Here is a 56144-nt window from a genome sequence, read left to right on the forward strand (position 1 = left end):
GGCGGGGGGGCCCGCCGGGATACGGGGCGGGCGGCGCCTACGACGCCGCCCTCCCCGTATCCGCGCCGCTACAGCGCCTCCCGCTTCGTCAGCCAGTTGAAGCACAGCCAGCCCGGCAGCACCGGCAGCCACAGCGTCAGGAGCCGGTACAGCAGCACCGCCGGCGTGGCGACCTCCAGCGGCAGGCCCACCGCCACCAGGCCGAAGGTGAGCGCGCCCTCGACCGCGCCGACGCCGCCCGGCGTCGGGGCCGCCGAGCCGAGCGCGTTGCCGGCGAGGAAGACGACGGCCACGCTCGCGTAGCTGAGCGTCGTGTCGCCGTGCCCGAAGGCGCGGATGGAGGCGTCCAGGCAGAAGACGAAGCAGGCGGTGAGCAGCAGCATGCCGCCGATGCCCGTGGCCAGCTTCACGGGCCGCTGGAGCACGTCCAGCATGCGCGGCACGACGCCCGCGAAGAGCGACCGCAGCCGGGTCGACACGAACTTCCGCATGAACGGGATGGCCGTCACGACGAGCACGAGCACCGCGACCGTCAGCAGACCGGCGATCACCGTCCTCGACGGGGTGAACGACTGCGACCGCTCCGTGCCGGTGAGATAGCCGAAGGACAGCAGCAGCAGGATGTGCGCGCCGAGGCCGAAGAGCTGGGAGGCGCCGACGCTCGCCACCGCGAGCCCCGGGCGCACGCCCGAGCGCTGGAGGAAGCGGGTGTTCAGGGCGACGCCGCCGACCGCCGCCGGGGCGACGATCTTCACGAAGGAGCCGGCGACCTGCGCCACCACCGTCCGCCAGAAGCCGACCCGCTCCGGCACGAAGCCGAGCAGGCTCATCGCGGCCGCCACATAGCTGAGCGCCGAGAAGACGACGGCGGCCGCGACCCAGGCCCAGTCGGCCTGGCTGATCGTCGACATCGGGGTGCGGGCGATCTGCGAGAGCAGGAAGTACGCGGCGACCGCGCCCGCGATGAGCGAGACGAGGGTGCGCGGCTTGATGCGTTCGAGCCGGACCGGTTCCACCGGCGCCTGCGGCCGGATCCGCAGCACCTGCTGCCGGATCTGGGCGAGCAGGTCCTCCTCGCGGGCCTCGTCCAGGGCCGAGTCGAGCGCCCGTTTCTCGGCCTTCTTGTCGGCCTGCTTCTCCGCCCGGGCCGCCTTGCGGTCGGTCTCCAGATTGGCGTGCGCCCGCGCCTCCGCCCGGGCCTGCTTGGCCGCCTCGGAGGCCGCGAGGACCGCCTCGCGCTCCCGCTTGGACCGCTCGCGGGCGAGCCGGCGCAGCTCGGCGCGGGTCGACCGGCTGAGCGCGATCGGCTGGAGCAGCGGCAGACAGTCGGCGATGGCGTCCGGGCCGAGCACCTCCACGGCCGCGGCGACCGCCCGCTCGGCGCCGACCCGCAGTCCGAGCGTGGTGAGCAGCTGGGCGATGTCCATCCGCAGCACCAGATCGCCGGCCGCGATCTCGCCGCCCCGCAGGTCCGTGAGGATCACCTTGCCGGAACGATCCACCAGGATCGCGTCGCCGGCGAGCCTGCGGTGCGCGATCCGGCGCGACTGGAGCGCCTTGACCTGCCGGTACGCGCTGCGCACCAGGTCGTCGGTGATCTCCTTGTCGTCGAGCGAGTCCAGGGTCCGGCCGCCCAGGTGCTCGTACACGAGCATCACGGCGTCCGGGCCGAGCTCGGAGGTGGCGATCAGCTTCGGCGCGTTCGCGCCCGCGGCGATCGCCGCGTACGCGAGCAGCGCCTCCTGCTCCAGGGCCTGGCGCAGGGAGACGATCGAGCGGCGGGTGGTGATGGTGCGCAGGCTGATGCGCCGCCAGGCCCGGTAGAAGAAGCCGTGCGCCTGCTGCTCGCGGTCGACGACCGTGACGTCGAGCGGCGGCCCGTCCTCCAGGGTCACGATGTAGCGGCGGCCGCGGTCGCCGGCGTCCTTGTCCCGGTCCTTGTCCCGGTCCTTGTCCTTGTCCGTGGTGTCGGGCACGCCCTCGGCGCGCAGCGCCGTCACCGGCCGGAAGCCGACCCGGCGGAGACCGGCGAGCAGCGTCTGGCCGGTCGGCCGGACGTTCGGCGAGCCGACCGCGTACAGCGTGCCGTACGCCACCGTCCAGCCGATCAGCACGGTCAGGATGATCGAGAAGGCGGTGGTGTAGCCGGCCACCAGCATCGTGAACGCGTCGAGCAGCAGCACGCCCCACAGCGCCACCCGCCAGCGCGGCCTGCGGGCCATGCCGACGGCGGTCATGTACGCGATGACCGGGGCGAGGTAGTTGTGCACGGGGTCGGTGAGCCCGCCGCCGGACTGCGGCTGCGTCAGCGCGTCCTGGATGGTGCCGGGCGCCGCGTTCGCCACCCACAGGTCCGTGGCGAGGGTCACGCCGTGCGCGAGGACGGCGGCGAGGACACCGTCGGCGATCCGCAGCCCGTCCCGTTTGATCAGGCGCTCGATCGCGAAGGCGACCGGGACGCACAGGACGGCGATCGAGGACACCAGACCGGCGATCTTGACGAAGACGTCCGGGGCGCCGCCGGCGCCCTTGTTGATGTCCTGCTCCAGGCCGGAGGTGGTGCCGTGGGCGAAGGCGGCGATGGCCAGGACGAGGGCGATGGCCAGGACGCCGACGAGCAGCCGCATCAGGTCGGACGGCCGGTGCACGCGGGCGGCGAGGAGCGGCTCGTCACCGGACACGCGCTCGGGAGCCCCGCCCGGGGCCGGCGCGGACTGCTCCGGCTGAGCGGACTGCTCCGGCTGCGCGGGCCGTCCCGCCTGTTCCGGCTGGTGGGGCCGGTCGGGCTGTTCCGGCCGGTCGGGCTGTTCCGGATCAGGCTGAGGACCACGCTCCCGAGCGGGCTCGGGCTCGGGCCCGCGCTCGGGCGGGCTGTCGTGCGTCATCACCATGTCCGTCTCTGCGTGCTGTGCCGTGGCCGTCGTGGCCGTCGTCTCTAGCGTGGTCTCTTGCTCTTGATCTTGTTCTTGATCTCGTATCACCAGTCACCGCCCGGACGATGGTGGCACGAAGCGGGGCCGAACGGAGGCATCAGGGGGTTGTCGGTGGGGTGAGGCAGGATGTCCCGAATGGAGACACAGGAGCCGCCCGAGCTGCCCGAGTACGCGGAACGGGTCCTTCAGGTCGCCGAGGAGATCCCGCCCGGCCGGGTGATGACCTACGGCGACGTCGCCGAATGGCTGGGCGAGGGCGGGCCGCGGCAGGTCGGCCGGGTCATGGCGCTGTACGGGGGCTCCGTGCCGTGGTGGCGCGTGGTCCGGTCGGACGGCGTGCTGCTGCCCGGACACGAGCGACGTGCGCTCGGTCACTACCGGGCCGAGGGCACACCGCTGCGGGAGCCCAGGGGAGGCCCGGTGAGGCTGGACATGCGGGCGGCGCGGTGGGACGGCGGAGCCGGCGCCGAGGAGTGAGGCGCGGGGCGAGGTACGGGATCCGGGCGCGCGGAATCGCGTAACGTCGAGGTTCGCGTTTCCGCGCACCCCCACTCCGCAGACCCAGCAGGACCGGCGACCCACGTGACTTCCTCCTCCACCCTCGCGTCCACGCGGGGACCCGGTGCGTACCGGCTGGTGCGGGCCGTCCCGGCGCCGGCCCGGCCCCCTGTGCTTGACGCAGCCCAGCGGGCGGTGGTTGAGCACGCGGACGGACCGCTTCTGGTCCTCGCCGGACCCGGCACCGGGAAGACGACGACGCTGGTCGAGGCGGTCGCGGCGCGCTTGGCGCGGGGCGCGGACCCGGAGCGGCTGCTCGTCCTCACCTTCAGCCGCAAGGCCGCCGTGGAGCTCCGCGACCGGATGGCGGCCCGGCTCGGCGGCCGGCGCCCGCCGCAGGCCACCACCTTCCACTCGTACTGCTACGCCCTCGTCCGCGCCCACCAGGACGCCGACCTCTTCGCCGAACCGCTGCGGCTGCTCTCCGGCCCCGAGCAGGACCTGGCCGTGCGCGAGCTGCTCGCCGGGCAGATCGACCTGGAGAAGGCCGGGCTCGGCAAGGTCCGCTGGCCCGACGAACTGCGCGCCTGCCTGACCACCCGGGGCTTCGCCGACGAGGTCCGCGCCGTCATCGCCCGCTCCCGTGAGCTGGGCCTCGGGCCCGGCGCCCTCGACGCCTTCGCCCGCCGGGTCGGCCGGCCCGACTGGCGGGCCGCGGCCGGCTTCCTCGCCGAGTACCTGGACGTCATGGACCTGCAGGGCGTCGTCGACTACACCGAGCTGGTGCAGCGGGCCGTGCGGCTGACCGAGTCCGCGGCGCCGGGGACGCTGCCGGCATACGACGCGATCTTCGTCGACGAGTACCAGGACACCGACCCGGCCCAGGTCCGGCTGCTGCGCGGGCTGACCGCCGGGTCGGTGGTGGCCTTCGGCGATCCCGACCAGTCGATCTACGCGTTCCGCGGCGCCGACGTCAACGGCATCCTCGACTTCCCCGAGACCTTCGGGGGCGGCGTACGCGTCCTCGGCACCTCCCGCCGCTCCGGCGCGGAGCTGCTCGCCGCCACCCGCCTCCTCGCCGCGCGCATGCCCCTGCCCCGCCTCCCCGCCGACCGCGTCCGCGCCCACCGCGCGCTCGCTCCGGTCCGCGAGGGCGGCCGCGCCGAGGTCTACACGTACCCGACCCCCTCCACCGAGACCGACAACATCGCCGACCTGCTGCGCCGCGCCCACCTCGAAGACGGCCTCCCCTGGCACACCATGGCCGTGCTCACCCGCTCCGCCACCCCCCTCCCCGTCCTCCGCCGCGCCCTGACCTCGGCCGGCGTCCCGGTGGAGACGGACGCGGCGGACATCCCCCTGCGCCACGAGCCGGCCGTAGCGGCGCTGCTGCTCGCGCTGAGGGCGGTGGCGGGCGGCGCGGCGACGCACGCCGCTGACGCCGACGCGCCTGAGGCAGCGGACACACCCGAGGCGCTGGAGGCGTCTGAGGCGCTGGACACGCCCGAGGCGCTGGGAGCGCCGGAGGCGGCGGAGGCACCGGAAGCCCCCGAGGCGGTGGAGGCGCTGGGCGCGCCGGAGGCGGCGGAGGCACCGGAGGCAGCGGGCGTGCCCAAGGCACTGGACGTGCCCGAGGCAGCGGAGGCACCGGAGGCAGCGGGCGTGCCCGAGGCGCTGGACGCGCTGGACGCGCCGGACGCGCTGGACGCGCCGGACGCGCTGGACGCGCCGGACGCGCTGGACGCGCCGGAGGCACCCGTGGCTGAAGACGCCGGCCCGGCCGCCCCCGACGCCCCCGGCCCCGCCGCCTCCGCGCCCGTCTGGCTCGACACCGAGACCGCCGTCGCGTTGCTCGCCTCGCCCCTCGCCGGGATGGATCCCGCCGATCTGCGGCGGCTCGGGAGGGCGCTGCGGGACGAGGAGCGGGCCGGGGGGAACAAGGTGCCCGCGCCGTCGGACGTGCTGCTCGCACGGGCGCTGGCCGAGCCCGAGCGGTTGGTGGCGCATGACCAGGCGTACGCGCGCGGGGCGCGGCGGCTGGGCGAGCTGTTGCGGGCCGCGCGGCACCGGCTGGCCGGGGGCGGCACCGCCGAGGAGGCGTTGTGGCTGCTGTGGGACGGCACGCCGTGGCCCGGGCGGCTCGAACGGGCCTCGCTGCGCGGCGGCCCGGCGGGCCGGAACGCCGACCGGGACCTCGACGCCGTGTGCGCCCTGTTCGAGACGGCCGCCCGCGCCGAGGACCGGGTCGGCGGCCGGGGCGCGCTCAACTTCCTGGAGGAGCTCGACGCGCAGGACATCGCCGCCGACACGCTCACCCGCCGCCACACCCGCCCCGACGCCGTACGCCTGATGACGGCCCACCGGGCCAAGGGCCTGGAATGGGACCTGGTCGTCGTCGCGGGCGTGCAGGAGGGCGTCTGGCCCGACCTGCGGCGCCGCGGCTCGCTCCTGGAGGCCGACCGGATCGGGCGGGACGGGCTCGCCGAGCCGCTGACGCCCGGCGCGCTGCTCGCCGAGGAGCGCCGGCTGTTCTACGTGGCGGCCACCCGCGCCCGCGAGCGTCTCGTCGTCACCGCCGTCAAGGCGCCCGCCGAGGACGGCGACCAGCCCTCCCGCTTCCTCACCGAACTCGGCGTCGAGCCGAAGGAGGTCACGGGCCGCCCCCGCCGCCCCCTCGCCGTCTCCGCGCTCGTCGCCGAACTGCGCGCGACCACCGTCGACCCCGACGCCTCGCCGGAGCTGCGCGCCGCCGCCGCCGAACGGCTCGCCGCCCTCGCCGCGCTCGCGGACGAGGACGGCAACCCGCTCGTCCCCGCGGCCCACCCGGACCGCTGGTGGGGACTCGCCGAGCCGACCCGCAGCGAGACCCCGCTGCGCGAGCGCGACCGCCCCGTCGCGCTGTCCGGCTCCGCGCTCGACCAGCTGGCCAACACCTGTGCGCTCCAGTGGTTCCTGGGCCGCGAGGTCAAGGCGGACGCCCCGGCCACCGCCGCCCAGGGCTTCGGCAACGTCGTCCACGTCCTCGCCGACGAGGTCGCCTCCGGCCGTACCCCCGCCGACCTCGACGTCCTCATGACCCGCCTGGACTCTGTCTGGGACGCGCTCGCCTTCGACGCGCCCTGGAAGTCCGCGCAGGAGAAGGAGAACGCCCGGATCGCCCTGGAACGCTTCCTCCACTGGCACGTCCTGAACCGGGGCGCGGGCCGCACGCCCGCCGCGACCGAGCACGACTTCGACGTGACCCTGGAGGCCGGCGCGTACCAGGTCCGCATCCGCGGTTCCATGGACCGCGTCGAGGCCGACGAGCACGGCCGCGCCTACGTCGTCGACTTCAAGACCGGCAAGTCCGCGCCCACCAAGGACGAGGTCGCCCACCACCCGCAGCTCGCCGTCTACCAGCTCGCCGTTCGCGAGGGCGCCGTCGACGAGGTCTTCGGCGGACGCACCCCCGAACCCGGCGGCGCCGAACTCGTCCACCTCCGCCAGGCCGCACCCAAGAAGGAGGGCGGCGACGCGCTCCCGAAGGTCCAGGCCCAGGAGCCGCTGTCCGGCGAGTGGGTCGGCGACCTCCTGGCCACCGCCGCCGGCCGCGTCCTCGACGAGCGCTTCACCCCGACCACGGGCCAGCACTGCACCACCTGCGCCTTCCGCGCCTCCTGCAGCGCCCGCCCGGAGGGCCGCCACGTCGTGGACTAGCGCCGACGCCACCGCGCCGGCCACGGGGCGAGCCCGCCCGAGCGGTCGCGCGGGTGCGCCCGCTCCGGCAGGCTGGAAGATCGGGGACAGGACACGTCCGGGGTCCGGGAGAACCGCGAGGAGGCTCGCATGGCGTCCCACACCAAGCTGCCGAGGCTGCCCAGGCTCCGCGCCGCCGCCGTCACCACCACTCTCTGCGCCGCCCTGGTCGCGGGCGCCGGGCCCGCCGCCCTGGCCGCCGCCGCCCAGGCACCGCCGCCGCCCGACCCCTTCAAGGGCCTCACCGCCGACCAGATCGCCGACAAGGCGGTCACCGCCACCCAGTCGGCGACCTCGCTCCGCCTCGCAGGCCGCGTCGTCTCCGGCGGTCAGCCGATGGACGTCGACTTCTCCGTGAACAACCACCACCAGTGCGCCGGCGTGGTCAGGCTCCAGGGCGGCGCCGCCGAACTGCGGCAGACCGGCACCGTCACGTACATGAAGGGCGACGAGGCGTTCTGGCGCGCCTCCATGACCTCCCAGGGGATGCCCGAACCGCAGATCGAGGCCACGATCGAGCTGCTCAAGGGCCGCTGGCTGAAGATCCCGCAGGGGCAGCCCGGCACCGAGAACCTGAGCAGCGTCTGCGACCTCAAGGCCCTCCTCGCCGACCTCGGCCGCAACAAGGCCGAGCGCACCGGACTGACCCGCGGCCCGGACGCCCGGGTCAAGGGCACCCCGGTCGCCACGCTCGTGAAGCGGGAGGCCGAAGGCACCGCAGGCCAGACCACCACCGTGTCCGTGTCGGAGCGCGGCAAGCCGTACATCCTCAGGATGGTCAAGCGGGGCGGCCCCGAGCCCGGCGTCGTGGTGCTCTCCGACTACGACAAGCCCGTGAAGGTCGTCGTACCGCCCGCCGACCAGACCGTCGACGTCTCCAAGCTGGAGCCGGGCACCCCGGCCTAACCGGCCTGACCCCGGCCGGGCTGACCGGCTTGACCGCGGCCGGGCTGACCGGCTTGACCGCGGCCGGGCTGACCGGCTTGACCCCGGCCTGACCGGCCTGACCGGTCTGACCGGCCTGCCCCGGCCTGACCGACGACGTCTGCCGGGCGGGACTGTCAGCGGGGCCCGTTAGCCTTTTTCGAGTGACCGCACGCATCACCGACCCCGAGCAGCTCAAGGAGCTGCTCGGCATCCCGTTCACCCCGGAGCAGACGGCCTGCATCACCGCGCCGCCCGCCCCGCAGGTCATCGTGGCCGGAGCCGGTTCCGGCAAGACGACGGTGATGGCCGCCCGGGTGGTCTGGCTGGTCGGCACGGGCCAGGTCGCTCCCGAGCAGGTCCTCGGACTGACGTTCACCAACAAGGCCGCCGGCGAGCTCGCCGAGCGCGTGCGCACCGCCCTCGTCCGCGCCGGCGTCACCGACCCGGACCCGGCCCCCGGCCCGGCGTCCGATCCGGCGCACCCGGACGACCCGCCGGGCGAGCCGCGCATCTCCACGTACCACGCCTTCGCCGGCCGGCTCCTCACCGACCACGGCCTGCGCATCGGCCTGGAGCCCACCTCCCGCCTCCTCGCCGACGCCACCCGCTACCAGCTCGCCGCCCGCGTCCTGCGCGAGGCCCCCGGCCCGTACCCGGCGCTCACCCGCTCCTTCCCTACCCTCGTCGGCGACCTCCTCGCCCTCGACGCCGAGCTGGCCGAGCACCTCGTACGGCCCGAGCGGCTCCTCGCGTACGACACGGAGCTGCTCGCCGACCTCGCCGGCGCCAAGCTCACCAACGCCGACCTGCGCAAACTCCCCGAGGCCGGCGCCGCGCGCCGCGAGCTGCTCGACCTCGTCGTGCGCTACCGCGCCGCCAAACGCTCCCGCGACCTGCTCGACTTCGGCGACCAGATCGCGCTCTCCGCCGAGCTCGCCACCACCCGCCCCGAGGTCGGCGCGATCCTCCGCGACGAGTTCCGGGTCGTGCTCCTCGACGAGTACCAGGACACCTCCGTCGCCCAGCGGCTGCTGCTCTCCGGCCTCTTCGGCCAGGGCACCGGCCACGCCGTCACCGCCGTCGGCGACCCCTGCCAGGCCATCTACGGCTGGCGCGGCGCCTCCGTGGCCAACCTCGACGACTTCCCCGAGCACTTCCCGTACGAGGACGGCCGCCCGGCCACCCGCTTCGCGCTCTCCGAGAACCGGCGCAGCGGCGGCCGCCTCCTCGACCTCGCCAACGGCCTCGCCGCCCCGCTGCGCGCCATGCACGAGGGCGTCGAGGCGCTGCGGCCCGCGCCCGGCGCCGAGCGCGACGGCAGCGTGCGGATCGCGCTCCTGCCCACCCACGCCGAGGAGCTCGACTGGCTCGCCGACTCCCTCGCCCACCTGGTCCGCACCGGCACCCCGCCCGGCGAGATCGCCGTCCTGTGCCGCACCGCCACCGACTTCCCCGCGATCCAGGCCGCCCTCGTCGCCCGTGACGTCCCCGTCGAGGTCGTCGGCCTCTCCGGCCTGCTCCACCTGCCGGAGATCGCCGACCTCGTCGCCGTCTGCGAGGTCCTCCAGGACCCGGGCGCCAACGCCTCCCTCGTCCGCCTCCTCACCGGCCCCCGCTGGCGCATCGGCCCCCGCGACCTCGCCCTCCTCGGCCGCCGCGCCCGGCTCCTGGTGCACCGGCCGGGGGCGGAGGCCGCCGACGCCGACCAGCGGCTCGCCGCCGCCGTCGAGGGCGTCGACCCGGCCGAGGTGGTCTCCCTCGCCGACGCGCTCGACACCTTCCTCGACTCGGGCGGCGGCGAGGACGACGGCCTGCCGTTCTCCGCCGAGGCGCGGGTCCGCTTCGCCCGCCTCGCCGCCGAGCTGCGCTCGCTGCGCACCTCGCTCGCCGACCCGCTGATGGACGTGCTGCACCGGGTCCTCGCCGCCACCGGCCTGGAGGTCGAGCTGTCGGCCTCCCCGCACGCCCTGGCCGCCCGCCGCCGCGAGACCCTCGGCAACTTCCTCGACGTCGCCGCCGGCTTCGCCTCCCTCGACGGCGAGGCCACGCTGCTCGCCTTCCTCGGCTTCCTGCGCACGGCCGCGCAGTACGAGAAGGGCCTGGACAACGCGCTCCCCGGCGGCGAGAACACCGTCAAGGTGATGACCGCCCACAAGTCCAAGGGTCTGGAGTGGGACGTCGTCGCGGTACCGGGCCTGGTCACCGGCCAGTTCCCGTCGACCCGCGCCCGCGAGTCCTGGACCGCCCAGCCCCAGGTCCTCCCGTACGCCCTGCGCGGCGACGCGGCGACCCTGCCCTCGCTCGACGCCTGGACCCCGGCCGCCATGAAGTCCTTCAAGGAGGACCTCCGCGACCACCAGCACACCGAGGAACTGCGCCTCGGCTACGTGACCTTCACCCGTCCCCGCTCCCTCCTCCTGGGCTCCGCCCACTGGTGGGGCCCCTCCCAGAAGAAGCCCCGCGGCCCCTCGGACTTCCTCCAGGCCCTCTACGACCACTGCGCCGCCGGCCACGGCGAGATCGAGGCATGGGCGGACCAACCGGACGAGGGCGAGGAGAACCCGCTCCTGGCGGCGGAGACGAGGGACCAGGCCTGGCCGCTGCCCCTGGACAAGGAGTCCCTGGAACGGCGTAGGGAGGCGGCGGAAGCGGTCCTGTCCCGTTTGTGGGCGTACGTTCCGCTGGAGGTCCCCCCGGCGAAGCCAGGGGGAGGAGCGGGTGGGCACGAACCCACGACGGCGGTGCCCGGTGCCTCGGACCCGGACCCCGACGGCCTCTGGCTCCCCGAGGACCTGGAGGCGCCTCCGTACGACCCGGAGTGGGACGAGGCCGACGACCCGGAGCGGGACGAGGCCGAGCCCCGCGTTCCCGCGCCTCGCGCGGCTCTCACCTCCGAGGACGCCAAGACGATCGCCTCCTGGGACCGTGACCTCACCTCCCTCACCGCCGAGCTCCAGCGCTCCCGCGCCACCACCCGTGACGTCCTGCTGCCCGCGTACCTGTCCGCTTCCCAGGTGCTGCGGCTCGCCGCCGACCCCGACGGCTTCGCCAAGGAGCTGGCGCGGCCGATGCCGAAACCGCCACAGCCCGCGGCCCGGCGCGGCACGCGGTTCCACGCCTGGGTGGAGTCGCGGTTCGACGAGCTGCCGCTGCCGATGCTGGGCCCGGACGAGCTGCCCGGCGGCGAGGAGTTCGCGGGGGAGCCGGAGATCCTCGACGAGCGGGACCTGGAGGCGCTGAAGGAGGCGTTCGACCGCACGCCGTACGCCCGCCGCACCCCGTACAGGGTCGAGATACCCGTCCACCTCTCGCTCGCGGGCCGCGTGGTCCGGGGCAGGATCGACGCCGTCTACCGGGACGCGGACACCGGCGCGTACGAGATCGTCGACTGGAAGACCAGCCATCTGCGCAACGCCGACCCGCTGCAGCTGGCGATCTACCGCCTGGCCTGGGCCGAGCAGCACGGTCTGGACCCGGAGGAGGTGGCCGCCGCGTTCGTGTACGTACGGACCGGAGAGGTCGTACGGCCGCGGCGGCTGCCCGGCCGGGCGGAGCTCGAGGCGATCCTGCGCGGGAACGCCCCGGCCGACGACGGGGAGCGTTCCGGCGCCGGATAGGCTCGGTGGCATGAGCGAGACCCCGGACAACGCCGTCCACACCGCTGCCGTGCGCACGTACATCGAGCAGCACCGTGCCGCCTTCCTCGACGACCTCGCCGAGTGGCTGCGGATCCCGTCCGTGTCGGCGCAGCCCGAGCGGGCCGGGGACGTGCGGCGCAGCGCCGAGTGGCTCGCCGCCAAGCTGGCGGACACCGGCTTCGCGACGGTCGAGGTGTGGGAGACGGACGGCGCCCCGGCCGTCTTCGCCGACTGGCCGTCCGGCGAGCCGGACGCGCCGACGGTCCTGGTCTACGGGCACCACGACGTGCAGCCCGCCGCCCGCGAGGACGGCTGGCACACGGAGCCGTTCGAGCCGACGCTGGTCGACGGCCGGATGTACGCGCGGGGCGCGGCCGACGACAAGGGCCAGGTCTTCTTCCACACGCTCGGCGTGCGCGCGCACCTCGCCGCGACCGGCCGCACCGCGCCCGCCGTCAACCTCAAGCTGCTCGTGGAAGGTGAGGAGGAGTCGGGCTCGCCGCACTTCCGCGCCCTGGTGGAGAAGCACGCGGACCGGCTCGCCGCCGATCTGGTGATCGTCTCCGACACCGGCATGTGGTCGGAGACCACGCCGACCGTGTGCACCGGCATGCGCGGGGTCGCGGACTGCGAGATCGACCTGTTCGGACCGGACCAGGACATCCACTCCGGTTCCTTCGGCGGCGCCGTGCCGAACCCGGCGACCGTCGCCGGGCGGATCGTGGCCGCGCTGCACGACGCCGACGAGCGGGTGGCGATCCCCGGCTTCTACGAGGGCGTCACCGAGCTGTCCGAGGCCGAGCGGGCGCTCGTCGCGGAGCTGCCCTTCGACGAGGCCGGCTGGCTGTCCACGGCCAAGTCGCACGGCACCCTCGGCGAGGCCGGCTACTCCACCCTGGAGCGGGTCTGGGCCCGCCCGACGGCCGAGGTCAACGGCATCGGCGGCGGCTACCAGGGCCCCGGCGGCAAGACGATCGTCCCCGCCTCCGCCCATCTGAAGCTGTCGTTCCGGCTCGTCGCCGGCCAGGACCCGGCGCACATCGAGACGGCCGTACGGGAGTGGCTGGCCGGTCTGGTGCCGGCGGGCATCCGGTACGAGATCGTCTTCGGCGCCCCGACCCGGCCGTGCCTCACCCCGCTCGACCACCCAGCCCTCAAGGCCGTGGCCGGCGCGATGAGCCGCGCCTTCGACGGCGCCAAGGTCCGCTACACCCGTGAAGGCGGCTCGGGACCGGCCGCCGACCTCCAGGAGGTGCTCGGCACGCCGGTGCTGTTCCTGGGCATTTCGGTCCCGTCCGACGGCTGGCACGCCCCCAACGAGAAGATCGAGCTCGATCTCCTCATGAAGGGCGTCGAGACGACCGCCCACCTGTGGGGCGACCTGCCCGCCGCCGTCCGCTGAACTTCGTATGCACTGACACCGATCCGGGGGAGTTGGAAGCACCTGTGAGCACCTTGAACAACGCGTTCGCGGACCGCCCGATCTCGCTCACGGCCCCGAGCGGGATCGATCGGGCCGCGCACCACCGCCTCGACGAGGCGTGGCTCGCGGCCGCCTGGAGCCACCCGACGACCCGGGTCTTCGTGGTCTCGGGCGGCCAGGTGCTGATCGACGACACGCCCGACGGCCGGACCGAGCTGGTCATGACCCCGGCCTTCGAGGCCCCGCTGACCGAGACGCACCGCTACTTCCTGGGCACGGACGAGGACGGCGTCTCGTACTTCGCGCTGCAGAAGGACAGCCTGCCGGGCCGCATGGACCAGTCCGCGCGGCCGGCCGGGCTGCGCGAGGCGGGGCTGCTGCTCTCGGCGCGGGACGCCGGTCTGATGACGCACGCGGTGGCCCTGGAGAACTGGCAGCGGCTGCACCGCTTCTGTTCGCGCTGCGGCGAGCGCACGGTGGTCGCGGCCGCCGGGCACATCCGGCGCTGCCCGGTGTGCGGCGCCGAGCACTATCCGCGCACCGACCCGGCCGTGATCATGCTGGTCACCGACGACCAGGACCGGGCGCTGCTCGGCCGCCAGGTGCACTGGCCGGAGGGCCGCTTCTCGACGCTCGCGGGCTTCGTCGAGCCGGGCGAGTCCATCGAGCAGTCCGTGGCGCGGGAGGTCTTCGAGGAGGCGGGCGTCACGGTCGGCGAGGTCGAGTACGTGGCGAGCCAGCCGTGGCCGTTCCCGTCCAGCCTGATGCTGGGCTTCATGGCCCGGGCGACCTCCTCGGAGATCAACGTGGACGGCGAGGAGATCCACGAGGCCCGCTGGTTCTCCCGCGAGGACCTGGCCGCGGGCTTCGACTCGGGCGAGGTGCTGCCGCCGTACGGGATCTCGATCGCCTCGCGGCTGATCGAGCTCTGGTACGGCAAGCCGCTGCCGAAGCCGGGCGACGCGGCCTGAGGCCGTCGGCCGGCCTCGGCTCCTCAAGCGGAACCGGAACAGCCCCCTCCCGGAGTGCCGGGAGGGGGCTGTTTTCGGCCAGGCGGCCGCTCGCGCTGCCTGCGGTCAGACGGCCAGGGCCTGCTTGACCTGGGCCAGGCTCGGGTTCGGCATGGCGACCTGCTCGGCGCCGGACGCCGGGACCACGACCACGGTCGGGACGAGCTGGTTGCCGTTGTTGACGCTCTCGACGAACTTCGCCGACTCCGGGTCCTGCTCGATGTTGATCTCGGTGTACGCGATGCCCTCGCGGTCCAGCTGGCTCTTCAGCCGGCGGCAGTAGCCGCACCACGTCGTGCTGTACATCGTCACAGTGCCCTGCATGCCTGGCGCTCCTCGGGTAGGGGTTGCTCGGGGTCGGTGCCGAGAGGAAGAACGTACGCCGTCACCCGGCCATTCCCGGAACGCGGATACCCCGGATTCGTATGACTACTGCCTCACGCCTGTGGACGACGCGCCGCACCGACCCTGCCCGACCTGGCAGCATGGCGGGGTGACAGCAGCAACGCACTCCACTCTCTTCCCGCAGGTCCCGGACTCGGCCGACGCGGTGCTCGACGGGCTCGACCCGGAGCAGCGCGAGGTCGCCCTGGCCCTGAGCGGCCCGGTGTGCGTCCTCGCCGGAGCCGGTACGGGCAAGACGCGGGCCATCACCCACCGCATCGCCTACGGGGTGCGGGCGGGCGTACTCGCGCCCGCCAGCGTGCTCGCCGTCACGTTCACCAACCGCGCCGCCGGCGAGATGCGCGGCCGGCTGCGGCAGCTCGGCGCGGGCGGGGTGCAGGCCCGCACGTTCCACTCGGCCGCCCTCCGCCAGCTGCAGTACTTCTGGCCGAAAGCCGTCGGTGGCGAGCTGCCCCGGCTCCTGGAGCGGAAGGTCCAGCTGGTCGCCGAGGCCGCCGCGCGCTGCCGCGTCCGGCTCGACCGCAACGAGCTGCGGGACGTCACGAGCGAGATCGAGTGGGCCAAGGTCACCCAGACCGTCCCCGCCGACTATCCGGCCGCCGTCGCCAAGTCGCTGCGCGACGCCCCGCGCGACCCCGCGGAGATCGGGCAGATCTACGCGATGTACGAGCAGCTGAAGCGCGACCGCGACGTGATCGACTTCGAGGACGTGCTGCTGCTCACCGTCGGCATCCTCCAGGACCGGCACGACATCGCCGACCAGATCCGCCGCCAGTACCAGCACTTCGTGGTCGACGAGTACCAGGACGTCTCGCCGCTCCAGCAGCGGCTGCTCGACCTGTGGCTCGGCGACCGAGACAACCTCTGCGTGGTCGGCGACGCCAGCCAGACGATCTACTCCTTCACCGGCGCCACCCCCGAGCACCTGCTGAACTTCCGCACCCGTCACCCGCACGCGACCGTGGTCAAGCTGATCCGCGACTACCGCTCCACCCCGCAGGTCGTGCACCTGGCCAACGGGCTGCTCGGCCAGGCCCGGGGCCGGGCCGCCGAGCACCGCCTGGAGCTGGTCTCCCAGCGCGACCCCGGCCCCGAGCCGGTCTACACCGAGTACGCGGACGAGCCCGCCGAGGCCGAGGGCACCGCCCGCCGGATCCGCGACCTGATCGCCGCCGGCGTCCCGGCCGGCGAGATCGCCGTGCTCTACCGGGTCAACGCCCAGTCGGAGGTCTACGAGCAGGCGCTCGCCGACGCCGGCGTGCCGTACCAGCTGCGCGGCGCCGAGCGCTTCTTCGAGCGCCAGGAGGTGCGCGAGGCGGGCGTCGCCCTGCGCGGCGCCGCCCGCGCCGGCGGGAACGACGCGCTGCTCGACGACGCCGAGGACCTGCCCGCCCAGGTGCGGGCCGTGCTCTCCACCAAGGGCTGGACCAGCGAGCCGCCGGCCGGCTCCGGTGCCGTCCGGGACCGCTGGGAGTCGCTGGCCGCCCTGGTCCGGCTCGCCGAGGACTTCGCCCGGGCCAAGCCCGGCGCCACCCTCTCCGACCTGGTCGCCGAGCTCGACGAGCGGGCCGCCGCCCAGCACGCCCCCACCGTCCAGGGCGTCACGCTCGCCTCGCTGCACGCCGCCAAGGGCCTGGAGTGGGACGCGGTGTTCCTGGTCGGCCTCACCGAGGGCATGATGCCGATCACCTACGCCAAGACCGACGAGCAGATCGAGGAGGAACGCCGGCTGCTCTACGTGGGCGTCACCCGAGCCCGGGTCCACCTCTCGCTTTCGTGGGCGCTGTCCCGCTCCCCGGGCGGCCGCGCCTCCAGGCGCCCCACCCGCTTCCTCAAGGGCCTGCGGCCCGGCTCCGGCTCCCTCGGTGCGGCCGGAGCGGGCGGCGGCGGAGGCGTCGAGCGGGGCATCGGCGGGGCCTCCACGCGGCGCAAGCGGCGCGGACCGGCGCTCTGCCGGGTCTGCGGCGCCACGCTCACCGAGGCCGGCGAGATGAAGCTGATGCGCTGCGAGGACTGCCCCTCGGACATGGACGAGGCGCTGTACGAGCGGCTGCGGGAGTGGCGCGCGGAGCAGGCCCGGGCGCTCGGCCAGCCCGCCTATTGCGTGTTCACCGACAAGACGCTCATGGCGATCGCCGAGCAGCGGCCGGGCTCCGGCGGCGAGCTCGCGGCGATCTCCGGCGTGGGCGCCCGCAAGCTGGACCGCTTCGGCACCGATGTTCTCGCCATCTGCGCAGGTGAGGAGCCTGGCGGAAGCGACGACGAGGTCTGAGGAAAACTCGTCGGAAAAATAGTTTGCGCCCGCCCCGTCAAGCCCCATAGGTTCTTAACCACGGAAACAGCGGCTTCTTGGAAGTCCTGTCTTCGTGCTGTACTTGTCCAATCGAACATGAGGGTCCGGCTCACCCCGAGCCCTCCGAGACGCCGAAGGGAGGCGATTCCAGTGATCAGCATCAAGAACATCAAGACCAGCACCGCCAAAATGACCGATCTCTCGGTCGTCGCCTCCGCATGCTCGCTCGGCCTCTCCGCCTTCGCGTCCTCCAGCCTCCGTGGCACCGGTCTGTCCGGCGCCGGACTGCCTCTTGGCATGTCCGGTCTGCTGATGGATCGCCCGGAGCGCAATGAGCGACCGACCAAGGCACTGGAAGCAGGAGTGGTGGGCAAGGCCCAGGCCACGACCTATGGCTTTGCGGCCATCGCGACCGGTGCCGGTATCCAGCAGCAGACGACGCAGCACCACACGATGTGGGCCTTCCGTGGGCTCGAACCCTGGAGTGATCCAGCCTGATCGACGATCAGGCCGGCGCCTTCAGGGCCGCGGAACCCCACCAGGGATCCGCGGCCCTTCTGTTTGTCCCCGAACGGGGCTGACGGAGCGAAGGGGCCTCGGGACCAGCAGCGACCGGTACCAGCAGAAACCCCGGCCCAACAGGCCGGAACGACCAGACGAGGAAGAAAACCCGTGCAACTCGAAGCGCACGCCCCGTCCGTACCGCCTTCCGAAACGATCCCCCCGCCCGGCCTCACGGAGGACTCCGCCTTGACCCCCCTCGCCCCCCTCACCGCGCTCACCGCGCTCGACGACGCCATCGAGAACCTCGGCGTACCGGTCCCCTGCCGCTCGTACGACCCCGAGGTCTTCTTCGCCGAGTCCCCGGCCGACGTCGAGTACGCCAAGTCGCTCTGCAAGACCTGCCCGCTCATGGAGGCCTGCCTCGCCGGCGCCATCGAGCGTCGCGAGCCCTGGGGCGTCTGGGGTGGCGAGCTCTTCGTCCAGGGCGTGGTCGTGGCCCGCAAGCGGCCCCGTGGCCGCCCGCGCAAGAACCCGGTCGCGGCATGAACGCCATCGGAACCATCGACCGTCCCCACACGCACGATCCCCAGAAGCAGGCCCCGATGACCTCGTCCGCCCCCGAGCCGGTCGGCTCCGCGACCCCAGAACTTTCGATGAACGGCGCGATGCGCTCGCGTCAGAACAGGACCCGTGAAATGCAACTCATCCCAGAAGCCCTGGCCCGTGCCCATATGCATGAGCGCCTGCGGGAAGTCGACGCGGAACGCCAGGCCCTGCGCCTGGTCGCCGCCCGACGGATGCAGCGGCGCGCCGAGCGCGTGTCGCTGCGCGCCCGCCGCGCGCTCGCCATGGCCGTCATGCACTGAGCCAGGCAGCCACCGATCCGCGGGGGCCGGTCCGAACGGACCGGCCCCCGCGGTGCGTTGCACCGGTCGCGGCTGCCCGCCGGGTTATCGTCACCAAGGTGAACGACGACCCCGCCCCCGAGCCCCGCTTCGTCTGCGCCCGCTGCGGCAAGACCGCCCGGGAACTCCCCGTCACCTGGACCTGTTCGGTGGAGAACGGCAGCCGCCGCTACTTCTGCGAGGAGTGCGCCCGCGCCAACATCAGGGCCATCGAGGGCCGCCTCGACTCCTCCTGGTGGTGACCGGGCGCCCCCTCAGGACGCCTCCGACGGTTCCGTGAACCCGGGCAGCCACCGCGCCAGCTCGTCCCGCAGCCGTACGGTCGCGCCCAGCTGGCACAGCACCCCGATCGTGCTCAACGTCACACGGTGTATCAGCAGATACGAGGGCGGCAGGTTCAACTGCCTGCCCAACTGGTGGGCGGGGGAGCGCGGATCGGCGATCCGGGCCGCCTGGGCGCGCATCCAGCCACGGGTGAAACCGAACGCGTCCACCTCGGCCGGCTCGATGATCGGCAGCAGGTACTCCAGGACCGCGTCCGGGTCCAGCGCGATCGACTTCTTCACGAAGCCCTCCGCGCACAGCAGCTCGTACACGGTCTCCGCCTCGCCGGCCAGCGTCAGCCGCAGACAGCTGCCGATCGTCTCCGGCAGCCCGCCCGGCAGCCGGTCCACCGTGCCGAAGTCCAGCACGCCCAGCCGCCACGAGCCTGCACCCGCGTCGTCCTCGGGGCCGGGCAGCAGCCGGAAGTTCCCCGGATGCGGATCGGCGTGCAGCAGTCCGGTGCGCGCGGGACCCGAGAAGAGGAACCGGGCGAGCAGCTGCCCGGCCCGGTCGCGCTGCTCCGGAGTGCCGTCCGCGATGATCTCCGACAGCGGCACCCCGTCCAGCCACTCCGTCACGAGCACCTGCTCCGACTGGTGCACCACCGCCGGGACCACCACGTCCGGGTCGCCCGCGAACTCCTCCGCGTGCCGCCGCTGCGCCTCGGCCTCCAGGCCGTAGTCCAGCTCCTCCGCGACCCGGTCCCGCAACTCCGTGATCAGCGGCTTGAGGTCCATGCCGGGGATCAGCGGGCCGAGCAGCCGTGCGAAACGGCTCAGCTGCGTCAGGTCCGAGAGCAGCGCCGCACCGGCCCCCGGGTACTGCACCTTCACCGCGACCTCGCGGCCGTCGTGCCACACCGCCCGGTGCACCTGGCCGATCGAGGCCGCCGCCGCGGGCTTGTCCTCGAACTCCTCGAACAGCTCCCGCCACCCTTCGCCGAGCCGCTCCGCGAGCACCCCGTGCACCGTGGCCACCGGCAGCGGCGGCGCCGCCTCCTGCAGCTTGGTCAGCGCGGCCCGATAGGGGCCGGCGATGTCCTCGGGCAGCGCCGACTCGAAGACGGACAGGGCCTGACCCAGTTTCATGGCCCCGCCCTTCAACTCGCCCAGGGTCCGGAACAACTGATCGGCCGTCCGCTGCTGGAGCTCCCGCGCCACTATCTCCGCAGACTTCCCGCCGATCCGCTTCCCCAGGCCCCAGGTGGCGCGCCCGGCGAAGCCCAGCGGCAACGCGGCCAGCTTGGCGGTCCGGGTGACCGCTTTCCGGGGAAGATCAGACATGTGTTCTCCAAGTCCCGTGTGCCGTGAAGTCCCAGATTCCGTGCCGCACAAGCTCGTTACCCCGCCATTGTGTCCTGCCTGCCCTTCCGGCACGGCACGGCCGCCGAGGCATGCTCCCCCCGCGCGGCGAGCCGCGCCCCGCACGGACACGCCGGGTGCGGCCGGACCGGCGCCGAGCGCCACTCCAGCAGCGGCAGCGAAACCTCCCACCGGGCGCCGGTGCTCGACGGCAGATCGCCGTCCAGGAACGCCAGGGCGTGCGCCGCCGCGAGCCCCGCGACCGCCGTCGCGAGCGACACGTCGCAGGCGGGCAGCGGATGCGGCGCGCCCGAGCGCCACTGGGCCGGAAGCCGCGGCCAGACGGGCTCGCGGTCGGCCTGCTCCCGCTGTATGCAGCCCGCACAGGCCGTCCCGCCCGGCAGCACCAACGGCCCCACCACACCGGTCGCTTCGAGCACCCCCGCGTAGAGGTGCGGAGTGCCCGTGGCGAGCCAGCTCTCCGCGGGCAGCGGGTCCGGCACGTAGGCGCCCAGCCCGTCCCGGGGCGTCACCACCACGAGCGAGAGCCCCGGCTCCTCGCCGCCGCCCGAGCTCCTCGGCGACCGCCCGCCCGGTTGTGACCGGCCCACCAGCCGCCGCGCCGCCACGGCCCGGCGCTCCCCGACCGCCTCGGGCGGCAGCCCGCCCGGCGAGACCTCCCACGGCGCGACCGTGCCGGAGTCCAGGACCTCCACCCGGCCCACGCCCGCCGCCGACAGCAGCGCCGCCACGGCCGCGCCGACCCGCCCCGCGCCCCGCACCTGCACCCGCAGGGCCCGGCGCGCCGCCAGCGCCCGCGTCGCACCGTCCGGCGCCGGGTGCACCACCGACAGCGAGGCCAGGTCCGCCCGCACCGCGTCGAGCTCCGGGTCCGCCCGCCCGGGCGGCGCGTCCGGTGGCCCGTCGCCCGGTGGCCGTACCGACGCGTCGGCGATCAGTCCGGCCGCCGCGAGCCGCCCGAGCAGCTCCTCCAGATGCCCCTCCCGCAGCCCGAGCCGCTTGGCCTCCGCCGCGAGGAGCTCCATCCCGCGCGTCCCGTCGCAAAGCCCGATGAGGCTGCCCGTCGTCGGGTCCACCGGTCCGAGGACCACCGCGTGCGCGGGCGTCACCCCGAACTGCACGTACTGCAGATTCCGCCAGGCGCGCCGCAGCGCCGGCTTCACCATCGGATGCACGACCCACCCCCGCAAACCACGTGAACGATCTCCGTTCGTCGTTCCCGCGATCAGGTTGCCCGGGCCGCGCCGGCGGTGCGGAGAGTTGTCCACAGGCGCTGGCGTTCATCATTCGAATGCGGGGGTGCGGGACTTCCGCCGCGCGCAGCGGGTAACGTCGGGGCCGTGCCGGCCGACCCGAAGCCCAGCGTGACCAGCAGACCGCCCCGCGGCTCGGGGACGAGCGCGGTCGAGGTGCGCAGAAGTTCCCGCCGCAGCAGGACGGTCTCCGCCTACCGCGAGGGCGACCGGACCGTCGTGCTCATCCCGGCCCGGATGTCCGAGGCGGAGGAGCGCCGCTGGGTCACCGTCATGCTGGACAGGCTGGCGGCCCAGGAGAGCAGGCGCGTCCTCGGCGACCAGGAGCTGACCGAGCGCGCCGAGCGCCTGTCGGAGCAGTACTTCGGCGACCGGGCCCGCCCCGCCTCCGTGCGCTGGGTGACCAACCAGAACACCCGCTGGGGCTCCTGCACTCCGGCCGAGGGCAGCATCCGGCTCTCCCACCGGCTCCAGGGCATGCCCGAGTACGTCGTCGACTACGTCCTGTGCCACGAGCTCGCCCACCTCCTGGTGCCCGGTCACGGGCCGCGGTTCTGGCGGCTCCTGGAGGCGTATCCGCGCACCGAGCGGGCCCGCGGCTACCTGGAGGGCGTGGCCGCCGCGGCCCGCCTCCCGCAGCTGCCGCACGCGCGCGAGGAGTGACACCCGCCGTGCCGGCCCGCGAGTCGGTCCGGTGCCGGTTTCGTACCGATCGGGTACGCGCCTGCCCCGATGTCACGACCAGCCGTTAGCCTGGCGCGACGCACTCGTACATTCGGGATGGGGGACGGTCGTCACACATGGCCAGGGAATTCCAACGCGGCCACAAGGCCAAGATCAGCGATCTCACGGCGGGGACCGATCTGTACGTGGGCGTGCAGATCGCGGCGCCCGGCCTGACCTTCGACATCAGCTGCTTCGGCCTCGACGCCGACGAGCGGCTCTCCGACGACCGCTACTTCGTCTTCTTCAACCAGCCGAAGTCGCCCGAGGAGTCCATCCAGCTGCTCGGCGCGCAGGCCGGTGACACCGAGTCCTTCCGCGTCACCCTGGACCGCGTTCCGGCGCACATCCACAAGCTGTCGTTCACCGCGACCATCGACGGCGCCGGGCAGATGTCGCAGGTCGGCCCCGGCTGGATCCGGATCGTCGCGGGCGGCGAGGAGGTCGCCCGCTACGCCTTCACGGGCGCGGAGTTCTCCACCGAACGCGCGGTCATGCTCGGCGACTTCTACCTGAAGGACGTGTGGCGTTTCGCCGCCGTCGGCCAGGGCTTCGACGGCGGCCTCGAAGCGCTCCTGAAGAACTTCGGCGGCGAGGTCGTCGAGGAGGAGCAGGCCCCGCAGCAGCAGCCTCCGGCCGCCGCCCCCGGCTTCGCCCCGCCGGCCCAGGCCACCGCGCCGCCCGCGTTCGCCGCCCCTCCCGCACCCCCGGCCCCCGCCCCGGCCCCCGCTCCGGCGTTCGGCACCCCGCCCGCCGGAGTGCCGGTGCACGCCGCGCCGACCATGGTCGGGCCCCTGACGCCCCCGGCCCCGCACGCGCCGACCCCGCCGCCCGCTCCCGCGCCGCCGGCCCCGCACGCTCCCGCCCCGCACGCGCCGACCCCGCCGCCCGCCCCGTACGGGCAGCAGCCGCCGGCGGCGCCGCAGTACGGGCAGCAGCCGCCGCAGCCCCCGCAGTACGGCCAGCCCGCACCGGCCCCGTACGGTCAGCCCGCCCCCGCCCCGGCCCCCTACGGCCAGCCGCCGCAGTACGCGCAGCAGCCCGCGCCGTACGGGCAGGTCCCGGGCCAGCAGCCCTACGGCATGCCTCAGGGCTCGCCCCAGGCTCCCGGCGTCGCCGCCGCGCTCCAGACGTTCAAGGAGACGCCGAACGGGCAGCGGTGGACGCCGCAGAACGCCAAGCTCGTCCGCGTCGACCTCGGCGTCGGCGGCCAGCCCGTGCTCGCCAAGCAGGGCAGCATGGTGCTCTACCAGGGCAAGGTCGACTTCAGCTACAAGGGCGCCGGCTTCGCCGGACGCATCGTCGGCGGCGCCACCGGCCAGGAGATGCAGCTGATGCGCTGCACCGGCCACGGCCAGGTGTTCCTCGCCGAGCAGTCCACCCATCTGCACCCCGTCGAGCTCCAGGGCGACGCCATCTGCGTGTCCGCCGAGAACGTGCTCGCCTTCGACGAGTCGCTGCAGTACGAGGTCCGCCGCATCGAGGGACACGGCATTCCCGGCGGTGCCCTGTTCACCATGCAGTTCCAGGGCGTCGGCACGGTCGTCGTGAAGACCCACGGCGTGCCCGTGGTCCTGCCCGTCACGCCGACCACGTTCGCCGACTCCAACGCGGTGGTCGCCTGGTCGGCGGCCTCCCAGGTCGTCGTCTCCAGCCAGGTGCGCATGCGCCGCAACGCCTATCCCGGCGACACCGGAGAAGGCGTCAACCTCCAGTTCCGGGGCGCACCCGGCAACTTCATCGTCGTCCAGCCGTACGAGGTCTGAGGGAGCCCGTCATGAACCAGTCGATCGCGGGATACGCCCCCGCACCCGTCACCGCCCGCATGGAGAACCACGGCAACCACATGCTCAAGGTCGCCCTCCAGACGGGACACGACCTCCTCGCGCGCGTCGGGTCGATGGTCGCCTACGAGGGCTTCGTCCAGTACGAGCCCAACCCGCCGGCCGTGCGCCAGATCGCCCGTGACTGGATCACCGGCGAGGGCGCGCCCCTGATGAAGTGCTCCGGCGACGGACTGCTGTACCTCGCCGACTACGGGGCCAACGTCGTCGTCATCCAGCTCAACGGCGACGGAATCTCCGTCAACGCCACCAATCTCCTCGCCTTCGACGCGCATCTGACCTGGGGCGTCGAGCGGGTGAAGGGCCTGGCGAAGTTCGCCGGACAGGGGCTGTGGAACACCACCATCTCCGGGCAGGGCTGGGTCGCGCTGACCTCCCGGGGCAAGCCGATCGTCGTCGACTGCGGCGGCGGGGAGGACGAGACGTACGTCGACCCGGACGCGCTCGTCGCCTGGTCCCCGAACCTCAAGGTGAAGGGCAAGCGCAGTTTCAAGGCGCAGTCGCTGATCGGCCGCGGCAGCGGTGAGGCATTCCAGATGGCCTTCTCCGGGCAGGGCATCGTCGTCGTCCAGCCGAGCGAGGACAGCACCGACCGTCTTCGCGTCCGGGGCTGAAGGGGGAGTCAGAGATCATGCAGAGCCCGCTTTTCGCCTTCAACGACCAGCAGACCCAGGAACGCTGGAGTCTGCAGAACAAGCAGATGCTGCGCGTCACCATGCAGGGCCACGACGACGTGCTCGCCCGCAAGGGCACGATGGTCGCCTACCAGGGACTCGTCGAGTTCGACGCCGAGTACCGCAGCAACAGCCAGGCGCGCGCACGCGCGCACACCGGTGAGGGCCTGGACCTCATGCGCTGCCACGGGCAGGGCACCGTCTACCTCGCCAACCTCGCCCAGCACGTCCACGTCATGGACGTGGAGCAGGATGGCCTGACCGTGGACAGCACCTACGTGCTGGCCATGGACTCCTCGCTGCACCACGAGGTCATCGCCGTCGACAGCCTGTACGGCATCTCCGGCTCGGGGAAGTACCAGCTGAACATCACCGGCCAGGGCAAGGTCGCCCTCATGACCTCCGGCGCTCCGCTGCTCATGCAGGTCACCCCCGACCGGTACGTGAACTGCGACGCCGACGCGATCGTCGCCTGGTCCACCGGGCTGCGCGTGCAGATGCAGGCACAGACGCACTCCTCCGGCGTGTGGCGGCGGCGCGGCAACACGGGCGAGGGCTGGGAGCTCAGCTTCATGGGCACCGGCTTCGCGCTCGTCCAGCCCAGCGAGCTCCTTCCGCCGCAGAACGCGGTGATCGGCCAGGGCCTCGCCGCCCAGTTCGGCATGGGCCAGCACGGAGCGCACGCCCAGAACCAGGGCAACGTCTGGAGCTGACGCGGAGGGACGCGGAGTGACGTGTAAGGGGCGGTCGCCCATGGCGACCGCCCCTTACGGCTTCACGCGCGTGTCAGAGGCGCTTCAGCGTGCGCTCCACGAGCCGCACCACCGACGTGTCCGCCACGTCCGCCACCTCGTCGTACCCGAACCAGCGCAGGTCCAGCGACTCGTCGCTGATCTCCGCCGCCGCCCCGGCCGGGGCGAGCGCCGCGTACTGCACGTCCAGGTGCCAGTGGCACGGCGCCGGGATCGGGTGCCTGTCGAGGCGCACCGGGCCGCCCGGCAGCAGCGTCAGGCCCGCGATGCCGGACTCCTCCGTCGCCTCGCGCAGCGCCGCCGCCTCGACCGTCGGGTCGCCCGGCTCACAGTGGCCGCCCATCTGCAGCCACATGTTCAGCTTCTTGTGCAGGGTGAGGAGCACCTGCCCCCGCGAGGGGTCGATCACCAGCGCGCTGCTGGTGAGGTGACCGGCCCCGCACGGCTTGTACATGCCGTCCGGGTGGGCCGCGAGGTGCTCCAGATAGACGTCACGAAGCTCCGGCTGGTCCTCGTACTCCTTCAGCACCAGGACCGCGTCGTCGTACAGGCTCACTTCTGGGTGTCGTCCTTGCCCTCGTCCGTGCCGTCGTTCCCGCCGTCGCCTTGTGCGCCCTGGGAACCGCCGCCGGCCGCCGCCTCGCCGAGCATCCTGTCCAGCTCGGAGAAGTCCAGCTGCTCGCGGTGGACGAAGCCGTCCGGGTCGTCCAGGTCCGTCGCCGTCGGCAGCATGTCCGGGTGCTCCCACAGGGCGTCACGGCCGTCCATGCCGCGCGCGTCGGTGAGCGAGGCCCACAGGCGCGAGGCGTCCCGCAGCCGGCGCGGACGCAGCTGCAGGCCGATCAGGGTGGCGAAGGTCTGCTCCGCGGGGCCACCGGTCGCCCGGCGCCGGCGCAGCGTCTCACGCAGCGCGTCCGCCGAGGTCAGCCGGGCCTTCGCGGCCTCGTGCACCACCGCGTCCACCCAGCCCTCGACCAGCGCGAGCGCCGTCTCCAGACGGGCCAGGGCGGCCTTCTGCTCCGGAGTCTCCTCGGGCTGGAACATGCCCTGCTGGAGAGCCTCCTGCAGCTGCTCCGGATGCGTCGGGTCCAGCTGGCCCACGGCCTCCTCCAGCTTGGAGGTGTCGACCTTGATGCCCCGGGCGTAGCCCTCGACCGCGCCGAACAGGTGCGCGCGCAGCCACGGCACGTGCGCGAAGAGACGCTGGTGGGCGGCCTCGCGCAGGGCCAGGTACAGCCGGACCTCGTCCGCGGGGACGCTCAGGCCCTTGCCGAAGGCCTGGACGTTCAGCGGCAGCAGCGCGGCCTTGCCGGCCGGGCCGAGCGGCAGGCCGACGTCCGTCGAGCCGACGACCTCGCCCGCGAGCACGCCCACGGCCTGCCCGATCTGCTGGCCGAACATGGCGCCGCCCATGGAGCGCATCATGCCGATCAGCGGGCCCGCCATGGCCTGCATCTCCTCGGGCAGCACCTCGCCCATCGCCGAGCCGACCCGCTCGGCGACCGGGTCCACGAGCTGCTTCCAGGCCGGCAGGGTCGCCTCGACCCACTCGGCGCGGCTCCACGCCACGGCGGTGTTCGCCCCCGAGGGCAGGGAGGTCACCTGGTCCAGCCACAGGTCGGCCAGGCGCACCGCCTCCTCGACCGCCGCCTTCTCGGCGGGGCCGACGCTCGCGTCCTTGGTGCCGTCGGACGTGCCCTGCGCCACCACCTGGCGCGCGATCTGCTTGGCCATGTCCCAGTTGACCGGCCCGCCCTCGTAGCTGAGCATCTGGCCGAGCTGCTGGAAGGCCGCGCCAAGGTCCTGGGGGTTCATCGAACCGAACATCGCGGCGAACGGATTGTCCGCGCCGCCCGGCCCGCCCATGCCCGGCATCCCGCCGAAACCGAACGGGTTCGCCCCGAACGGGTTGCCGCCCTGGCCACCGGACCCCTGGCCACCTCCGGCGGGGTCCTTCTTCTTGCCCTCGTCGCCGTTCTCCGGCTCCTCCGGCGGAAGGCCGAATCCGAATGGGGTGTCGCTCACAGGTTTCCTCGGCTCGTATGGCCGCCGGCTTGCTGCCGACGGCGGACTCTCACCACCAGCGTAGGCGGTGGCCCGCCGGTCAGACCGGGCCGACCGGCGGGCCACCGCCCCGACATCCGCACCGGATCCGGGCTCGGTGCTCCGCCGGGCCGTGGCCTGGGGCAGGATGGACGCCACCTGGTACGTACGCGTCATTCGGGTACGTACTGAAGACAACCGCTGGAGACGCCCGGTGAGTTCCCCAGATCCTCAGGTTCGCGCAGCGCGAAACCCGTCAACCCGCCCCGCCGCGCGCGGGCCCGTCGTCGCGGTCACCGGTGCCGCGTCCGGCATCGGCGACCTGCTGACCCGGCGACTCGCCGAGTCCGAGGAGGTCAAGCAGGTCATCGCGATCGACGAGCGCCGCGGGGAGGTGTCCGAGGCCCAGTGGCACATCCTCGACGTGCGCGACCCGGCCATCGCCGAGAAGCTGCGCGGCGCGGACGTCGTCGTGCACCTCGCGGTCGACCTCGACCTGGAGACCGACCCGGCCGCCCGCACGGCGTACAACGTGCGCGGCACCCAGACCGTGCTCACCGCCGCCGCGGCGGCCGGGGTGCACCGGGTGGTGCTGTGCACGTCGGCGATGGTCTACGGGGCGCTGCCCGACAACGACATCCCGCTCTCCGAGGACGCCGAGCTGCGCGCCACGGCCGAGGCCACCGGTGTCGGCGACCTCCTGGAGATCGAGCGCCTGGCCCGCCGGGCGCCGCGCGCCCACCCCGGGCTCAACGTCACCGTGGTCCGGCCGGCGGTCCTGGTCGGCGGCACGGACACGGCGCTGACCCGCTACTTCGAGTCGCCGCGGCTGCTCGTCGTCGCCGGATCGCGTCCGACCTGGCAGTTCTGCCACGTCGAGGACCTGGTCAGCGCCCTGGAGTACGCCGCCCTGGAGAAGGTCGACGGGGAGTTCGCGGTCGGCTGCGAGGGCTGGCTGGAGCAGGAGGAGGTCGAGGAGCTGTCCGGCATCCGGCGCATGGAACTGCCCTCGGCGGTGGCCCTGGGCGCGGCGGCCCGGCTGCACCGGATCGGGCTCACCCCGTCGCCGGCCGGCGACCTCGCGTACACGATGCACCCCTGGGTGGTCAGCGTCGGACGCCTGCACGACGCGGGCTGGCGGCCGAAGTGGACCAACGAGGAGGTGCTCGCCGCGCTCCTGGAGGAGGCCGCGGGCCGGCACACGGTCGCCGGCCGCCGCCTGGGCCGCAAGGACGCGACGGCGGCGGGCGCGGCCGGTGCGACGGTGGCGCTGCTGGGCACGGCGGCGCTGGTCCGGCAGATGCGGAAGCGGCGCGGCCTGTAGGACCCTCCTACGGAGGGTCCGTCTCGCCGGGCGAAATCTCTATTCCGGCCCGTCGGTGCCGTACGGCACGATGGGTCCATGGCAGAGAACCACGCGCCCAGCGACCACCCCGGCGAGCAGGCGGCCGAGGACCCGATCAAGCTCCTCGCGATCCGGGACACGCCGCTCTCGGTCGACGAGGTCTTCCGCGCGGTCGGCGACGACGCGGCCGGCGGCACCACCCTCTTCGTGGGCACGGTCCGCAACCACGACGGCGGCGCGGACGTCGACGCGCTCGGCTACTCCTGCCACCCCACCGCCGAGGCGGAGCTGCGCCGCGTCGCCGAGAAGGTCGTCGCCAACTACCCGGTCCGCGCCCTGGCCGCCGTGCACCGGGTGGGTGACCTCCATGTGGGTGACCTCGCGGTCGTCGTCGCGGTCTCCTGCCCGCACCGCGGCGAGGCCTTCGAAGCCTGCCGGAAGCTGATCGACGACCTCAAGCACGAGGTCCCGATCTGGAAGCACCAGACGTTCTCGGACGGCACAGAGGAGTGGGTGGGGGCCTGCTGAGACCTTCGCCCCGAGCCTGGGGGTCCCCCCGGCCGAAGGCTGGGGGAGGGTGGGCGCCTGCTGAGGCTTCACCGCGAGCCCTTGCCCTCTGGCAAGGCGCCACGCCGACAACCCGTAGTCGTGTGCCCGATTTGCGTAACCGGCCCCCAGGCGTGAGCGTTGATGACGCGGATGAATAATCTGCTGATCAACTCACTGGGGACCATTGGGGATGGGAGGTCGGGATGGCAGCGCTGGCCTGGTTGCTGATTCCGGTTTTCGCAGTCGTCGGCGCGGCGATATGGGCGAGCTGGGCATCGAGGAACAAGACCATCGGGGACGTCGCCGAGCTCGCGGGCTACGCGCGGTTCCGGGACGCCATGGAGCGGTCCCACCCCACCGCGTCCGCCGAGCCTTCCGCTTCCGTGCGGGCGGAGCGTGAGACCTCGCCCGCGACCACCGTCGGCTGATCCTCGTACGGACCGCCCCGCGGGTGCACTCACAGGCCGGTCCCGTACTGTCGTTCCATGCCACGCCGCACCGCGACGATGCTCGCCTCCACCCTGGTCCTGATCACGCTGCTCTGTGTCGGCGTCCTCATTCCGGTGCCCTACGCGGAGATGAGCCCCGGTCCGACGGTGAACACCCTCGGTGAGGCGCGCGGGGAGCCGGTCCTGAGCATCACGGGACACCAGACGTACCCGACCACCGGCAACCTCAACATGACGACGGTCCGGGTCACCAGCGCGGACTACAAGATGAACGCGGTCGAGGCCGTCTACGGCTGGCTGGCGCACGACAACGTGATCGTCCCGCACGAGACGCTCTACCCGGACGGCAAGACCGAGGAGCAGTCCAGCCAGGAGAACGCCGAGGAGTTCAGCCAGTCGCAGGAGAGCGCCAAGGTCTCCGCGCTGCGTGAGCTCGGCATCCCGGTGACCACCCGCGTCGTCGTCGCCACCGTCGTCAAGGGCACCCCCGCCGAGGGCCGGCTGCACGCGGGCGACGTGATCCGGGCCGTGGACGGCACCGCCGTCAAGCAGCCGGGCGACGTGGCCAAGCTCGTCACCAGGCACAAGCCCGGCGAGCAGGTGGTCTTCACGATCGTCCCGGCCAAGGCGGCCGCCGCCGCGGAGAAGGCGCACAAGGACGCCACCGAGTCCGAGAAGGTCGTCCTCACGACGGCCAGGTCGGAGGAGGGCGACCGGGCCATCGTCGGCATCCAGGCCGGCACCGACCACGTCTTCCCGTTCACCATCGACATCAAGCTCGCCGACGTCGGCGGCCCCAGCGCCGGCCTGATGTTCTCGCTCGGCATCCTCGACAAGCTCACCCCGGGCTCGCTCACCGGCGGCAGGTTCATCGCCGGCACCGGCACCATCGACGACGACGGCAAGGTCGGCCCGATCGGCGGCATCGAGATGAAGCTGGTCGGCGCGCGCAACGCCGGCGCCCGGTACTTCCTCACCCCCGCCGACAACTGCGCGGCCGCCGCGGCCGACACCCCCGACGGCCTCACCCTGATCAAGGTGAACACCATCGACGACGCGACGAAGTCCCTGGAGAAGCTGCGCAAGGGCGACACGGCGTCCCTGCCCAGCTGCTCCAGGAGCTGATGCGGAACGGGGCGCCCCCGGGCGCCCCGTACATCACGACGCGAACGTCGCCGCCAGCGCCTCCGCGAGCCCCGGCACCAGGTCCGGGCCCGTGAGGACCTCGTTCGGCGAGTCCTTCTCGCGCAGCCGGATCGCCGCCTCGCGCTTCCCGTTCCGCAGCACCGCGACGGTCATCCGGACCTCCTGGCGGTCCGGGTGCCCGGCCACCCACTTGGCGAGCGCCGCCTCGTTCAGGCCCTTCGGCACCGACGCCTCCGCCGACGGCGGCAGCATCAGCCGCTCCACGGTGAGCGCGCAGCCCACCACCGCCTTGGGCCAGGCGATGGTGCCGAGGAACTCGTCCAGCGGCTTGCCGGCCGGCAGCTGGTCCTGCTCGATCGGGGTGTAGCCGCCGCCGGCGTCGTCGTCCTTGCCGCCGAGCTGGCCGGCGAGTGAGGGTGCGGTCTTGCGCAGCTCGGCGGTCCTGACCAGGGCGAAGAGCCGGGCCGGCCGGTCCCAGCCGAGACCCGAGGCGTACTCGTCGATCTCGAGCACGGCACGGGTGAGGGGGTTCGCGGCCATCGGGGGACCGGAGGGGGAAAAGTTGGACATGGGCAATATCCTGCCTCGTCTTCACCGGAAGTCGGGAACTAGGTAAACCCTCAGTAAGTTGCATCAGTGGGCTCTACGATCGCGGAACGATCGCCGGGCCCGCCATGGACGCGTCGATCGCCTTGACCGACGCATCTCAGCTTCAACCACGAGGGGCGCACGTTGGCTTTCCAGATGCCGGACCGCGGAGGCGGCACAGGTCCTTCCGGACCGAGGACGAGAGTCGGCCGGCCGTCCCGCCGTGCCCGTACGCTGCTGATGACGCTGGGTGTCCTGGCCGTCCTCGGCATGGCGTTCGTGATGTTCGCCGGCTTCTGGACGGACTGGCTCTGGTTCCGCTCGGTCCACTACTCGTCGGTGTTCACCACGACGCTGTGGACCAAGATCGGCCTCTTCCTGGTCTTCGGTCTGCTGATGGCGCTGGCCGTGGGGCTGAACGTCTGGCTGGCGTACCGGCTGCGGCCGCCGCTCAGCGCGATGTCCATGGAGCAGCAGAGCCTCGACCGGTACCGGATGGGCATCGCGCCCTTCAAGAAGTGGCTGCTGCTCGGCATCACCGTCCTGGTCGGACTGATCTCCGGAGCCTCCGCCTCCGGCCAGTGGCGCACCTGGCTGATGTGGGTGAACGGGGTCTCGTTCGGCGAGAAGGACCCGCAGTTCCATCTGGACGTGTCGTTCTACGCGTTCGACCTGCCCTGGTACCGCTTCCTGCTGGCCTTCGGCTTCGCCGCCACGATCCTGTCGCTGATCGCCGCGGCCCTCACGCACTACCTGTACGGCGGGCTGCGCATCACCAGCCCGGGCGCCCGCGCGACCGCCGCCGCGACCGGCCATCTCTCCGTGCTGCTCGGCGTCTTCGTGTCGCTCAAGGCCGTGGCGTACTGGCTCGACCGCTACGGGCTCGCCGTCAAGTCCAGCGACTTCAAGGCGACCGGCAACTGGACGGGTCTGCGGTACGTGGACGCCAACGCGTTCCTGCCGGCGAAGACGATCCTGTTCTGCATCGCCGTGATCTGCGCGCTGCTGTTCTTCGCGACGCTGTGGCGGCGCACCTGGCAGCTGCCGGTGATCGGCTTCGGCCTGATGGTGCTCTCGGCGATCCTGATCGGCGGCCTGTACCCGGCCATCGTGCAGAAGTTCCAGGTCCAGCCGAACGAGCAGGCCAAGGAAGCGCCGTACATCCAGAAGAACATCGACGCGACCCGCAAGGCGTACGCCATCGACTCCACCAAGCCGGAGGAGTACTCGGGCAAGTCGACGGTCAAGGACAAGGGCCGGCTGCGCGCCGACGCCGACACGGCCGCCGCCTACCGCCTGATCGACCCGAACATCGTCTCGCCGACGTTCCAGCAGCTGGAGCAGAAGCGGAAGTACTACCAGTTCCCGCTCACCCTCGACGTCGACCGGTACCAGGGCAAGGACACGGTCATCGGTCTGCGGGAGCTCAACATCAAGGGCATCCCGAAGCGGAACTGGATCAACGACCACTTCACCTACACCCACGGCTACGGCGCCATCCTGGCAGCCGGCACGCAGACGGACGCCAACGGCTCGCCGGTCTTCACCGAGGCGGGGCTGCCGACGACCGGCCAGCTCCCCACGTACCAGCAGCGCATCTACTACGGCGAGAAGACCGACCAGTACTCCATCGTGGGCGGGCCGCAGAAGGAGCTCGACTACGAGGAGAACGGCGAGAAGACCACCAGCTACCAGGGCAAGAGCGGGGTCAGCCTCTCCAGCGCCTTCAACCGCGCCGCGTACGCGGTCGCGTTCAGCGAGCCGCAGATCCTCTACTCGGGGGCCATCGGCGACGGCTCGCGGATCCTCTACAACCGCACCCCCAAGGAGCGGGTCGAGGCGGTCGCGCCCTGGCTGACCATCGACGGCGACGCCTACCCGGCGGTCGTCGACGGCCGCATCCAGTGGATCGTCGACGCGTACACCACCACCAACGGCTATCCGTACGCCTCCCGTACGACGCTCGGCGAGACCACGGCCGACGCGCTGACGGTCGGCAACCAGCAGCGCGCGGTGGTCGCCCAGCAGAACCAGGTCAACTACATCCGCAACTCGGTGAAGGCCACCGTCGACGCCTACGACGGCACGGTGAACCTCTACCAGTGGGACACGAAGGACCCGGTCCTGAAGACCTGGATGAAGGCCTTCCCCGGCACGGTCAAGGAGCGTTCGGAGATCAAGCCGGACCTCCTCGCGCACCTGCGCTACCCGCAGGACATGTTCAAGGTCCAGCGCGAGCTGCTGACCCGCTACCACGTGACCGACCCGGCGCAGTTCTACAGCGGCTCGGACGCCTGGCAGGTGCCGGACGACCCGACCAACAAGGACGGCAACGCGGTCCCGCCGTACTACCTGAGCATGAAGATGCCCGGCGACCCGGCGGAGCGCTTCTCGCTGACCACGACGTTCACGCCGAACGGCCGGCCCAACCTGGGCGGGTTCATGGCCATCGACGCCGACGCCACCAGCAAGGAGTACGGCCGGATCAGGCTGCTCCGGGTCGGCGAGGACGTACCGGGGCCCGAGCAGGTGCAGAACAAGCTCAACGGTCTGCCGGAGGTGGCGACCTTCGTCCGCGACATGAAGGGCGCCGACTCCGACATCGAGTACGGCAACCTGCTCACCGTCCCGCTGGACGGCGGCTTCCTCTACGTGGAGCCGGTGTACGCGCAGGGCCGCAACGCGCACTACCCGCTCCTGAAGAAGGTCGCGGCGTCCTACGTGGACGCGGACCAGCCGAAGGGCGACACCACCAAGGACGTCACGGTCTTCAAGGACACCCTGGCCGAGGCGCTGAACGCGGTGTTCGGCGTCGAGGGCACCACCCCGCCGCCGGTCACGCCGCCGGGCACCACCACCCCGCCGAAGCCGACGACCACCGACGCCGCGCTGAAGCAGGCCATCGCGGACGCGCAGAAGGCGTACGACGACGGCCAGGCGGCGCTCAAGAAGGGCGACTGGGACGCCTACGGCAAGTCGCAGGCGGCCCTGCAGGAGGCGCTCCAGCGGGCGGCCGACGAGGGCGCGAAGCTCAAGAGCCCGTCCCCGGCGCCCTCCGCGGCACCGTCCACCCCGCCCTCGGCGGCACCGTCGGCGAAGCCGTCGGCTCCGGCCGGGAGCCCGTCACCGAGCCCCGGCGGCTGACCGTCGTCATGGCTGCGCCCCGCGTCGTGATACGGTTGGTTTACCGACGCGGGGTGGAGCAGCTCGGTAGCTCGCTGGGCTCATAACCCAGAGGTCGCAGGTTCAAATCCTGTCCCCGCTACTGAAGTTCGAGGGCCCGAATCCATCCGGATTCGGGCCCTCGGCGCGTTCCGGACCACGCCACGCGCCCCGAAGAGCGCCTCGGATGGGGCGAGTTGGGGTGAGACGTGTTTGACTTATCTCTCTGTGGGCATGTCGACAAAACGCTGAAGTGACCTCACTGGCTGCGGTATACCAGGTGTACGCGGGTTGCAGGTGGTGCGACGATGGTATTTATGGGGGACAGGGCAACTCTGTTGGAGACAGGGCGGTTTGTGCAGCGGCATTCCAAGAACGCCGCGGACGAGATCATCGAGGCCGTACCGGCCGTCGGTGCAGCTGTCGACACCACCACCGCCGAGCAGGAGACCGAGGCCGAGACCGAGGCCCGCCACCGCCTCGCCGCCGAGAAGGGCGACGCCGGCTCCATGAGCGTCCTCGGCGCCATGCTGCTGCGCCGCGGCGACCTCGACGGCGCCGAGCGCTGGCTGCGCGCGGCCAGCGCCCACGGCGACCGCGCCGCCGCCAACAACCTGGGCGTCCTGCTGCACCAGCGCGGCTACCCCGACGAGGCCGCCGGCTGGTGGCGGGTCGCCGCCGTCGCCGGCTCCGCGCCCGCCGCGCACGCCCTCGGGCGCCACCACCGCGAGCGCGGCGACGAGCCCGCCGCCGAGTACTGGCTGCGCCAGTCCGCAGAGCAGGGCCACGCCCTCGGCGCGTACGCGCTCGCCGACCTCCTGGAGCACCGCAGCGACGTCGGCGCCGAGCGCTGGCTGCGCGCCGCCGCCGAACAGGGCCACCGCGAGGCCGCGTACCGCCTCGCCCTCGCCGTGGAGCGGCGCGCGACGGCGCCGGCCCGCGGCCCGCACGCGTACGACACGGGCACCGGGCTGCGCACCGCGGTGGCCGGACCGGCCGCGGACCCCGGCACGGCGACGGGCCCGGACGGTACGGGCACGGGCTCCGGACCGCGTGCGGGTGCGGCAGCCGGGCCCGCCAACGGCGCCGGCCGGCGCACCGGTGCGGGCCCCGGTCCCGGGACCGGCACCGGTCTGCGCGCCGCGGACGCCGCCGGCGCCGCCGGCGGCAGTGGCTCCGGCGAGCGGCCGGCCGTGGCCAAGGACGGGCTCGGCGAGGCCGAGCAGTGGTTCCGGCAGGCCGCCGCGCGCGGACACCGCCGGGCCGCCCTGCACCTCGGCGCGATCCTGGAGAAGCGCGGCGAGCTCAAGGAGGCCGGCCGCTGGTACCTGATGTCCGCCAAGGACGGCGAGGCAAAGGCCGCCTGCGCGCTCGCCTTCCTGCTGCGCGACGCCGGTGACGAGGAGAGCGCCGCCGTGTGGTGGCTGCGCGCCGCCCAGGACGGCGACGGAAACGCCGCCAACGCGCTCGGCGCGCTGCACGCCGCCCGCGGCGAGCAGCAGACCGCCGAGCGCTGGTACCGCGCCGCCATGGACGCGGGCGACGTGAACGGCGCCTACAACCTCGGGCTGCTCTGCGCCGCCCAGGAGCGCACCGCGCAGGCCGAGCAGTGGTACCGCCGGGCCGCCTACGCGGGCCACCGCGAGGCCGCCAACGCGCTCGCCGTGCTGCTGCTCCAGGCCGGTGACGCGAACGGCGCCGAGCCCTGGTTCTCCAAGGCCGCCGAGGCCGGCAGCGTCGACGCCGCCTTCAACCTCGGCATCCTGCACGCCGGCCGCGACGACGACCGCACCGCGCTGGTCTGGTACGAGCGGGCCGCCGCCGCCGGGCACACCGAGGCCGCCCTCCAGGTCGGCATCGCGTACCTGCGCGACGGCGACGAGCAGGCCGCCGAGCGGCATCTGCGGTGCGCGGCGGGCGGTGGCAGCGCCGAGGCCGCCTACCGGCTCGCCACCGTCCTGGACGCCCGCCGTCCGGAGCCCGGCCCGCCGGAGCTCGGCGCCCCGCGCGCCGAGAAGAGCGAGTGCGAGGAGTGGTACGAGCGCGCCGCCCAGCAGGGCCACCGCCGCGCCCAGGTGCGGGTCGGCATGCTCGCCGCCGCCCGCGGCGACGTGGCCGAGGCGGCCCGCTGGTACCGGGAGGCGGCCGAGGCGGGTTCCCGCAACGGCGCCTTCAACCTCGGGCTGCTGCTCGCCCGCGAGGGCGGCGAGCGCGAGGCCGCGCTCTGGTGGACCCGGGCCGCCCACGCCGGCCACGGCCGCGCCGCGCTCCGGCTCGCCCTGCTCGCCGCGCGCCGCGGCGAGCTCACCGAGGGCCGCCGCTGGTGCGCCCGCGCGGTCGAGCTCGGCCCGGCGGAGGTGGCGGAGCGGGCGGCGCGGCTGAGCGAGGCGCTGCACCAGGAGCTCACCGCCTAACGGATTTGCGCTGGTCCGAGGGGTCCCGTAAGGTTGGGTTCACCGACGCGGGGTGGAGCAGCTCGGTAGCTCGCTGGGCTCATAACCCAGAGGTCGCAGGTTCAAATCCTGTCCCCGCTACTCAGTAGCACGAAGGCCCGGATCGTTTCGACGATCCGGGCCTTCGTCGTGTGTGCGCCGGTCGTGTCTGCGCCGGTCGTGTGCGCGCCCAGGAGAACCGGACGCGAGCCCATGAAGAAGGCCCCCACCGGCAGGCAGGGGCCTTTCTCGCGCTCTGTCGTCAGGCGGTCGTCGCGCAGCTCGGGCAGATGCCCCGGTACGTGACCTCGACGTCCGAGATCGTGAAGCCGAAGCGCTCCGAGGCGGGCAGGTCCGCCAGCGGGTCGCCCGCCGGGTGGACGTCACGGATCGCGCCGCAGCGGGCGCAGACCAGGTGCTGGTGCGGACGGTGCGCGTTCGGGTCGTACCGCTTGGCGCGGCCGTCCGTGGCGACCTCGATCACCTCGCCGAGGGTGACCATCTCGCCCAGCGTGTTGTAGACGGTCGCCCGGGAGATCTCGGGCAGCCGCGTCACGGCTCGGGCGTGGACCTCGTCGGCGGTCAGGTGCACGTGGTCCCCGTCGAGCACCTCGGCCACGACACGACGCTGCGCGGTCATCCGCCAGCCGCGGCCGCGCAGTCGTTCCAACAGGTCACTCATGGGGGTCAGCCTAACAGTCGGCGCAAGAGTGTCCCGAATCGGTGTGAGTTTGGACCTGCATTGATCCTGGATCTGGACTTGACTTGGACAGTGTCTACTGTAAGGTCGGGGAACTTCGGCAGGCGGCTCGACGCCGCGTTCCAGGCCCTGCGTGGCCGACGGCCGCCTGCCGTAGGTGGGCGAGGTCAGGCCGCGAGTCGCGCCGGGATCCAGCAGCGGATGATGTCGCGCACGGAGACGATGCCGACCGGCCCGTGGTCGTCGAGGACCACCAGGTGGCGGAAGCCGCCGCGGGTCATCGCCTCCGCGGCCTCCTCCAGGGTCCAGGTCGGCGCGGCGAAGACGACGTCCCGGGTGGTGTGGGCGTCGGCGGTCTCCAGGTCGGGGTTCCGGTCGAGGCCGATGGCGTCGAGGATGTCGCGTTCGGTGAGGATGCCGAAGCCGCCGGAGTCGCCGTCCTGCACGATGGCGGCGCCGACGCGGCGCGCCGACATGAGGCGGGCGGCCTGGCGGAGGGTGTGGGCGGGGCCGATGGTCACGGACACGGAACTCATGGCGTCGCGGACGAGCATGAAACGACCACCTCCTGATCGGGGGAGGGCTTTGTGGACCTCGCGGACTTCGAGAACGAATTCACAAGTTCACAAAGTGGGGGAGTCTCAGAGTGACACCGGTGGAGGGGGTCGACAAGGGGGCGCGCGGAGCGCCCCCGGGGGCACTGAGGGGCGGTCAGTCCTCCGTGGTCGTCCGCTGGTTGAGATAGCTCAGCAGCTCGCCGTGGAGCAGACCGTTGGACGCCGCCGCGTTCCCGCTGTGCGGGCCGTGCCGCCCGTCCAGGCCGGTGAAGGTGCCGCCGGCCTCCTGCACCACGATCGCCGTGGCCGCCATGTCCCACAGCGACAGCTCGGGCTCCGCGCACATGTCCACCGAGCCCTCGGCGACCATCATGTACGGCCAGAAGTCGCCGTACGCCCGGGTCCGCCAGACCGCCCGGGTGAGGTCGAGGAAGCCGTCGAGCCGGCCGCGCTCCTCCCAGCCGCTCAGGCTGGAGTACGCGAACGAGGAGTCCTCCAGGCACCCGACGCGGGACACGCCGATCCGGGTCGCCGAGGCCAGGCTGCGGCCGGTGTACGCGCCGAGCCCCTTCGCGGCCCACCAGCGGCGGCCGAGCGCGGGCGCGGAGACCACGCCCACCACCGGCTGGAAGCCGGTGTCCCCGGCCTCCATCAGCGCGATCAGGGTCGCCCACACCGGCACCCCGCGCACGTAGTTCTTGGTGCCGTCGATCGGATCGATCACCCAGCGGCGCGGGCCCGAGCCCTCGACGCCGAACTCCTCGCCGAGGATCGCGTCCCGCGGTCGGGCGCGCTGCAGCTGCCCGCGGATCAGCTCCTCGGCGGCCTTGTCGGCCTCGCTCACCGGGGTCATGTCGGGCTTCGTCTCGACCTTCAGGTCGAGCGCCTGGAACCGGTCCATCGTGGCCGCGTCCGCGGCATCCGCGAGGACGTGGGCGAGACGCAGATCGTCGTGGTAATCGGCCATGCTCGAAACTCTATCCCCCGAAGGTGCCGCGCCCGGCGGCGGGCCTTGACAGTGCGTGGCCGGCTGCCGACGCTGAGCACAGTTCCGCTGCACACGTCCCGCTGCACATCCTTCGGGTGCACACAGTTCCGTACGGTCCGGGGAGGCGCCCATGCCGACCGCCCGCGACGCGCTCATCGACGCCGCGCTCACCGCCCTCGCGCACGGGCCCTGGTCCGCCGTGCGGATGATCGACGTGGCGAAGGCCGCCCGGGTCTCCCGGCAGACCCTCTACAACGAGTTCGGCAGCAAGGAGGGGCTCGCCCGCGCGCTCGCCCGCCGCGAGGCCGACGCCTACCTCCAGGGCGTACGGACGATGCTGGCCGCTCCCGCGCCGCCCGCCCGGAACCTGGCCGCCGTCGCCGAGTGGACCGTCGTCCGCGCCGCCGAGCGCCCGGTGCTCCGCGCCCTGCTCACCGACGCCTGGAGCGAGCGGCTGCCCCGGCCGCGGCCGGTCAGGCCGGGCGCCCGGCTCGCGCCCGTACCGGCGCAGCGGCGCGCCGACGCCGGACCGCCGGCGCCGGGCGAACTGGTCGCCGAGACCGTGGCCTGCGCCGGCGAGCGGTGGGCGGCCGGCTGCGAGCTCGCCGTACGGCTCGCCCTCAGCCATGTCGTGGCGCCCGCGGTGATCTCCCCGAACGGTCAGTGCGCCGATCCGGAGAGCTGGAGGCCGATGACGCCGACGATCACCAGCGTGATCGAGACGATCTTGAGCGTGGACACCAGGTCTCCCAGGAACACCATGCCGTAGATCGCCGTCCCGGCCGCCCCGATCCCGGTCCACACCGCGTACGCCGGACCCACGTCGAGCTTGCGCAGCGCGAGGGTCAGCAGGCCGAAGCTGCCGAGGGCGAAGGCGGCGAACGCGATCGTCGGCCAGAGGCGGGTGAAGCCGTGCGACAGCTTGAGGCACACGGCGAAGCCCGTCTCCAGCAGTCCCGCGACCACCACGAGCAGCCACGCCATCGTCAGTGCCTCCCACGCCTCGGTGACTGCTTCGTCTCACTTGGTGCGATTATGCACTTACCAGCAGTCCACGCTCCCAAACGTGAGCGACACGGGTGACGCGTCGTCAGTCGCCCTCACGCCGCTCGCGCGTCGCGAGCAGCCGCCGCAGCGAGAACAGCCGCGCGGGATCGGCGTGGCCCTCCTCGACCCAGGCGTCGAGCGCGCAGTCCGGCTCGTCGTGCGAGCAGGCCCGCGGGCACTCCTCCGTGCCCGGCTCCAGGTCGGGGAAGGCGTGGATGACCCGGGACGGGTCGACGTGGTTCAGTCCGAAGGAGCGCACGCCCGGCGTGTCGACGACCCAGCCCTCGGCCTTGTCGAGCGGCAGCGCGAGCGCCGAGGTGGTGGTGTGCCGGCCGCGGCCCGTCACCGCGTTGACGTGGCCGGTGATCCGCCGCCGCGCCTCCGGTACGAGGGCGTTGACCAGCGTCGTCTTGCCCACGCCCGAGTGGCCGACGAACGCCGTCACCCGGCCGTCCAGATGCTCCCGCACCCGGTCGGCCGCCCCGCCGTCGTACAGCTCGTCGCGGTTCACCACCACGTACGGGATGTCGAGGGCGCCGTACAGCTCAAGGAGCTTCTCCGGCGGCGCCAGGTCCGACTTGGTCAGCACCAGGAAGGGCTCCAGGCCGCCGTCGTAGGCCGCGACCAGGCAGCGGTCGATGAGCCGCGGGCGCGGCTCGGGGTCGGCGAGCGCCGTGACGATCGCCAACTGGTCGGCGTTGGCGACCACCACGCGCTCGTACGGGTCGTCGTCGTCGGCCGTCCGGCGCAGCACCGAGCTGCGCTCGCCGATCCGCACGATCCGCGCCAGGGTGTCCTTCTCGCCCGACAGGTCGCCCACCAGGGAGACCCGGTCGCCCACCACGGCGGCCTTGCGGCCCAGCTCGCGGGCCTTCATCGCCATCACCTGGCGGTCGTCGACCAGACACGTCAGCCGGCCCCGGTCGACGGTGAGGACCATGCCCTCGACGGCGTCCTCGTGCTTGGGGCGGATGTTCGTACGGGGGCGGCTGCCCTTGCGGTTGGGCCGCTGGCGGATGTCGTCCGCGTCCGTGTGCTTGCCGTAACGCCGCATGGCTCAGGCTCCGAGCATTTCGGTCCACATCCTCGGGAAGTCGGGCAAGGTCTTCTCCGTCGTCTTCACGTTCTCGATCTCCACGCCCTTCACCACCAGGCCGATCAGCGCGCCCGCGGTCGCCATCCGGTGGTCGTGGTACGTGTGGAAGACGCCGCCGTGCAGCGCGCGCGGGCGGATGTGCAGGCCGTCCTCGGTCTCCGTGACGTCACCGCCGAGACCGTTGATCTCCTTGGTGAGCGCGGCGAGCCGGTCGGTCTCGTGGAGCCGCAGATGGGCCACGCCGCGCAGGGTGGACGGGGAGTCGGCGAGCGCGGCGACGGCCGCGATGCCGGGGGTCAGCTCGCCGACCTCGCTCAGGTCGACGTCGATGCCGTGGATCTCGCCCGTTCCGGTGAAGGTCAGACCCCGGTCGGTCAGCTCGCAGGAGCCACCCATCTCGGTGAAGATCTCCCGCAGCGCGTCACCGGGCTGGGTGGTCCTGGCCGGCCAGTCCGGCACGGTGACCCGGCCGCCGGTGACCAGCGCCGCCGCCAGGAACGGCTGGGCGTTCGACAGGTCGGGCTCCACCACCAGGTCGCGGCCGAGCAGCGCGGACGGCGCGACCCGCCACACGTCGGGCCGGCCGCCGTGCTCCGGCTCGTCGACCTGGGCGCCGACCGCGCGCAGCATGTCGACCGTCATCCGGATGTGCGGCATCGACGGCAGCCGGCCGCCGACGTGCCGCACCTCCACGCCGTGGTTGAAGCGCGCGCCCGACAGCAGCAGGGCGCTGACGAACTGGGACGACGAGGAGGCGTCGATCTCCACGACCCCGCCCTCCACACCGCCGCCGCCGTGCACGGTCATCGGCAGCGCGCCGCGCCCGTCGTCGTCGATCCGGGCGCCGAGCGCGCGCAGCGCGTCGATGACGCCGTGCAGCGGGCGCTCGTGCGAACGCGGGTCGCCGTCGAAGCGGACCGGGCCGTCGGCGAGGGCCGCGACCGGCGGCAGGAAGCGCATGACCGTACCGGCGTTGCCGACGTCCACGGTCGCCCCGCCGCGCAGCCCGGCCGGGATGACCCGCCACGCCTCGCCGGTGCCGTCGGGGCCGACGCCCTCCTCGATCTTCACGCCCAGGGTGCGCAGGCCCTCCGCCATCAGCAGGGTGTCGCGCGAGCGCAGCGGGCGGCGGATCCAGCCCGGCTCGGCGGCCAGCGCGGCCAGCACGAGGGCGCGGTTGGTGACCGACTTCGATCCGGGCACGGTGACGGTGGCGTCGACGGCGCCGCCCGCGTAAGGGGCGGGCCAGAGGCCGGTGAGCGGATCGGTGGACGCGGAGCTTTCGGTCATGCCCTCACTTTACGGGGGTGAAGGGGACCCGCTACACGCCGAGCAGCCAGCGTCCGCCGCCGATCAGGCAGCAGATCGACACCGCGTGGAAGAAGAACAGCCACAGCGCCGGCGGCACGTGGGTGAGCCGGCCGAGCTGGTCGGCGTCGGAGTCCCCGGCGCCCCCGCGTCGGCGCGTCGCCTGGAGCTCGAAGGCCGGGCGGACGCCGCCCATCAGCAGGAACCAGACCGCCGCGTACGCGAAGACGGACTGCACGTCCGGGCCGGCCAGCCAGGACACCAGGACGAACAGGCCGCAGGTCAGCAGCACGGTGAAGATCCCGTAGGCGTTGCGGACCATCACCAGGAGCGCGAGGAGCAGCGCCGTCGCCAGCCACAGCAGCAGCGTCACGTGGTGGATCGCGAGCAGCGCGGCGCCGCCGAGGCCGAGCAGCGGGGCGGCGGTGTAGCCGGCGGCGGCCGTCAGGATCATGCCGAGGCCGGTGGGGCGGCCGCGCGAGACGGTGAGCCCGCTGGTGTCCGAGTGCAGTCGGATCGACTGGAGCCGGCGGTTGGTGGCGAGGGCGACCAGGCCGTGGCCGCCCTCGTGCGCGATGGTGATCGCGTTCCGGGACAGCCGCCATATGGGGCGGGGCAGCACCGCGAGGAGGGCCGCGACCGCCGTGGCGATCACGATCCACCGCTCGGGCGCGGGCTGGGTGCCGAGGACGAGGGTCATCGAGGTCATTTCCTGGACGGGCTCCTCGGGAGACGGGTGTGACGTGGCAGTGTGGCACTTATGTGCGGACGGTATGCGGCGAGCAGGCGCCCCGAGGACCTGGTCGGCGTCTTCGAGGTGGAGAAGTGGGAGCCGGAGGAGACCCTGGCCCCCGACTGGAACGTGGCCCCCACCAAGGAGGTCTACGCGATCCTGGAGCGTCCTCTGAAAGACGCGGAATCCCGGCGGCCGGTTCGCCAGATGCGCGTCCTGAAGTGGGGGCTCGTGCCGTCCTGGGCGAAGAGCCCGGAGGGCGCCGCCCGGATGATCAACGCCCGCGCGGAGACCCTGCACGAGAAGCCGTCCTTCAAGCGGGCCTTCGCACAGCGCCGCTGCATCCTGCCCGCCGACGGTTATTACGAGTGGGTGACCGGCTCCGACGAGCGCGAGCTCGAGGTCGAGGGCAAGAAGAAGCGGCCCCGCAAGCAGCCGTACTTCGTGACCCCGGCCGACGGCTCCGTCTTCGCGATGGCCGGGCTCTACGAGTTCTGGCGCGACCGGACCCTGCCCGACGACCATCCGCAGGCGTGGTGGGTGACCTGCTCGGTGGTCACCACGGAGGCGGAGAGCGGCCCGCTGGGCGTCGCCCCCGCCGAGGGCCCGCGCTCGCTCGCCGACATCCACCCCCGGATGCCGCTGATGCTCACCCCGGACCGCTGGGACGCCTGGCTGGACCCGGCCCGCACCGAGCTCGACGAGCTGCGCTCGCTGCTCGCGCCGCCGCCGGAGGGCCTGATGCGGGCCTATCCGGTGCCGACGGCGGTCAGCAACGTGCGGAACAACGGGCCCGAACTGCTGACGGAGCTGGCCGGCCCGGAGGTCGCCACGCTCTTCTGATCCCTTCCGTGATCCTCTCCGAAGGAGAGGATGGAGGCGTGACGAAGAGCGAGATCGTTCCGACAGCCGCCGGGGACGCCCGGATCACCTGGATCGCCGCGAAGAAGCCGTGGACCGTGCTCGCCGTGAGCCACGGGGCCGGCGGCGGCGTCGAGGCCCGCGACCTCCAGGCGCTCGCCGCGGCCCTGCCGGCCGAGGGCGTGACCGTGGCCCTGGTCGAGCAGCCCTGGCGGGTCGCCGGCAAGAAGGTGGCGCCCGCCCCGAAGACCCTCGACACCGGCTGGCGCGGCCTGTGGCCCGCGCTCGCCGCGCCCGGCCTCCCGGTGATCGCCGGCGGGCGCAGCGCCGGCGCCCGGGTCGCCTGCCGCACCGGGCGCGAGCTGGGGGCGAGCGCCGTGCTCGCGCTGAGCTTCCCGCTGCACCCGCCGGGCAGGCCGGAGCGCTCCCGGGCCGAGGAACTCCTCGGCACCGGGCTGCCCACCCTCGTCGTGCAGGGCGGCAACGACCCCTTCGGCAGGCCCGCCGAGTTCCCGGCCGGCGACCACTCCCTCGTCGAGATCCCGTACGGCGATCACGGCTTCGCCGTGCCCAAGCGCGCTCCGCTCACCCAGGAGGAGGCGGTCGGCACGATCGTGCGCGCGGTGTCGGAGTGGATCACGTCCCTGAAGTGACCCCGCCGAGTGGCCCCGTGGAGCGGCCTGGCGAAGTGGCCCCGCACGGACCGGAGACGGGACCGGAGACGGGGCCGGGAATGTTGCGGGCGGGGCCGCTGTTGAGTCGGACATCGGTGCGTGAAGAGCGAAGGAAGAGGGAGTCCGTCGAATGGGTTCGATCATCTGCCCGCAGCGCCCGCAGGCGGCTGACCTGGACTGGACGGTGCTGCCCGCGCCCAGGACCAGTCCTATTCGGGCGGCGGGCGGAGCGGTTCCTCGTCTATCCTCCGAAGCGAGCGGGTCCGCCTTCGGATTCGCCGCAGCGCTGGAGGAGGTGGGTCCGGTCACTGGGACCGACACAGGGACCGACGACGGCCCCGAGGAGACGACCGAGGAGCGCAACGCGCGCTTCGAGCGGGACGCCCTCGGCTACCTCGACCAGATGTACTCGGCCGCGCTGCGCATGACGCGCAACCCCGCGGACGCGGAGGACCTGGTGCAGGAGACCTACGCGAAGGCGTACGGCTCCTTCCACCAGTTCCGCGAGGGCACCAACCTCAAGGCCTGGCTGTACCGCATCCTGACGAACACGTTCATCAACTCGTACCGCAAGAAGCAGCGCGAGCCCCAGCGCTCCGCCGCGGACGAGATCGAGGACTGGCAGCTCGCCCGCGCCGAGTCGCACATGTCGACCGGTCTGCGGTCGGCCGAGTCGCAGGCGCTCGACCACCTGCCGGACTCCGACGTCAAGGAAGCGCTGCAGGCGATCCCCGAGGAGTTCCGCATCGCCGTCTATCTCGCGGACGTAGAGGGCTTTGCGTACAAGGAGATCGCGGACATCATGGGTACTCCCATCGGTACGGTGATGTCCCGACTGCACCGGGGTCGCCGCCAGCTGCGCGGAATGCTCGAGGACTACGCTCGTGAGCGCGGGCTGGTTCCCGCGGGCGCCGGAGAGTCGTCGCACGATCTGAAAGGCTCGGGCTCATGAGCTGCGGAGATCCGCACGAGACGGACTGCTCGGAGGTCCTGGACCATCTCTACGAGTTCCTCGACCGAGAGATGCCCGACGGTGAATGCACCAAGTTCGAGGTGCACTTCGAGGAGTGCTCCCCGTGCCTGGAGAAGTACGGCCTGGAGCAGGCCGTGAAGAAGCTCGTCAAGCGCTGCTGCGGCAGTGACGACGTGCCGGTCGACCTGCGGTCGAAGGTGATGGGCCGGATCGAGCTGATCCGCTCGGGCCACGTGCTGCCCGAGCAGGAGCCCGCGGCGGGCCAGGTGACCCCGCAGGAGCAGTAGCCGGGGCACTGGCCGGGGCGGGTCGCGCCCCAGGCGTCCCACCGGCGCCGACACACGTACGGAAGGCCGGGCGACACGCGTCGCCCGGCCTTTCGCGTGTCCATTCGTGTGCCCATCGGCTTGTATCACCCGATGGTGCGAATCGGCCCCCGGCGCGCCCGGGCCCGCCGCCCCAACTCGCTAGCGTGGCGGGCGTGATGGGCGTGAAGGTCATTCCGCGCGGACGGGGCGTTCTGCGAGCGGCGCGCGGTTACGTCGCCTGTGCCGTGCTCGCCGCGGCGGCGGTCGCCCTGCCCGCCCTGCGCCCCGGCGCGGCCACGCCCTGGCCGACCGTGCTGCTGCTCGCCGCCCTCTACGCGCTGTGCGAGCTGCCCGTACACCTCCCGGCCCGGCTCCGCTCGCCAGGTGGGGCCCCCGTCCGGCTCGCCGACCGGGTCCTCGGCGGCCCCGTGCACCGGGCCGACGCCCCCAGGGTCGCGGGCTCCTTCTTCCCCGTGCTGCTCGCCGCCGCGCTGCTCCTGCCGCCCGCCGCCGCCGCGCTCACCGCCGTGCCCGGCGCCCTCCTCGCCCGCGTCGATGAGCCGCCCGCCGGACTGCGCCGGGCCTGGCGGGCCGCCCAACTCGCCCTCGCCGTCTGGGCCGCGGGCCGCACCGGCCGGCTCCTCGAATGCCCGGACGCCCTCGGCCGCGGCCAGGTCATCCCCGACTTCCCGTACGTGCTGGTGCCGGCCGGGGCCGGGGCGCTCGCCTTCTGCCTGGTGCTCACCGCCCTCGACGGCGGCATCCGCGCCACCGCCGAGCAGCTGCCGCCGCGCATCGCCTGGCGCGGACTGCTCGGCCTGTCCCTCGCCCCGCACGCCGTGCACGGCCTCGCCGGACTGATGATGGCCGTGCTCTGGCGCAGCGGCTACGGGCCGGTCGCCGCGCTCTTCGTGCTGCTGCCCATGTACATCTCCTGCTGGGGCTTCGCCCAGTACCACCGCGAGCGGGCCGGCCACCAGGCCACCATCCGGGCCCTCGTCCAGGCCGTCGACATCAAGGACCGCTACACCCGCGGCCACAGCGAACGCGTCGGCCGGGCCTCCCTGCTGATCGCCCGTGAACTCGGCATGGCCGAGCCCCGTCTGGAGGTCGTCCGGTTCGCCGGGATCCTCCACGACGTCGGCAAGCTCGGCGTGCCGACGCGGGTGCTGCGCAAGGACGGGCCGCTCACCCCCGAGGAGCGCCGGGTCATCGAGCTGCACCCCGAGTACGGGCACGAGATGGTCCGCGGCATCGGCTTCCTCGGCGAGGCCCGCAGCGCGATCCTGCACCACCACGAGCGGATGGACGGCACCGGCTACCCGTACGGGCTCAAGGGCCAGCAGATCCCCGAGTACGCGCGGGTGGTCGCCGTCGCCGACGCCTTCGACGCGATGACCTCCACCCGTTCCTACAGCCGGGCCCGCCCGGTCGGCACGGCCCTCGCCGAACTGGAGCGGTGCGCCGGCAGCCACTTCGACCCGCGCATGGTCGAGGCGCTCGCCCGCGCGCTGGCCCGGCACGGCTGGCAGACCGAGGTCACCGCCGACGAGACCGCCGTGCCCGCGCCCCGTCCCCCCGCACCGGCGCCCGCGCCCGCACCCGGAGCCGTACGCGCGCCCGCGCCCGGAGCCGTACCGGGACCCACGCCCGAAGCCGTACCGGAACCCACACCCGCGGCCGAAGCCGTACCGGAGACCGAGCCCGCGCCCCTCCAGGAGCGGGCGTGAGCCCCCCGGCCGCCCCGGCCGCCGCCCGCGCCACCGTCGGCACCGTCCGCGCGGCCGCCCTGCTGCTCACCCTCGGCGGCCTCGGCGTCACCCTCTGGCGCGGCCTCGCCGACCCCGGCATCGCCGTCGCCTTCGGCGTCCTCATCGCGCTCGGCGAACTCACCCGGCGCGGAGCCGCGCCCGAGGAGCGGGAACCCGCGCCACTCGCCTCCGCCGGCGCCCTCGCGTATGCGCTGCTCGGCCAGAACGGCGGCCAGGTCACCACTCACGGAGTGCTCCAGACCGTCGCCGTCGTCGTCGCGGCCGGCCTCGTCGGCACCGTGCCCCACGTGGCCCGCGGCAACGGCCCCGACCTCGACCAGCTCGCCCGGCGCATCCTCACCGTCGGCTTCGCCGCCAGCTGCTTCCAGCCCCTCTACAACCAGGGCACCATCACCGCCCACCTCGGCCAGAGCCCCTCGTACACCCTCTTCCTGGTCGCCCTGCTGCTCCTCACCGCCCTCTGCGACGCCGTCCTCGGCGCCGTTCTGCACCGTGCCCGCACGGGGCACCCCTTCGGCCCGCTGCTCCGGGACGAGCTGCGCGCGCTGCTCGGCATCGGCTCCGCCGTCTGCGCCACCGGCGCCGTCATGGCTCTCGGGGTGGCCGCCGCCGGACTGTGGGCGCTGCCCGTCTTCGCGGTGCCGCTGCTGCTCACCCAGGTCTCCTTCCGGCGGTACGCGGCCGTGCGCACCACCAACCGGGAGACCATCGCCTCGCTCGCCCGGGCCACCGAGATCGCCGGTTGCACCCCGCCCGGCCACGCCCACCGGGTCGCCGCGCTCAGCCGGGCGGTGGGCCGGGAGCTGGGCCTGTCCGGGCCCGACCTGACCGTCCTCGAATACGCGGCGCTCATGCACGACATCGGTCAGCTCTCCCTCGTCGATCCCGTCGACGGCGGCGCCACCGCGCTGCTGCCCGCCGAGGAGCAGCGCCGGATCGCCCTGCTCGGCGCGGCCGTGGTGCGCCAGACCGGCGTCCCGGCGGCCGTCGCCGTCGTCGTCGAGCGGCAGGCCGACCCGTACCGCGAGCAGCCGCTGCCCGCCCGGATCGTCCGGGTCGTCAACGCCTACGACGACCTCGCCGCCGGCAGCGCGGGCGGCGGCCTGGGCGCGCTCGAACGGCTCCGGCTCGGCACCGCCCGCGACTACCACCCCGACGTCGTCGAATCGCTCGCCCGGGTCCTCGCGAGAGGAGGCGTCAAGGGCGGCATCGCCCCCGTTCCACCGGGGTAACCCACGGGTAATGAGCGCGCGTCCGACCGGGCATGGTTGGATGCGAACAAGAGGGTGAAGCGACCGGCAGGCGGGAATCGTGAGGATCTTCGGGAAGGTACGGCATCGGCCCTCCGCCTCGTGGCGGCAGGCCACCGACCGCGCGTTCACGCTGATCGGCGACGGCCGGTACGAGGACGCGGGCGCGCTGCTGACGCGCGCGGCGGACCTGGAGCCCTGGCTCTCCGAGTCCTGGTTCAACCTGGCCCTGCTGCACAAGTTCCGGCACGACTGGGAACAGGCCAGGGCCGCGGGCCTGCGGGCCGTCGCGCTGCTCGACAAGGAGACCGGCGCCCCCGACTGGTGGAACGTGGGCATCGCCGCCACCGCCCTGCAGGACTGGCCGCTGGCCCGCCGCGCCTGGCAGGCGTACGGCCTGAAGGTCCCCGGGGCCGCCGCCGGCACCGGCGAGCCGGCCGGGATGGAGCTCGGCAGCGCGGCCGTGCGGCTCTCCCCGGAGGGCGAGGCCGAGGTTGTCTGGGGCCGCCGGCTCGACCCGGCCCGGATCGAGGTCCTGTCCATCCCGCTGCCGTCGTCCGGGCGGCGCTGGGGCGAGGTCGTGCTGCACGACGGCGTGCCCAACGGCGAGCGCACCACCAGCGCCGGCCCCTCGTACCCGGTCTTCGACGAGATCGAGCTGTGGGCGCCGTCGCCGGTGCCCACCTGGGTGGTGCTCCTGGAGGCCGCCACCGAGGCCGACCGGGACGCCCTGGAGCAGCTCGCCGCCGACGCGGGCTTCGCCGCCGAGGACTGGTCGTCCTCCGTACGGCTGCTCTGCCGCGCCTGCTCCGAGTCGACCATGCCCAGCGCCGAGGGCGAGGGCGAGCACCTGGACCCGCACGACCACAGCGAGCCTGGGCACCCCGGTCCGCTCGGCCACCGCTCGCCCGGCGAGCTGTGGGTGCCCGAGCGGGAGTGCGGCATCGCGGCCCCCGCCGGCCTGGTCCGGGGGCTGCTCGACAGCTGGGTGGCGGACAGCCCGGACAGCCGGGAATGGCGTGATCTGGAGGAAGTCTGCTGACCGCTGCCCGTAGGCTGTACCCGGTACAGGTTCCAGGTCCGAGGAAGAGGGCGTACGGCGGAGATGTCGCAGCAGGGCACTGAGCAGGAGCAGACGGGCGTGTACGCCGTGGACGACGAGGGCTTCATCGTCGACACCGAGGACACCGAGGCCCGCGAGGCCGCCCACCGCGAGCGCGGCACCTCGCGCCCCATCACGGTCGTGGGCAACCCCGTCCTGCACCGGGAGTGCAAGGACGTCACCGACTTCGACGACGAGCTGGCGCAGCTCATCGACGACATGTTCGCCAGCCAGCGCACCGCCGAGGGCGTCGGCCTCGCCGCCAACCAGATCGGCGTCGACCTGAAGGTCTTCGTCTACGACTGCATGGACGACGAGGGCAAGCGCCACGTCGGTCACGTGATCAACCCGGTCCTCGTCGATCTGCCGGCCGACCGGCGGCACCTCGACGACTCCAACGAGGGCTGCCTCTCGGTGCCGACCGCGTACGCCGAGCTGGCCCGCCCGGACTACGCCGAGGTCACCGGCCAGGACATGAAGGGCAACCCGATCAAGGTCCGCGGCACCGGCTACTTCGCCCGCTGCCTCCAGCACGAGACGGACCACCTCTACGGCTTCCTCTACATCGACAAGCTGTCGAAGCGGGACCGCAAGGACGCCCTGCGCCAGATGGAAGAGGGCACGCCGCGCTACCCGGTCGTCCCGAACGACTGACCCTCGCCCCTGCGCGCACCCACGGCGCGGTGGACGGCCCAGCCGACCGCCGCGCCGATCGCGTACCAGAACAGGTCCGGCACGTTGAACGTCGTGCCGAGCACGAGGCGCGCGAGCGTGCTGCGCGCGGCCAGCTCCGCCGGTACGCCGGTCAGCTGGAACAGCTCCACGGCCCAGCTGAACCCGAGGGCCACCCAGGCCGCCACGGCCGGCCGGACCCGCGGCGCGACCAGCACCACCAGGGCCAGGACGAGGAGCGTGTAGAGCGCGTCGCCCGCGTACTTCGCGACGACGCCCGACGCCGCGGACCTGATTCCCAGGCCCGCGGCGACGGTGAGCAGAGCGGCGGAGCACGCCAAGAGGCGCGTGCCGAGCCGCGCGCGTAGGAGGATCCCCATGCCGGGCACCCTACGCGTCCGGAACCGAGGCGATCAGAAGTCCTCGTCGAGGTCGACCGAGCCCTCGACCGCCACCTGGTAGGCGGACGGCCGGCGCTCGAAGAAGTTCGTCAGCTCCTGGACGCCCTGGAGCTCCATGAACGCGAACGGGTTCTCCGAGCCGAACACCGGGGCGAAGCCCAGGCGGGTCAGGCGCTGGTCGGCGACGCACTGGAGGTACTCGCGCATCGACTCCGTGTTCATGCCCGGCAGGCCGTCACCGCACAGGTCCTGGCCGAACTGGAGCTCCGCCTCGACGGCCTCCTTCAGCATGTCGGTGACCTGCTGCTGCAGCTCGTCGTCGAAGAGCTCCGGCTCCTCCTTGCGGACGGTGTCCACGACCTCGAAGGCGAAGTTCATGTGCATCGTCTCGTCCCGGAACACCCAGTTGGTGCCGGTGGCCAGGCCGTGCAGCAGACCGCGGCTGCGGAACCAGTACACGTAGGCGAAGGCGCCGTAGAAGAACAGGCCCTCGATGCAGGCGGCGAAGCAGATCAGGTTGAGCAGGAAGCGGCGCCGGTCGGCGGCCGTCTCCAGGCGCTCGATCTTCTCGACCGAGTCCATCCACTTGAAGCAGAACTGCGCCTTCTCGCGGATCGACGGGATGTTCTCGACGGCCGCGAAGGCCGCCGCGCGGTCGTCCGGGTCGGGCAGGTAGGTGTCGAGCAGCGTCAGATAGAACTGGACGTGCACGGCCTCCTCGAAGAGCTGGCGGCTCAGGTAGAGGCGCGCCTCCGGGGAGTTGATGTGCTTGTAGAGCGTCAGCACCAGGTTGTTGGCCACGATCGAGTCGCCGGTCGCGAAGAAGGCGACGAGACGGCCGATCATGTGCTGCTCGCCCGGGGACAGCTTGGCGAGGTCGGCGACGTCCGAGTGGAGGTCGACCTCCTCCACGGTCCAGGTGTTCTTGATGGCGTCCCGGTAGCGCTCGTAGAAGTCCGGGTAGCGCATCGGACGCAGGGTCAGTTCGAAGCCCGGGTCGAGCAGGTTGTTCTTACGGGTGGTGCTCATTACTGGCATGCCTCGCAGGACTCGGGGTTCTCCAGGGAGCAGGCGACGGCGTCCGCGTCGGGCGCGGCCTGCTGGACGGGGATCGTGGTGGCCTGGGCGGCGCGGGCGATCCGGGTCGCCGGACGCGAGCGCAGGTAGTACGTGGTCTTCAGGCCCTGCTTCCAGGCGTACGCGTACATCGACGACAGCTTGCCGATGGTCGGCGTCTCCATGAACAGGTTCAGGGACTGCGCCTGGTCCAGGAACGGGGTGCGGGCGGCGGCCATGTCGATCAGGCCGCGCTGCGGGATCTCCCAGGCCGTGCGGTACAGCTCGCGCACCTCGGCCGGCACCCAGCCGAAGCCGGCCACCGAGCCGTTGGCGTCGCGCAGCGCCTCACGGGTCTGCGCGTCCCACACGCCGAGCTCCTTGAGCTCCGCCACCAGGTACGAGTTGACCTGGAGGAACTCGCCGGACAGCGTCTCGCGCTTGAACAGGTTGGAGACCTGCGGCTCGATGCACTCGTAGACGCCCGCGATCGAGGCGATCGTCGCGGTCGGGGCGATGGCGAGCAGCAGGCTGTTGCGCATGCCGACGGCGGCGATCCGCTCGCGCAGCGCGGCCCAGCGCTCCGGCCAGTTCAGCTCGACGTCGTAGTGGTCCGGGTGCAGCACACCGCGCGCGGTGCGGGTCTTGTCCCAGGCCGGCAGCGGGCCGTTGCGCTCGGCGAGGTCGGCGGACGCCTCGTACGCGGCGAGCATGATCCGCTCGGCGATCCGGGTGGACAGGGCGCGCGCCTCGGCCGAGTCGAAGGGCAGCCGCAGCTTGAAGAAGACGTCCTGGAGGCCCATCGCGCCCAGGCCCACCGGACGCCACTTGGCGTTGGAGCGGCCGGCCTGCTCGGTCGGGTAGAAGTTGATGTCGACGACCCGGTCGAGGAACGTGACGGCGGTGCGGACGGTCGCGTCGAGGCGCTCCCAGTCGATGTCCGAACCGACGACGAAGGCGCCCAGGTTGACCGAGCCGAGGTTGCAGACGGCGGTCTCGCCGTCGTTGGTGACCTCGATGATCTCGGTGCAGAGGTTGGAGGAGTGGACGACCGTGCCGGGCTCTGCGGTCTGGTTCGCGGTCCGGTTGGCGGCGTCCTTGAAGGTCATCCAGCCGTTGCCGGTCTGCGCCAGGGTGCGCATCATGCGGCCGTACAGGTCGCGGGCCGGCATGGTCTTGCGGGCCAGGCCCGCCGCCTCGGCCTTGCGGTAGGCGGCGTCGAACTCCTCGCCGTACAGGTCGACCAGCTCGGGAACGTCGGCCGGCGAGAACAGCGACCACTCGGCGTCCGCGTTGACCCGGCGCATGAACTCGTCCGGGATCCAGTGCGCGAGGTTGAGGTTGTGCGTACGGCGGGCGTCCTCGCCGGTGTTGTCGCGGAGCTCCAGGAACTCCTCGATGTCCGCGTGCCAGGTCTCCAGGTAGACCGCGGCGGCGCCCTTGCGGCGGCCGCCCTGGTTCACGGCGGCGACGGAGGCGTCCAGCGTCTTCAGGAACGGGACGATGCCGTTGGAGTGCCCGTTGGTGCCGCGGATCAGCGAACCGCGGGCGCGGATGCGGGAGTACGACAGACCGATGCCGCCCGCGTGCTTCGACAGCCGCGCGACCTGGTGGTAGCGGTCGTAGATGGAGTCCAGCTCGTCCTGCGGCGAGTCGAGCAGGTAGCAGGACGACATCTGCGGGTGGCGGGTGCCGGAGTTGAAGAGCGTGGGGGAGGACGGCAGGTAGTCCAGGCGGCTCATCAGGCCGTAGAGCGCCGTCACCTCGTCGAGCGCGCGGACCGAGTCGTCCTCGGCGAGGCCGGCGGCCACGCGCAGCATGAAGTGCTGCGGGGTCTCGATGACCTTGCGGGTGATCGGGTGGCGCAGCAGGTAGCGCGAGTAGAGCGTGCGCAGGCCGAAGTAGCCGAAGCGGTCGTCGGCGGCCGCGTCGATCGTCGCGTCGAGCCGCTCCGCGTGCAGGGCGACGAAGTCGGCCGTGCGGTCGGCGATCAGGCCCTCGCGGTGGCCGACGGCGACGGAGGCGGCGAAGGACACCGCGCCCTGGCCGGCCGCCTCCTGGGCGATCGTGATCGTCAGGAGCCGGGCGGCGAGCCGGGAGTACGCCGGGTCCTCGGCGATCAGCCCGGCGGCGGCCTCCGTGGCCAGCTCGCGCAGCTCCGCCTCGTCCGAGCCGGGGTGCCGGCCGCGCAGCGCGGCGGCGGCGACCCGGCCGGGGTCGGTGTCCGGGAGGTCGGCGGTGAGATCGGTCAGGGTCCGCAGCAGCGCGGTCCCGGGGCCGTCGGTCTCGACCGCGGAAGCCTCGGCCGAAGCCGGATCGGCGGGCGCGATGGTCACGTGGGGGCTCTCCCTCGCTCGGCACGGGGCCAGGACGGGAGGCGGCAACGGGCGCCGTACGCACGGCGGCGCCGCGTCCACCGGCCCACTCCGCGAGGCCCGGACGTCAGTGACACCCGGAACGGACGGACCGGGCGCGCTGTCGGCAGGTCCTCGGACTCACGTCGTACGGAAACGCACTTGGTACACCGTTGCGGGACAGTTCCGGATTTGCACCGGATTCCCCTGCGGCGACAGCGAGGACGAGCATACATGTGGGGGGCGCCCCTCGGAGCACCCCCCACATGTTGTGTGTCGTCAGCGTTCGTTCAGCTCCAGTGAGTAGCTGAGCAGTGTGAACTCGGGCTGGTCGGGGATGGGGTTCCAGTCCCGTTCCGGGGTCCGGTGGAAGCCGAGCCGTTCGTAGATGCGGTGCGCGCCGTGCATCGTGGACTGGGTGGACAGTACGATCCGCACGCAGCCGGCGGCCCGTGCCCGCTCCACGCACGCCCGTACGAGCGCCTCCCCGACGCCCCGGCCGCGGGCCGCGCCGTCGACGGCCAGCATCCGGATCTCCGCCTCGCCCGCGCCGGCCAGGTCGGCCATCGCCCCCGGCTCCGGCACGAAGGTCACGCCGCCCAGCACCGTGCCGTCCCCGTCGACGGCGACGAGGACGTCGGACCGCGCGGCCCGCTTGGCCACGTCCCGCAGTTCGCCCAGGTACCAGTCGCTGTCGCCGAAGACGAGGAAGCCGTCGTCGAGGTACGCCCGACCGGTGATCTCGCCGAGCTCCTCGTACTCCTCGGGCCGTACCGCCCTGATCGTGAAGTCCATGCCCGGCAGTCTGCACCCGACACGGCCGCGCCCGCCTCCCGGAATCCAGGGGGCGGGCGCAGCCGTGTCGTGCCGGGTCAGTGGCCGGTGCCGACCTTCGGCAGTTCGGTGACGACGCCCGCGTCGCCCGCGTCGGCCGTGTAGTCCTCCGGCGAGGTCTCGTCGACGCCGTCGGGGGTGCCGACGGAGCGCAGGACCAGGGTGAGGACGACGGTGACGAGGACGTTGAGGACGAAGGCGGTGAGGCCGATGTAGCCGATCTCGCCGATGCCCGGGATCTCGGCCGCGGAGCCGCCGAAGTGCTTCTGGGTGGGGCTGGCGACCCCGTACGCGGCGGCGGTGCCGTAGACCATGCCGACGGCCCAGCCGGCGAGCAGCGCCCAGCGGTGCGGCCAGCGGGTGAAGAGGCCGCCGACCAGGGACGGGAAGGTCTGCAGGATCCAGATGCCGCCGAGCAGCTGGAAGTTGATGGCGACGGTCTTGTCCATGGTGAGGACGAAGACCAGGGCGCCGACCTTCACCAGGAGCGAGACCAGCTTGGAGACCTTGGTCTCCTGCTCGGCGGTGGCGTCCGGCTTGATGAAGTCCTTGTAGATGTTGCGGGTGAAGAGGTTGGCCGC

At 73.0% G+C, this 56144-nt stretch carries 48 protein-coding genes, 2 tRNA genes, 1 pseudogene and 1 riboswitch; of the genes and pseudogenes, 32 read left to right on the forward strand and 19 right to left on the reverse strand.

The annotated features are described in order from the left end of the window. Positions 1-68 precede the first annotated feature (68 nt). Positions 69-2885 carry a flippase-like domain-containing protein gene (locus tag ACWEJX_RS08430; protein ID WP_451606750.1) on the reverse strand — a complete coding sequence of 939 codons (2817 nt, stop codon included), beginning with the start codon at positions 2883-2885 and terminating at the stop codon, positions 69-71. 183 nt (positions 2886-3068) lie between these two features. On the opposite strand from ACWEJX_RS08430, the gene ACWEJX_RS08435 reads away from it, so the two are divergent. The 6 genes from ACWEJX_RS08435 (at position 3069) to nudC (ending at position 14125) form a co-directional block, all read left to right on the forward strand. Next, on the forward strand, positions 3069-3410 hold the full coding sequence (locus tag ACWEJX_RS08435) for an MGMT family protein (RefSeq protein WP_451606751.1): 342 nt from the start codon (positions 3069-3071) through the stop codon (positions 3408-3410). A gap of 159 nt (positions 3411-3569) precedes the next feature. Further along, the gene (locus tag ACWEJX_RS08440; protein WP_451606789.1) at positions 3570-7127 is read left to right on the forward strand and encodes an ATP-dependent helicase; all 3558 of its coding nucleotides are present in this window, start codon (positions 3570-3572) and stop codon (positions 7125-7127) included. A gap of 129 nt (positions 7128-7256) precedes the next feature. Next, complete coding sequence (locus ACWEJX_RS08445) at positions 7257-8072, forward strand: hypothetical protein (protein ID WP_451606752.1); 816 nt, start codon at positions 7257-7259, stop codon at positions 8070-8072. A 182-nt stretch (positions 8073-8254) separates the two neighbouring features. Further along, a complete protein-coding gene (locus ACWEJX_RS08450) occupies positions 8255-11710 on the forward strand; it encodes a UvrD-helicase domain-containing protein (RefSeq protein WP_451606753.1) in 3456 nt (1151 codons plus the stop codon). 10 nt (positions 11711-11720) lie between these two features. Beyond that, positions 11721-13133 (forward strand): dipeptidase, encoded by a 1413-nt coding sequence (locus ACWEJX_RS08455; protein ID WP_451606754.1) that lies wholly within the window; start codon positions 11721-11723, stop codon positions 13131-13133. A 44-nt stretch (positions 13134-13177) separates the two neighbouring features. After that, positions 13178-14125, forward strand: coding sequence for an NAD(+) diphosphatase (gene nudC, locus ACWEJX_RS08460; RefSeq protein ID WP_451606755.1), 948 nt, complete (start codon positions 13178-13180; stop codon positions 14123-14125). 105 nt (positions 14126-14230) lie between these two features. Here nudC and ACWEJX_RS08465 read toward each other — a convergent pair whose 3' ends face one another. Further along, positions 14231-14488 (reverse strand): mycoredoxin, encoded by a 258-nt coding sequence (locus ACWEJX_RS08465; RefSeq protein WP_403792351.1) that lies wholly within the window; start codon positions 14486-14488, stop codon positions 14231-14233. Positions 14489-14657: 169 nt separating this feature from the next. On the opposite strand from ACWEJX_RS08465, the gene ACWEJX_RS08470 reads away from it, so the two are divergent. From ACWEJX_RS08470 to ACWEJX_RS08490, 5 genes are all read left to right on the forward strand, one after another. After that, the gene (locus ACWEJX_RS08470) at positions 14658-16841 is read left to right on the forward strand and encodes an ATP-dependent DNA helicase UvrD2 (RefSeq protein ID WP_451606756.1); all 2184 of its coding nucleotides are present in this window, start codon (positions 14658-14660) and stop codon (positions 16839-16841) included. A 171-nt stretch (positions 16842-17012) separates the two neighbouring features. After that, complete coding sequence (locus ACWEJX_RS08475) at positions 17013-17360, forward strand: hypothetical protein (RefSeq protein WP_451606757.1); 348 nt, start codon at positions 17013-17015, stop codon at positions 17358-17360. Between the two features lie 174 nt (positions 17361-17534). After that, entirely contained in the window at positions 17535-17912 is a 378-nt protein-coding gene (locus tag ACWEJX_RS08480; protein WP_403792345.1) for a WhiB family transcriptional regulator, read from the forward strand. Next, positions 17909-18232, forward strand: coding sequence for a hypothetical protein (locus ACWEJX_RS08485; RefSeq protein ID WP_451606758.1), 324 nt, complete (start codon positions 17909-17911; stop codon positions 18230-18232). The genes ACWEJX_RS08480 and ACWEJX_RS08485 overlap by 4 nt, the downstream gene beginning before the upstream one ends. Before the next feature lie 98 nt (positions 18233-18330). Beyond that, positions 18331-18513, forward strand: coding sequence for a hypothetical protein (locus ACWEJX_RS08490; protein ID WP_451606759.1), 183 nt, complete (start codon positions 18331-18333; stop codon positions 18511-18513). Positions 18514-18525: 12 nt separating this feature from the next. Here the strand turns inward: ACWEJX_RS08490 and ACWEJX_RS08495 are convergent, their stop codons facing one another. Further along, positions 18526-19878 (reverse strand): ABC1 kinase family protein, encoded by a 1353-nt coding sequence (locus tag ACWEJX_RS08495; RefSeq protein WP_451606760.1) that lies wholly within the window; start codon positions 19876-19878, stop codon positions 18526-18528. Between the two features lie 56 nt (positions 19879-19934). Continuing rightward, entirely contained in the window at positions 19935-21092 is a 1158-nt protein-coding gene (locus tag ACWEJX_RS08500) for a TOMM precursor leader peptide-binding protein (protein ID WP_451606761.1), read from the reverse strand. Between the two features lie 165 nt (positions 21093-21257). Between ACWEJX_RS08500 and ACWEJX_RS08505 the strand changes: the two genes are divergently transcribed. The 4 genes from ACWEJX_RS08505 to ACWEJX_RS08520 all read left to right on the forward strand — a co-directional run bounded on the left by ACWEJX_RS08505 (position 21258) and on the right by ACWEJX_RS08520 (position 25124). Further along, positions 21258-21833, forward strand: coding sequence for a M48 metallopeptidase family protein (locus ACWEJX_RS08505; protein WP_451606762.1), 576 nt, complete (start codon positions 21258-21260; stop codon positions 21831-21833). A gap of 137 nt (positions 21834-21970) precedes the next feature. Continuing rightward, on the forward strand, positions 21971-23659 hold the full coding sequence (locus ACWEJX_RS08510) for a TerD family protein (protein WP_451606763.1): 1689 nt from the start codon (positions 21971-21973) through the stop codon (positions 23657-23659). An 11-nt stretch (positions 23660-23670) separates the two neighbouring features. Beyond that, positions 23671-24351, forward strand: coding sequence for an AIM24 family protein (locus ACWEJX_RS08515; protein ID WP_403792333.1), 681 nt, complete (start codon positions 23671-23673; stop codon positions 24349-24351). Between the two features lie 17 nt (positions 24352-24368). After that, a complete protein-coding gene (locus ACWEJX_RS08520) occupies positions 24369-25124 on the forward strand; it encodes an AIM24 family protein (RefSeq protein WP_451606764.1) in 756 nt (251 codons plus the stop codon). A gap of 73 nt (positions 25125-25197) precedes the next feature. Here the strand turns inward: ACWEJX_RS08520 and ACWEJX_RS08525 are convergent, their stop codons facing one another. Next, the gene (locus tag ACWEJX_RS08525; protein ID WP_451606765.1) at positions 25198-25719 is read right to left on the reverse strand and encodes an NUDIX hydrolase; all 522 of its coding nucleotides are present in this window, start codon (positions 25717-25719) and stop codon (positions 25198-25200) included. Further along, the gene (locus tag ACWEJX_RS08530; protein WP_451606766.1) at positions 25716-27188 is read right to left on the reverse strand and encodes a zinc-dependent metalloprotease; all 1473 of its coding nucleotides are present in this window, start codon (positions 27186-27188) and stop codon (positions 25716-25718) included. The genes ACWEJX_RS08525 and ACWEJX_RS08530 overlap by 4 nt, the downstream gene beginning before the upstream one ends. Positions 27189-27420: 232 nt before the next feature. Between ACWEJX_RS08530 and ACWEJX_RS08535 the strand changes: the two genes are divergently transcribed. From ACWEJX_RS08535 to ACWEJX_RS08550, 4 genes are all read left to right on the forward strand, one after another. Next, positions 27421-28530, forward strand: coding sequence for an SDR family oxidoreductase (locus ACWEJX_RS08535; RefSeq protein WP_403792327.1), 1110 nt, complete (start codon positions 27421-27423; stop codon positions 28528-28530). A 78-nt stretch (positions 28531-28608) separates the two neighbouring features. Then, on the forward strand, positions 28609-29079 hold the full coding sequence (locus tag ACWEJX_RS08540; RefSeq protein ID WP_451606767.1) for a molybdenum cofactor biosynthesis protein MoaE: 471 nt from the start codon (positions 28609-28611) through the stop codon (positions 29077-29079). Between the two features lie 224 nt (positions 29080-29303). Then, positions 29304-29528: a hypothetical protein gene (locus tag ACWEJX_RS08545; RefSeq protein ID WP_451606768.1), complete on the forward strand. Its 225-nt coding sequence runs from the start codon at positions 29304-29306 to the stop codon at positions 29526-29528. A gap of 57 nt (positions 29529-29585) precedes the next feature. Further along, positions 29586-30674 (forward strand): YlbL family protein, encoded by a 1089-nt coding sequence (locus ACWEJX_RS08550; protein ID WP_451606769.1) that lies wholly within the window; start codon positions 29586-29588, stop codon positions 30672-30674. A 33-nt stretch (positions 30675-30707) separates the two neighbouring features. On the opposite strand, the gene ACWEJX_RS08555 is transcribed toward ACWEJX_RS08550, so the two are convergent. Continuing rightward, the gene (locus ACWEJX_RS08555) at positions 30708-31265 is read right to left on the reverse strand and encodes a PPA1309 family protein (protein WP_451606770.1); all 558 of its coding nucleotides are present in this window, start codon (positions 31263-31265) and stop codon (positions 30708-30710) included. 174 nt (positions 31266-31439) lie between these two features. Between ACWEJX_RS08555 and ACWEJX_RS08560 the strand changes: the two genes are divergently transcribed. The 4 genes from ACWEJX_RS08560 (at position 31440) to ACWEJX_RS08575 (ending at position 36979) form a co-directional block, all read left to right on the forward strand. Then, positions 31440-34427, forward strand: a complete 2988-nt coding sequence (locus ACWEJX_RS08560; protein ID WP_451606771.1) for a UPF0182 family membrane protein — start codon at positions 31440-31442, stop codon at positions 34425-34427. 47 nt (positions 34428-34474) lie between these two features. Continuing rightward, positions 34475-34548 (forward strand) — tRNA-Met (locus tag ACWEJX_RS08565). Positions 34549-34753: 205 nt separating this feature from the next. Continuing rightward, positions 34754-36859 carry a tetratricopeptide repeat protein gene (locus tag ACWEJX_RS08570; RefSeq protein WP_451606772.1) on the forward strand — a complete coding sequence of 702 codons (2106 nt, stop codon included), beginning with the start codon at positions 34754-34756 and terminating at the stop codon, positions 36857-36859. A gap of 46 nt (positions 36860-36905) precedes the next feature. Then, positions 36906-36979, forward strand: a tRNA-Met gene (locus ACWEJX_RS08575). A 160-nt stretch (positions 36980-37139) separates the two neighbouring features. On the opposite strand, the gene ACWEJX_RS08580 is transcribed toward ACWEJX_RS08575, so the two are convergent. From ACWEJX_RS08580 to hisN, 3 genes are all read right to left on the reverse strand, one after another. Beyond that, entirely contained in the window at positions 37140-37559 is a 420-nt protein-coding gene (locus ACWEJX_RS08580; RefSeq protein ID WP_403792314.1) for a Fur family transcriptional regulator, read from the reverse strand. A gap of 185 nt (positions 37560-37744) precedes the next feature. Next, positions 37745-38131 (reverse strand): CBS domain-containing protein, encoded by a 387-nt coding sequence (locus tag ACWEJX_RS08585; RefSeq protein WP_451606773.1) that lies wholly within the window; start codon positions 38129-38131, stop codon positions 37745-37747. Between the two features lie 157 nt (positions 38132-38288). Next, complete coding sequence (gene hisN / locus ACWEJX_RS08590; RefSeq protein ID WP_451606774.1) at positions 38289-39101, reverse strand: histidinol-phosphatase; 813 nt, start codon at positions 39099-39101, stop codon at positions 38289-38291. 151 nt (positions 39102-39252) lie between these two features. Between hisN and ACWEJX_RS08595 the strand changes: the two genes are divergently transcribed. Then, positions 39253-39891 (forward strand): TetR/AcrR family transcriptional regulator, encoded by a 639-nt coding sequence (locus ACWEJX_RS08595; protein ID WP_451606775.1) that lies wholly within the window; start codon positions 39253-39255, stop codon positions 39889-39891. On the opposite strand, the gene ACWEJX_RS08600 is transcribed toward ACWEJX_RS08595, so the two are convergent. The 4 genes from ACWEJX_RS08600 to ACWEJX_RS08615 form a co-directional block, all read right to left on the reverse strand. Continuing rightward, positions 39783-40106: a DMT family transporter gene (locus tag ACWEJX_RS08600; protein ID WP_403792307.1), complete on the reverse strand. Its 324-nt coding sequence runs from the start codon at positions 40104-40106 to the stop codon at positions 39783-39785. The two genes, ACWEJX_RS08595 and ACWEJX_RS08600, sit on opposite strands and share 109 nt — an antisense overlap. A gap of 106 nt (positions 40107-40212) precedes the next feature. Then, positions 40213-41223 (reverse strand): ribosome small subunit-dependent GTPase A, encoded by a 1011-nt coding sequence (rsgA, locus tag ACWEJX_RS08605; RefSeq protein WP_451606776.1) that lies wholly within the window; start codon positions 41221-41223, stop codon positions 40213-40215. A 3-nt stretch (positions 41224-41226) separates the two neighbouring features. Continuing rightward, positions 41227-42555 carry a 3-phosphoshikimate 1-carboxyvinyltransferase gene (gene aroA / locus ACWEJX_RS08610; RefSeq protein WP_451606777.1) on the reverse strand — a complete coding sequence of 443 codons (1329 nt, stop codon included), beginning with the start codon at positions 42553-42555 and terminating at the stop codon, positions 41227-41229. 31 nt (positions 42556-42586) lie between these two features. Further along, positions 42587-43273, reverse strand: a complete 687-nt coding sequence (locus ACWEJX_RS08615; protein ID WP_451606790.1) for a M50 family metallopeptidase — start codon at positions 43271-43273, stop codon at positions 42587-42589. 60 nt (positions 43274-43333) lie between these two features. Here ACWEJX_RS08615 and ACWEJX_RS08620 point away from each other — a divergent pair, with 60 nt between their 5' ends. From ACWEJX_RS08620 to def, 8 genes are all read left to right on the forward strand, one after another. Continuing rightward, positions 43334-44149, forward strand: a complete 816-nt coding sequence (locus tag ACWEJX_RS08620; RefSeq protein ID WP_451606778.1) for an SOS response-associated peptidase — start codon at positions 43334-43336, stop codon at positions 44147-44149. Positions 44150-44187: 38 nt separating this feature from the next. Beyond that, entirely contained in the window at positions 44188-44820 is a 633-nt protein-coding gene (locus ACWEJX_RS08625; protein WP_451606779.1) for an alpha/beta hydrolase family protein, read from the forward strand. Positions 44821-45136: 316 nt separating this feature from the next. After that, positions 45137-45793: a sigma-70 family RNA polymerase sigma factor gene (locus tag ACWEJX_RS08630; protein ID WP_403792298.1), complete on the forward strand. Its 657-nt coding sequence runs from the start codon at positions 45137-45139 to the stop codon at positions 45791-45793. Continuing rightward, a complete protein-coding gene (rsrA, locus tag ACWEJX_RS08635) occupies positions 45790-46101 on the forward strand; it encodes a mycothiol system anti-sigma-R factor (RefSeq protein WP_451606780.1) in 312 nt (103 codons plus the stop codon). Before ACWEJX_RS08630 ends, rsrA begins: the two co-directional genes overlap by 4 nt. 197 nt (positions 46102-46298) lie before the next feature. Further along, on the forward strand, positions 46299-47852 hold the full coding sequence (locus ACWEJX_RS08640) for an HD domain-containing phosphohydrolase (RefSeq protein ID WP_451606791.1): 1554 nt from the start codon (positions 46299-46301) through the stop codon (positions 47850-47852). Further along, positions 47849-49126, forward strand: coding sequence for an HD-GYP domain-containing protein (locus ACWEJX_RS08645; RefSeq protein WP_451606781.1), 1278 nt, complete (start codon positions 47849-47851; stop codon positions 49124-49126). The genes ACWEJX_RS08640 and ACWEJX_RS08645 overlap by 4 nt, the downstream gene beginning before the upstream one ends. A gap of 79 nt (positions 49127-49205) precedes the next feature. Further along, on the forward strand, positions 49206-50186 hold the full coding sequence (locus tag ACWEJX_RS08650; protein WP_451606782.1) for a tetratricopeptide repeat protein: 981 nt from the start codon (positions 49206-49208) through the stop codon (positions 50184-50186). Between the two features lie 63 nt (positions 50187-50249). Further along, the gene (gene def, locus ACWEJX_RS08655; RefSeq protein ID WP_451606783.1) at positions 50250-50900 is read left to right on the forward strand and encodes a peptide deformylase; all 651 of its coding nucleotides are present in this window, start codon (positions 50250-50252) and stop codon (positions 50898-50900) included. Here the strand turns inward: def and ACWEJX_RS08660 are convergent. The 5 genes and pseudogenes from ACWEJX_RS08660 to ACWEJX_RS08680 all read right to left on the reverse strand — a co-directional run. Beyond that, positions 50876-51298: a ribosomal maturation YjgA family protein gene (locus tag ACWEJX_RS08660; RefSeq protein WP_451606784.1), complete on the reverse strand. Its 423-nt coding sequence runs from the start codon at positions 51296-51298 to the stop codon at positions 50876-50878. The two genes, def and ACWEJX_RS08660, sit on opposite strands and share 25 nt — an antisense overlap. A gap of 33 nt (positions 51299-51331) precedes the next feature. Further along, the gene (locus ACWEJX_RS08665; RefSeq protein WP_451606785.1) at positions 51332-52357 is read right to left on the reverse strand and encodes a ribonucleotide-diphosphate reductase subunit beta; all 1026 of its coding nucleotides are present in this window, start codon (positions 52355-52357) and stop codon (positions 51332-51334) included. Then, the gene (locus ACWEJX_RS08670; RefSeq protein WP_451606786.1) at positions 52348-54711 is read right to left on the reverse strand and encodes a ribonucleoside-diphosphate reductase subunit alpha; all 2364 of its coding nucleotides are present in this window, start codon (positions 54709-54711) and stop codon (positions 52348-52350) included. The genes ACWEJX_RS08665 and ACWEJX_RS08670 overlap by 10 nt, the downstream gene beginning before the upstream one ends. Positions 54712-54838: 127 nt before the next feature. Next, positions 54839-54961: riboswitch (cobalamin riboswitch) on the reverse strand. 47 nt (positions 54962-55008) lie between these two features. Next, positions 55009-55524, reverse strand: a complete 516-nt coding sequence (locus tag ACWEJX_RS08675) for a GNAT family N-acetyltransferase (protein WP_451606787.1) — start codon at positions 55522-55524, stop codon at positions 55009-55011. Between the two features lie 77 nt (positions 55525-55601). Then, positions 55602-56144, reverse strand: a pseudogene (locus ACWEJX_RS08680) (sodium:solute symporter); the annotation flags it as partial.

This window comes from Streptomyces sp. NPDC004788 (assembly GCF_053601115.1).

Bases quoted from the DNA above. Each gene is read 5' to 3' on its own strand.
- ACWEJX_RS08430 (WP_451606750.1), bottom strand. From the start codon at position 2,885: ATGACGCACGACAGCCCGCCCGAGCGCGGGCCCGAGCCCGAGCCCGCT.
- ACWEJX_RS08435 (WP_451606751.1), top strand. From the start codon at position 3,069: ATGGAGACACAGGAGCCGCCCGAGCTGCCCGAGTACGCGGAACGGGTC.
- ACWEJX_RS08445 (WP_451606752.1), top strand. From the start codon at position 7,257: ATGGCGTCCCACACCAAGCTGCCGAGGCTGCCCAGGCTCCGCGCCGCC.
- ACWEJX_RS08455 (WP_451606754.1), top strand. From the start codon at position 11,721: ATGAGCGAGACCCCGGACAACGCCGTCCACACCGCTGCCGTGCGCACG.
- ACWEJX_RS08465 (WP_403792351.1), bottom strand. From the start codon at position 14,488: ATGCAGGGCACTGTGACGATGTACAGCACGACGTGGTGCGGCTACTGC.
- ACWEJX_RS08485 (WP_451606758.1), top strand. From the start codon at position 17,909: ATGAACGCCATCGGAACCATCGACCGTCCCCACACGCACGATCCCCAG.
- ACWEJX_RS08495 (WP_451606760.1), bottom strand. From the start codon at position 19,878: ATGTCTGATCTTCCCCGGAAAGCGGTCACCCGGACCGCCAAGCTGGCC.
- ACWEJX_RS08510 (WP_451606763.1), top strand. From the start codon at position 21,971: ATGGCCAGGGAATTCCAACGCGGCCACAAGGCCAAGATCAGCGATCTC.
- ACWEJX_RS08515 (WP_403792333.1), top strand. From the start codon at position 23,671: ATGAACCAGTCGATCGCGGGATACGCCCCCGCACCCGTCACCGCCCGC.
- ACWEJX_RS08520 (WP_451606764.1), top strand. From the start codon at position 24,369: ATGCAGAGCCCGCTTTTCGCCTTCAACGACCAGCAGACCCAGGAACGC.
- ACWEJX_RS08540 (WP_451606767.1), top strand. From the start codon at position 28,609: ATGGCAGAGAACCACGCGCCCAGCGACCACCCCGGCGAGCAGGCGGCC.
- ACWEJX_RS08545 (WP_451606768.1), top strand. From the start codon at position 29,304: ATGGCAGCGCTGGCCTGGTTGCTGATTCCGGTTTTCGCAGTCGTCGGC.
- ACWEJX_RS08550 (WP_451606769.1), top strand. From the start codon at position 29,586: ATGCCACGCCGCACCGCGACGATGCTCGCCTCCACCCTGGTCCTGATC.
- ACWEJX_RS08555 (WP_451606770.1), bottom strand. From the start codon at position 31,265: ATGTCCAACTTTTCCCCCTCCGGTCCCCCGATGGCCGCGAACCCCCTC.
- ACWEJX_RS08560 (WP_451606771.1), top strand. From the start codon at position 31,440: ATGCCGGACCGCGGAGGCGGCACAGGTCCTTCCGGACCGAGGACGAGA.
- ACWEJX_RS08570 (WP_451606772.1), top strand. From the start codon at position 34,754: ATGGTATTTATGGGGGACAGGGCAACTCTGTTGGAGACAGGGCGGTTT.
- ACWEJX_RS08580 (WP_403792314.1), bottom strand. From the start codon at position 37,559: ATGAGTGACCTGTTGGAACGACTGCGCGGCCGCGGCTGGCGGATGACC.
- ACWEJX_RS08585 (WP_451606773.1), bottom strand. From the start codon at position 38,131: ATGCTCGTCCGCGACGCCATGAGTTCCGTGTCCGTGACCATCGGCCCC.
- hisN (WP_451606774.1), bottom strand. From the start codon at position 39,101: ATGGCCGATTACCACGACGATCTGCGTCTCGCCCACGTCCTCGCGGAT.
- ACWEJX_RS08595 (WP_451606775.1), top strand. From the start codon at position 39,253: ATGCCGACCGCCCGCGACGCGCTCATCGACGCCGCGCTCACCGCCCTC.
- ACWEJX_RS08600 (WP_403792307.1), bottom strand. From the start codon at position 40,106: ATGGCGTGGCTGCTCGTGGTGGTCGCGGGACTGCTGGAGACGGGCTTC.
- rsgA (WP_451606776.1), bottom strand. From the start codon at position 41,223: ATGCGGCGTTACGGCAAGCACACGGACGCGGACGACATCCGCCAGCGG.
- aroA (WP_451606777.1), bottom strand. From the start codon at position 42,555: ATGACCGAAAGCTCCGCGTCCACCGATCCGCTCACCGGCCTCTGGCCC.
- ACWEJX_RS08615 (WP_451606790.1), bottom strand. From the start codon at position 43,273: ATGACCCTCGTCCTCGGCACCCAGCCCGCGCCCGAGCGGTGGATCGTG.
- ACWEJX_RS08620 (WP_451606778.1), top strand. From the start codon at position 43,334: ATGTGCGGACGGTATGCGGCGAGCAGGCGCCCCGAGGACCTGGTCGGC.
- rsrA (WP_451606780.1), top strand. From the start codon at position 45,790: ATGAGCTGCGGAGATCCGCACGAGACGGACTGCTCGGAGGTCCTGGAC.
- ACWEJX_RS08640 (WP_451606791.1), top strand. From the start codon at position 46,299: ATGGGCGTGAAGGTCATTCCGCGCGGACGGGGCGTTCTGCGAGCGGCG.
- def (WP_451606783.1), top strand. From the start codon at position 50,250: ATGTCGCAGCAGGGCACTGAGCAGGAGCAGACGGGCGTGTACGCCGTG.
- ACWEJX_RS08660 (WP_451606784.1), bottom strand. From the start codon at position 51,298: ATGGGGATCCTCCTACGCGCGCGGCTCGGCACGCGCCTCTTGGCGTGC.
- ACWEJX_RS08665 (WP_451606785.1), bottom strand. From the start codon at position 52,357: ATGCCAGTAATGAGCACCACCCGTAAGAACAACCTGCTCGACCCGGGC.
- ACWEJX_RS08675 (WP_451606787.1), bottom strand. From the start codon at position 55,524: ATGGACTTCACGATCAGGGCGGTACGGCCCGAGGAGTACGAGGAGCTC.